The organism is Leucobacter sp. (genome assembly GCF_053528595.1).
Map to the genome: position 1 here is coordinate 1 of NZ_JAIVPF010000016.1, position 53,910 is coordinate 53,910.

Genomic DNA, 53,910 nt, shown 5'->3' on the forward strand with positions numbered 1-53,910 from the left:
CGGCGGCGCAGCCCCCGCGGCCCGGCCAGCCCTTCCCCCAGCAGCCCGGCTCCCCCGCGGCCCCGCCCGCCGGTGCCCCGCCCCAGCAGCCCGCCGGGGCGCCTCCGGCGGGCTACCCGCAGCCCGCGGGCGCCCCGCAGGCGCCCCTGAACGCCCTCGCGCTCGTGTCGTTCATCGGTTCGTTCTTCGTGAGCCTCGTCGGCATCATCTGCGGCCACATCGCGCTCAGCCAGATCAAGAAGTCCGGGGAGCGCGGCCGCGGCTTCGCACTCGCCGGCACCATCATCGGATACGTCGCGCTCGCCGGCACGATCCTCGCGATCGTCGTCAGCATCGCGGTCGCCGGCGCGGCCGTGAAGTACGCCTCGGACCTCAGCGACACCAGCATCGACCAGCTGGAGCAGCAGCTCGAGGAGCTCGACTCGCTGCCCGACGGCGGGGAGCAGCCCACCGATGACGCGACGGCGCTGCCGGACGACACGACGTCCGGTTCCGAGGCCACCGGCACCGGCGAGCGCTCGGCCGAGTTCTGCGCCGCGTTCACCGAGCTCAGCGACTACGGCGCCTCCGAGGACGTCGCCGATGCGCAGGCGCTCGACGCCTTCCGCAAGCTCGCCGACATCGAGAGCCCCAACCAGGGGGTCTACCAGCGCTTCTACGAGTACGTGCAGAATCCGCTGGCCGGCGAGAGCGCCGACGTCGAAGCACTGATGAACGACTACTTCGAAGCGGCCATGTCCGACGGGCTGGCCTGCCTGTAACCGCTCAGAGAAGGAGAGCACATGTTCAAGGGGTTCAAGGAGTTCCTGCTCCGCGGCAACGTGGTCGACCTGGCGGTCGCCGTCGTCATCGGCGCCGCGTTCAACTCGGTCGTCGAGCGCGTCGTCGAATCGCTCATCAATCCGGTCATCGGCATGGTCTTCAAGGCCGACTCGCTCGACGGCGCACTGCAGATCGGCCTCCCCGGCGGCGGCACCATCGCACTCGGCGCGGTGATCGGCGCGGTCATCAACTTCGTGATCGTCGCGGCGGTCGTCTACTTCGTGTTCGTGATGCCCATGAACCGGCTGCGCCGGCCGGCCCCGGAGAGCAACGAGCCCGCGGTGCCGACCGAGCAGGAGCTGCTGACCGAGATCCGCGACCTGCTGCGGACGCAGGCGGGCGGCGGCGGCGCACCGGAGGAGTCGCCTCACAAGCACTGAACCGCGTCGCCGCGCGGCACGGGGGCGAGGGATCCGCGGATCCCTCGCCCCCGTGCCGCGCGTGCTCCGGTCGCCGGGCAGCGCCTACGGCGCGCGCCCGTCGAGTCGCGACAGGAAGAGCGCCTCGGTGAGCACCGACTTGCGGAACGACTCGACGTGCAGCGACTCGTTCGGGCTGTGCGCGCGGCCGTCGGGATCCTCGACGCCCGTGACGAGGATCTGCGCGCCCGGGAATTCCTCGACGAGCTCGGCGATGAACGGGATCGAGCCGCCCACCCCCATGTCGACCGGCTCCCGCTCCCACGCGTCGGCCATCGCGGAGCGCACCTCGGCGACCGCCCAGCCGCTCGTGTCGACCAGGAACGCCTGGCCCAGCCCCTCGTCCTCGAACGCGAGCCGGGCGCCGAACGGGGCATGGGCGAGCAGGTGCGCCTTGATCGCCTCGAAGGCCTCGGCCGGATCCTGGCCGGGTGCGATCCGGGCGCTGATGCGCACGCGGGTGCCCGGGATCAGCGTGTTCGAGGCGTTCGCCACGTCGGGCGCGTCGATGCCGGTGATCGACACGGCCGGCTGCGCCCAGATGCGGGAGAGGATCTCGCCGCGCCCGATCGGGCTCACGCCGTCGAGCAGCGCCGCCTCCTGCCGCAACCGGGTCACGTCGTACTCGGGGGCCGGCAGCTCCGCCGAGCGCAGCCCCTCGACCGCCACGGCGCCGTCCGCGTCCCAGAGCGTGTCGAGCAGCCGCACCGTCGCGAGCATCGCGTCGGGCACCGCCCCGCCGAACATGCCCGAGTGCGAGGCGTGCGCCAGGGTGTCGACGCGCAGGTTGAAGGCGACGGCGCCGCGCAGCGCGACCGTGAGGGCCGGCGTCTGCTCGTCCCAGTTGCCGGAGTCGGCGACGATGATCGCGTCGGCCGCGAGCAGATCCCGGTTCTCGCGCAGGAAGTTGCCGAACGACTGCGACGCCCACTCCTCCTCGCCCTCGATGAAGAGCGCGATGCCGAGATCGAGCTCGCGCCCCTCGGCCTCAGCGGTGGCGGCGAGCGCGCGGATCGCGCCGAGATGCGCCATGACCCCCGCCTTGTCGTCGGCGGCGCCGCGCCCGTAGAGGCGCCCGTTCCGCAGCGTCGGCTCGAAGGGCGGCGTGTCCCAGTCCGCGTCCTTCCCCGGCGGCTGCACGTCGTGGTGGGCGTAGAGCAGCACGGTGGGCCTGCCGTTGCGGGGCTCCCGGCGGGCCACGACGGCGGGATGCCCGAGCTCGGGGTCGGCGCTCCCCTCGGCGCCCGCAACCGGCGCCCGACGGATGTCGACGACGTCGAACACCCCCGTCTCGCGCAGCAGTTCGGCGATGGCCCCGGCGCTCGCGGCGACGTGCTCCGGGTCGAACGCGGGCCAGGATACCGACGGGATGCGCACGAGCCGCGCGAGGTCGTCCATCGTGCGCTCGAACTGCGCCGCCACCTCCGTGCGGAGGGCCGCCTCGCGCGCCGTCGTCTCCTCGTTCTGCTCGGCTTTCTCGGCCATGTGTGCTCCTTCGAGTGCGAGTGCTGCAGGGCCCGGCCGGGCCCGATCCAGCGCTCAGCCTAGCGGTGAGGATCGCCGCCCGGCGCCTCGCGGCGCTCCTCCGCTGCGGTACCGCTGCGGAGCGGCACGGCGGTGGAGCGGCAGAGCGAGTGCGGCAGAGCCGCGGAGAGCGGGTGCGGCTAGAAGAGGGTGGGAGCGGCGGCGCTCTCGGCGGACCCCGGGCCGGTATCGGCGGCGGGCTCGGAATCGGTCGGCCCGCCGACGGGCAGCACCTCCGCGCAGATCTCGGTCGACGCCCCGATGGCGGCCGCGAGCAGCGCGGCGTCTCCCGGGCGCTCGGGATCGAGCCAGGTCCCGTGGAAATCGCGCGGCAGCAGCATCGGCATGCGCGGGTGCGCCTCGGTCGCGCGCGCCACCGCGTCGCGCGTCACCATCGAATAGCTCATGAGCAGCCCGCCGGGCTGAGACGCCGGCTGCGGCACCGGCGTCACGATGGCGGCGATCCCGAACAGCTCGTCCCCCGGCAGCGCGAAGGTGCTCCCCTTCTCCACGTACCAGTGGGCGGGCAGGATCGCGCGGCGCTGGAAGGGCTCGCGCCACTTGCGCAGCAGCGTGTCGTCGCGCGAGTTGAACGCGCTGAAGGGCGCCGGCTCGCCGCCGACGTGCAGCCACCACCAGGCGAGCTCGACGACGGGATCGCCGTAGCCGGCGTGGATGATCGGGTTGAGGTTGCGCGCCCGGCGACCGGTGATGCGCGCCCGACCGCGCTGCTCGCGGGCCCACTCGGCGAGCAGCCTGCGGCTGTCGGGCTCGTGCATCGGGGGCAGGTCGAAGGTCAGTCCGAGCCCGTGCGGGCCTCCCCCGAAACCGTACGTCGAGCACACCCTTCCACCCTAGACCGGCGGCGGATAGCATGAGCGCATGTCTCTCGAAGTCAGCACCGTGCTCGAGGCCCAGGGCCCCGCCACCGCGATCGAGCTCACCGATGCGCAGGTCGAAGAGCTGGGCGGCGGCGGGCGCGCCCCGGTCCGCGTGACGGTCGGCGAGCGTTCGGCCCGGCTCCGCCTCGCGCGCATGGGCGGCAGGAACCTCATCGGCTTGTCGAAGGCCGCGCGCGGCGAGCTGGGCGTCGAGATCGGCGACCGCGTGACCGCCCTGATCGAGCTCGATACCGCTGAGCGGACGATCGAGGTGCCCGAGGATCTCGCGGCGGCGCTCGACGCCGACCCGCGCGTGCGCGCCGCCTTCGATGCGCTCGCGCCCTCGCACCGCAAGGAGAACGTCCGCTCCGTCGTCGAGGCGAAACGCCCCGAGACCCGCGAGCGGCGGATCGCCGCGGTCGTGGAGCGGGTGCGGCAGGCGCTCGGCTGATCCGGCGCGGATCAGCGGTCCCCGCCGCGCTCCTCGGCCTCCGCCGCCTCAGCGGCCCGCAGCTCGCGGGTCGCGGCGTGCACGACGTCCTCCGCGCGTCGCCGTCGATGCTGCGCGAGCGTCTCGGCCCCGTAGCGCTCCCGCACCCGGTCCCGCGTCTCCGCCGTCGCCGTGATGATGTAGCTGCTCGCCAGCAGGATCACCTGTGCCGAGAGGTTGAACCACAGCAGCAGGGCGATCAGCGCCGCGAAGGTGGCGAGCAGCGGGTTGGAGGTCGCGCCCCGCACGAAGAGCCCCGAGAGCTCCTGCAGCACCGTGAGCCCGATCCCGCCGAGCACGGCGCCGCCCCACAGGGCGCGAGCCGGCGCCGCGACACCCGAGAGCAGCCGGAAGACCAGCGCCACCGCCAGGGTGTCGATCACGAGCACCACCGCGATCCCGAACGCGCGCGTGAGCGCGTCGGCGACGCCCCCGCCCGATCCGAGCCCCAGCCACGAGGCGACGGTCGCGATCCCGAACGAACCCGCGACGCTCAGCAACGCGGCGAGCACCAGCAGCCCGCCGAACGCCGCGGCGACCAGCAGGTTGCGCAGCAGCACCCAGAGGAAGAAGCCGTCGTCGTGCAGTTCGTCGGCGAGCACCCGCAGCGCGGTGCGCAGGCTGCCGATCGCGCTGATGGCCGCGCCGACGAGACCGAGCAGCGAGATCGCACCCACGATCGTGAACCCGGCGGGCGCCTCGATCTTCGAGGGGTCGACGACATCGGTGAGCCCCGGGACCGCGGCGTTCAGCGCGTCGGTGAGCGCCCGCATCGCATCGGGGTTGCCCGCGAGCCAGAGCGCCGCGAGCGAGAACCCGAGCAGCACCGCCGCGAAGACGCTGAACAGGGCGCGGTAGGTGATGCTGTCGGCGAGCATCGGGCCGCGGTGCTCGGAGTAGCGCAGGTAGGAGCGCACGAGACGCAGCTGCAGTGCGCGCGCGACGAGGCGACGCATCGCGCCGCCCGGGCCGTTCGTCTGCTGGCTCACCATGATCACCACCCTAGTGACGCGCGGCAGGCCCCCACGAGCCCTTTCGCTCGGCGTTCGGATCGGATATAGGGACGGAGCGCCGGGCGAGGCGGCGCGCACGCGCGCCGCCGTCCGTGCGGTCAGACGTCGGCGCCGTCCGCCTCCCGGTCATCGTCCAACGGCACCGGCTTCTGCTGCTCGACCCAGTCGGCCTCGCTCACGGGCTGCTTCGCCGCGGCGAGCGGCTCCGGGGCCGGCTCCTCCTCGCTCGGGTCAGCCGGTGCCAGCTGATCCAGCACGTCCGCCTCCGAGGCCTCGGCGCTCGGCTCGATGCGATCCGGTATCATGATCTCCCCCTGTCGTTCGGCCTGTCGGTACTCGTTCTTCCAGCGGGTGGTATGCAGCAATCTAGTGCGGCGGCGCTCGCGGATCAACCGCCCGGCGTTCCCGAGGGTCTCCGGCGCGTATGCTGTGTGCGGAATGGAGGAGCCCATGTCGATGACGGAGGATCTGCTGGGGCGGACGGCTGCGGCGACGCTGCTCGAGGCGCTCGGCGATGCGGCGCCCGGCAATCCGCTGCGGGCGACCCGGATGGCCGCCGACGCGCTCGGCCCCCTGACCCTGAGCGAGCGGGCGCGGGCGCTCGCGGGCGGGATCCTCGAAGACGTGCCCGGAGACCACGCCGCACTCGCCGCCGCGGTGCGCACGGCGCTGCAGCACCCCGGCTTCGAGGGGTGGCTGCTCTGGCCCGTGGGGTTGTCGATCGCACGGCGCGCCGTGCAGGAGGACTCGCGCGACGCCTTCGACGACGCGCTGGACGTGCTGCGCGAGCTGACGCCGCGGTTCACCTCCGAGTTCGCGATCCGCCCGCTGCTGCTGCACGACCTCGACCGCGCGCTCGAGCGCATGACGCAGTGGACCGGGGACGGGGACTGGAACGTGCGCCGTCTCGCCTCGGAGGGCAGCCGCCCGCTGCTCCCCTGGGGCGAGCGGATCCCGGCGCTCGTCGCCGACCCCGCTCCGAGCCGGCCGATCCTCGACGCCCTGTACGACGACCCGTCGGACTCGGTGCGCCGGTCGGTCGCCAATCACCTCAACGATCACAGCCGCACCCACGCCGCGTTCACCCTCGACACGGTGCGGGGGTGGCGGCGGCGCGGCGGCGAGCACCTGCCCCGCACCGAGCGGCACGCCCTGCGCACGCTCGTGAAGCGCGGCGACCCCGAGGCGCTCGCCCTGCTCGGGTTCGCGCCCGCCGGGGTCGCCGTGTCGCCCCTCCAGGTATCCCCGACGACGGTGGAGGCCGGTGGCACGGTCCGGTTCGCCGCGACGATCGAGAATCCGGGCGAGGCGCCGGCCGCCCTCATGATCGACTACGTGCTGTTCTTCCCCGGCGCCCGCGGCGATGAGCGGAAGAAGGTGTTCAAGCTCGCGCGGCGCAGCCTCGCGCCGGGAGAGCGCACGTCGGTCGAGGCAGCGCACTCCTTCCGCCCCATCACCACGCGCCGCTACTATCCGGGCGCCTACGGGGTGGCGCTGCAGGTCAACGGCGTCGCGCACGAGCGGGCGGACTTCGCCGTGCTGGCCTGAGGAACACGTCCGCGGCCGGATCCGGGGCTCGCCGGACCGGTACGCTGGAGCACGGATCGCATCTGCATCACCGGGTGAAGGGACAACGAATGGGAACCGCACGGGTACGCGAGCACCTCTCCGGACGCGGCTGGTCGGGCGAGATCCTCGAGTTCGCCGAGTCGAGCGCCACCGTGGAGCTGGCCGCCCAGAAGGTCGGCACGGAGCCCGAGCGGATCGCGAAGACCCTCGGCTTCCACGATCCCGACGCTCCCGAGCGGGCCGTGCTCGTGGTCGCGGCCGGTGACGCGAAGGTGAACAGCGGCATGTTCAAACGCCGCTTCGGCGGGAAACCGCGCATGCTGCAGGGCGAGGACGTGCCCGCGCTGACCGGCCACCCCATCGGCGGGGTCTGCCCGTTCGCCAATCCCGACGGCACCCGGGTCTTCCTCGACGAGTCGCTGCGTCGGTTCGACACGGTCTTCCCGGCTGCCGGAACCGCGAACTCGGCGGTGCTGGTGCCCGTCGACGCGCTCGAGTCGCTGAGCGGGGCCGAGGGCTGGGTCGACATCACGGTGGGGTGGCGCCCCGAGGCGTAGGAACGCCGCCGACCGCCTCGCCCGCACTCCGGAGCGGCCGAGGGATCACCGTCCGCGATCGCGTTCCGACGCCGCGACGAGCAGGCCGTGCAGCCGTTCCTCCAGGACCGGCACCCGAGGATCGGTGAGGAATCCGTCCCGGCGCGGGATCTCCCGGGTCACGCGCACCTCCCCGGCCAGCGGCCCCGGCGTCGCGGGCAGCACGAGCACCCGATCGGCCAGGCGCACCGCCTCGCGGGTGTCGTGGGTGATGAGCAGGATGGTCCAGCCCTCGCTCTGCCACATGCCCAGCAGCCAGCGCTGCAGCTCGTCCCGGGTGATGGCGTCGAGCGCCCCGAACGGCTCGTCCAGCAGCAGCACCGGGCGCCCCTGCACGACCGCGCGCAGGAACGACACCCGCTGCCGCATGCCGCCCGAGAGCTGGCGGGGGAAGCACCGCTCGGTGCCGGCGAGCCCGAACGGGACCAGCAGCCGCCCCACCCGTTCCCGTGCCTCGCGCCTCGGCGCCCCGGCGACCTCGAGCCCGATACCCGCGTTGTCGACGATGCGTCGCCACGGCAGGAGCACGTCGCGCTGCGGCATGTAGGCGAAGGGACGGTCGCGCCCCGCCACGGCGGCTCCGCCGAAGCGGATCTCCCCGGCATCGGGCCGCAGGGCGCCGGTGAGGATCGAGAGCAGCGTCGACTTGCCGCTGCCGCTCGCCCCCACGAGCGCCACGACCTCCCCCGGAGCGATCCCGAAGGAGACGCCGTCGAGCACCCGGCGCACGCCGAAGCTCTTGCCGAGCGCGCGCACCTCGAGCCCGCGAGCCCCGTCGCGCACCGCACCCGCCGCCTCGCCCCCGCTCCTCATCGCTCCGCTCCCTGCTCGACGCGCAGCCACGGCACGCACCGGCGCTCGATCAGCACCACCGAGCCGTACAGGGCGAGCGTGAGCACCGTGCTCATGAGCACCGCGGACAGCACGAGGTCGGTGCGGAAGACGTTCTTGGCCGACTGCATGTAGACGCCCAGCCCGGCGACCGCACCCGCGTACTCGGCGAAGATCGCGCCCACCACCGCGTAGGTGATCGAGATGCGCAGCGACGAGAAGAACGAGGGTGTCGCCGCGGGCAGCCGGATCATCCGGAACACCGCGGATCGCCCCGCGCCCATCGAGCGCAGCAGGTGCTCCGCCTCCGGGTCGGCCGACGCGAAGCCCCGCAGGAAGCCCACCACCATCGGGAAGAAGGTGACGAAGGCGACGAGGAGGATCTTGGGCAGCAGGCCGAAGCCGAACCACAGCACCACGAGCGGCGCGAGCGCGATGAGCGGCAGGGTCTGGCTGACGATGAGCAGCGGCAGCAGCGCGCGCCTGAACGGAGCCCAGAAGTCGAGCAGCGTCGCCGTGACGAAGGCGACCGTCACCGACAGCGAGAACCCGGTCAGCGTGGCGAGCAGCGTCGGGGCGGTGTGCCGCAGCAGCGCGTCGCGCTCCGCGAGTCCGGACGACACGATGCGGGTGGGCGCCGGCAGCATGTCGGCCGGCACGAGGCCGGCGACGGCCACCGCCTGCCAGAGGGCGAGCAGCACGAGGAACGCGAGGACCGGGGGCACCGCCGCGCCCGCGATGCGCGACGCGGCCGATCCCCCGGCCTCGGCTCCTCGCGAGCGCGTCACAGGTACTCGTCGGTGTAGTACTCGGTCCAGTCGGGCTCCTCGGCGAGCGGCTCGCCCTCGGAGTCGGTGAGGAAGCCGCCCTCGAAGAGGAAGGCGCCGAACTCCGCCCAGGCCTCGGGATCCGCGGCCCCGATCGGCCGCTCCTCGGAGACGAGGTACCCGTCGCTCGCCATCAGTTCGGCGCTGCGGCGCACGAGCTCCTCGGCCGTGCCGAGCGTGTCGGGGTTCGCGGCGATGAGCAGTTCCGCGGCCTCGTCCGGGTGGTCGGCGGCGTAGGCGTAGCCCCGGGCCACCGCCTGCACGAACGCCGCGGCCTCCTCGGGATGCTCGTCGAGGTACCGCTCGCTCGACACGATGCCGGTGGACTGCTGCTCGGGCACGCCGAAGTCCTGGTAGCGGAAGGCTCGGTAGGGGTGCCCGTCGATCCGCGTCTGCAGGTCCTCCCAGGTCGACACCGAGAGCGTGAAGTCGATGCGCCCCTGCGAGAGCGCCTCGTAGGCGCCGGTGTCGAGCACCACCTCCTCGAACTCGCCCTCACCGCCGTCGCCTCGGATCGTCGAGGCGGCGAGCGCCGAGTACAGCGGGGCTCCGAAGCCGCCGAAGACGAGCCCGTCGAGGTCGGCGGGGCGCGTGAGGTCCTCGCGGTCCCCCAGCATCACCAGGCGCCCGGTGTCGGTCTGCGTGACGCGGTACACCGAGACCAGATCGAGCCCGGCCGTGCGCGCCATCTGCACGCCCGACTGGCCGCCGATGCCGAAGTCGGCCTCGCCCGCCGAGACCAGCTGCACCGCCGGGGTGGAGCCGTAGGGCAGGATCTCGACGTCGAGCCCCGCCTCCGCGAAGTACCCGAGCTCATCGGCGACGTACACGCCGATGTGGTTGGTGTTGGGCGCCCAGTCGAGCGCGAACGCGACGGGGGCGAGTCCCTCGCCCGCGGCCGGATCCTCGGCGGGTGCGGTTCCGGCGCACGCGGTGAGCGCGAGGCCTGCGGCGAGGATCGCGGCCCCGGCGGCGGCGAACCGCCGCAGCACTGCTCTGCCGGTGCCGGTGCCGTCCCGCTGTGCGGCGCGGGAATGGGTGCGGGTGATGATGTGGTGGCGCATTGAAGCGTGCCCCTTCTGTGATGGATGGGCACGGGTTCGTAGAGTGTCTCCCTGCGCTGGCATGATCCAGATCAGGTTCGACGGTCGAAGGTTGATGACCTTCCTCTCAGCCCGGCCTACCGGACTCCCGTGTGCCCCACATGCTAGCAACACTCCGTCATCGAGCGCGAAGCGATCCCCTATGGTGGTGGGCGTGACTCCGCAGCAGAACGACGCGATCCCTGCCGATGCGACGCCCGCCCCCGCGCCCCTGACACCGCAGCAGTACGGCGTGGGCGCCCGCTTCACCCTGTCGGTCTACGACTCCGACTACGTCGCGATCATCCTCGGCGCCCTCGCCGAGGCGGACGCCGCCGGCCTGACCCTCGAGACCGGCGACATCTCGACGTTCGTCACCGGCTCCGAGCAGCGAGTGCTCGCCTACATCCGCGACGTCGTCGCGGCGGCGGCGCGCAGCGGAGCGCACCTCTCGGCGGCGGTCCTGCTGTCGCGCGGCTGCCCGGGCGAGCTGCAGTGCGCGCTGCCGGCCGGAGTCGCGGCGATCGGCGCGGATCCCGTGACGCTCGACGACACCGGCGTGCGCGCCCGTGCCCACTGGTCGCTCTATCCGCTGCTCGACGGCGGCCACGGCGCCGGCGGGGCGAACGGCGCAGACGCGGGCGGCGACGCCGATCACATGACTCCCATCTACGCGGCGATCGAACGGGCGAAGGCCGAGGGGGTGTACTCGGGATCCGACCACTACGCGACCCGCCTCGACGGCGACCTCGCGGCCGTGCTCCAGACGGCGGCGAACGCCTGGATCGGGGTCGGTCGCACCGTGCAGCACGTGGTGACGCACCTCACGATCTCGATCAACAGCCCGTCGCCGATCCGGGACTGAGCGATGCGCTTCACGAGCAGGACGGGGCATCCGCGATGACGGCGCGACGGATGCATCTCGTGGGCATGGTCAATCCGCCCACGAGCCAGTACGCCGAGAACTGGCGCGATCCGCTGGGTCGCGCCGACTGGCTGAGCGGGCGGTTCTACACCGATCTGGCGCGCACCCTGGAGCGCGGGCTCTTCGACATGGTGTTCTTCGCCGATGCGCTCGCCGTGCCCGAGGACGGGCGGGGCGACTACGCCACCACCCTCCGCACGGCGGGCAAGGGCAGCATCTATCTCGACCCGATCACCACGGTTTCGCTGGCCGCCGGCGCGACGAGCCGCATCGGGCTCGGGGCCACGGTGTCGACCGGCTTCGTGCCCCCGTACGCCATCGCCCGCCAGCTGCTCTCGGTCGACCACCTGTCGGGCGGCCGCGCGGCCTGGAACATCGTCACCTCGACCACCGACGCCGAGGCGCGCAACATGGGACGGGAGCGCATCGCGGCGCCCGGGGAGCGCTACGACCGGGCCGACTCGGTCGTGCAGACGGTCCTGGACCTGTGGCGGTCGTGGGAGCCCCGTGCGCTCGTGCACGACCGGGAGTCGGGGCTGTTCGCCGACCCGGATCTCGTGCACCGCGTGCCCGGCGATCTGTCGCGCGGCCCGCTCACCCTGCCCCGCAGCCCGCAGGACCACCCGGTGCTGATGCAGGCCGGATCGTCACCGCGGGGCCGGGCCTTCGCCGCCCGGTGGGCGGAGGTGGTGTTCGCGATCGGCGACACCGAGGAGGGGATGCGCGAGCTGCGGCGGGAGCTGCGCGAGCGCGCCCGCATCGATCACGGCCGGGATCCGGACTCCATCCGCGTGCTGCAGGGTGTGCAGCCCGTCGTGGGCTGGACCGACGCCGACGCGCAGGCGAAGCTGGGCGCGCTGCGCGAGCGGATCGATCTGCCGGCCGCGCTGACGAAGCTGGCGCGTCTGCTGCGCATCGAGCCCCGCGACCCCGGCGGCCTCGATCCCGACGGCCGGGCGGTCGACCTGCTGGCGGCGCACCGCGGCGCCACGGGCAGCACGGGCTTCGAGGACATGCTGGCCTCGGTGAGCGCCCGGCGGGGATTCACCGTGGCCGAGCTGGCGATCGAGCAGTCGCTCAATCAGCTGCACCCGCAGGTGGTCGGCTCACCCGCCACCGTCGCGGGGCACCTCGAGCAGCTCTTCCGCGGCGAGGCCGCGGACGGCTTCGTCGTGTTCCCCGCGCTCTACCACTCGTCGTTCGAGGACTTCGTCGCGGGTGTGGTGCCCGAGCTGCAGCGGCGGGGCGTGTTCCGCACGGAGTACTCCGGGGCGACGCTGCGGGCGCACCTGCGCGACTAGGATACCGGTCCAGTCCTCGCGAGTGGACCGGAGTCTCCGCACCTCCTCGCTATACCACCGCGGGCAGGGCGTGCTCGCGGAGACCCGGCCGTGCCGGCTCCGCGAGCTGCGCCCAGCTCTCCGCGAGCGTCCGCACCCCGCGCTCGAGATCCGCGACGGGCGAGGTGAACGGCACGCGCAGGAAACGCTCGAGGGCGCCGTCGACGGAGAACTTCGGGCCGGCGACCAGGGCCATCCCGCGCGCCTCGCACAGCGTCGTGAGCGCCGAGCTGCCGGGCCTGTCGAGCTGCACCCAGAGCGACAGTCCCCCGTCGGGCCGCGTCAGGCGCCACTGCGGCAGATGCCGCTCGAGCAGTTCGAGCAGGGCGTCGCGGTGGGTGCGCAGCTGCTCCCGGCGCTGCGCGAGGAGCCGGGGCATCTCGCGCACGATCCGCTCTCCGAGCAGCTGCTCCATCTGCGGCGTGCCGAGATCGCCCGCGGGCCGCGCCTGCACCAGGCGGCGGATCGTCGAGGCGTCCGCCCGGATCCACCCGAGGCGCAGGCCGCCCCAGATCGACTTGCTGAGCGAGCCGACCGTGAGCACGCCGGCGCCCTCGGCGTGAGCACGCCCCCGGGCGTGACGCGCGAGGGGGCCGTCGTCCCAGTCGCGATCGATCAGGAGGTCGGCCGTCGTCTCGTCGACGATGAGCGTCGTGCCCGCCGCCCGCGCCCGATCGGCCAGTCGGACGCGCGCCTCCGGGGGAAGGGAGGCGCCCGTCGGATTGTGGAAATCGGGCACGAGATAGGCGAGGGCCGGGCGTACGGCGTCGATGGTGCCGAGGAGGTGCTCGACGTCCCAGCCCTCGCTCGTGACGGGGGTCGTCACCAGCCGCGCGCCCGCGCGTCGCAGCGCGTCCGCGGCGTGCGGGTAGGTCGGCGCCTCGATGAGTGCGATGTCGCCGCGGGACAGCAGCGTGTGGGCGGCCAGCGAGATGGCGTGCTGGCCGCCCATCGTGACCATGATCTGCTCGGGCCCGGTGGGCAGGCCGCGATCGGTGTAGCGCTGCGCGATGGCGGCCCGCAGCGCCGGGTTGCCCACCAGGTCGAAGCCCGGGCCCTGCAGCGCCTCGCCCATGCGCGTCGAGACGGAGGCGACGATCTCGGCCAGCCCATCGACCGGGGGCGGCACGGCCCGCGCGAAATCGACGGCCCGTCCCTCGGACGATCCTCGGGAGGCGCGCTCGGGCAGCGCCGCCCGGCTGCCCGACCCCTGCCGGCTGACCGCGTAGCCGGTCTCGCGGAGGGCCTGGTAGGCGGCCACGATCGTGGTGCGGCTCCGCCCGGTCTGCGCGGCCAGGTCCCGCTCCGACGGCAGCCGCGTCCCCACGGGGATCCGGCCGTCCGCGATCAGCAGCCGCACCCGGTCCGCGAGCGCCTCGTAGACCGCGATCGAGGGATCGAGTTCCCCGACGAGTTCGAGGAGCGCCCGGGCGGAGAGACGGGATCCCGGATAGCTCACCATGCGTCCAGTTTATGCAGATTGGCACTCTCTGTCTCCATATTTCTCCTGATTGGATTGATTCAGCATCAACTGGACCGAACGAGAGGCGGATCATGTTCCCCACTGCAGCAGTCGTCGTGGCGGCGGTCGTGATCCTCGCGATCTGCGTCGGCACGCTGTACGTCGTGAGTCGGGACGGCGCGGGCAGGCGCCCCACCCGGAGCGCGTACGACACCCGGCGGCCGGAGCCGTGATCGGGGCGCGCGGCGCGGAAGCCGGAGCGCCGGGCGGAGTCGGCAGGCCGGGACGGCCCGGCGAGTCCCTCGGTCGCGCAGACGCGATCGGGCGGACGGCGTTGAGCAAACGCCGACGAGCAGACACTCTTGAAGAGACGGGACAGCGCAGGCACGACCGGCAGGAGGATCCGATGACACCCCAGGCGACACCCCCCGGCGACGAGCTCCGCCGCCCGGCGGCGGCCGGGGGCGCGCTGCACGCGATCGGTCGCCGTGCGGCGGCCGATCTGGCGCTGGGCCCCGACGAGATCGCGCGGATCGCACCCGCCGCAGAACTGCCGCGCTGGCGCTCGGCGCTCCGCGTGGGCGAACTGGCGCACGACAGCGTCGCGCTGTCGTCGCTGGCCTGCGCCCTGGCCGCCGAGGCGCGGGGCGGCGGGGCGGGGCCCGCGAGCGCGATCCGCGTGGAGTCGCCGCGGATCGAGGCGTCGTTCGGCAGCGAGCGGGTGTTCCGCTTCGACGGCGAGGCCCCGACGATCTGGGCGGGACTCTCGGGGTTCTGGCGGGTGGCCGACGGCTGGGTGCGCGCGCACGGCAACTACCCGCACCACGCCGAACGCCTGGCCCGCCTCATCGGCGTGCCGGTCTCGGCGCCGCGCGCCGAGGTCGAGGCCGCGCTGGCCCGGTGGACCCGGTTCGAGCTCGAGGCGCGTGCCGCCGAGGCCGATGCGCTGGCCGTCGCGGTGCGGGATCCCGGCGAGTGGGGCTCCCACCCGCAGGCCCGGGCCGTCGCCGATGCGCCGCTGCTCGACCTCCGCGCGCGCGGCGGCACGGCCGCGCGCCCGTGGCGGGGCGAGGCTGAGCTGCCCCTGGCGGGGATCCGGGTGCTCGACCTCACCCGGGTGATCGCCGGCCCCGTGGCGACGCGGGATCTCGCACTCGCCGGCGCAGACGTGCTCCGCGTCGACTCGCCGCGGCTGCCCGAGGCACCCTGGCAGCACCTCGACACGGGTCAGGGCAAGCGATCGACGCTGCTCGACCTCGGGCAGCGCGCCCACCGGCTCGAGTTCGAGCGCCTGCTCGGCACCGCGGACGTGGTCGTGCACGGCTACCGCCCGACCGCGCTGGCGCGCTTCGGCCTGGACGCGGAGGCGCTGCACGACCGGCACCCCGGACTGGTCGTCGCGCAGCTCTCGGCCTGGGGAACCGAGGGGCCGTGGGGGCGACGGCGGGGATTCGACAGCCTCGTGCAGGCCGCCTCCGGCATCGCGGTGCTGGAGAGCCGCGACGACGGCGAGACGCCGGGCGCGCTTCCCGTGCAGGCGCTGGATCACTCCGCGGGGCACTTCCTCGCCGCGTCCATCGTCACGGCGCTGCGCGCCCAGCGCGCCACCGGTGGCTCTTACGCGATCGGCCTGAGCCTCGCGGGGATCGCCGCCGCCCTGCTGGCGGCCGGCGCCGCGCCGGAGGACGCCGGAGCCGGCGACGCGCGCGAGCTGCCGACGGTGCCGGTGCCGCTCGAGGCGGGCGACGGCCCGGGCCCGGTGCCCCCGGTGGTCACCTGCGCGCCGCCGGTGCTGGCGTTTCCCGGGGCGCCCTCGCGGTACGTCTCGCCCCTGCACGCCTGGGGCTCCGACGAGCCGCGCTGGGTGTGAAGCGGTACCGGGTGTGAAGCGGTACCGGGTGTGAAGCGCGCGGGAGGGCGCACCGCTGCGCGGGCGCTAGTGGGCGTGGGGTTCGTGCAGGGTGCCGTGCGGCACGGCCGACTCGCCCGGTGCGGTGTGGGCCAGGGCGGGGGTGGTGATCGCGGCGACCAGCATCGCCTGCGCCGTGAGGATCACGACGAGTGCGGCGGGGCGGGAGGCGCGGCCGCCCGCCCCGCCGCCGGCCGGCCCGCGCGGACCCGTCCCCGGAGAGCGGTCCCGCCCGCGGCGGAGCGAGAGCACCGCCAGCACCGCGGCGGTCCAGTGCAGCACGAGCAGCGCGAGCAGCGGCACGATCCCCACGAGGCCGGTGAACAGCAGGACGGTCGCCACGGCGACGACGCCGGCCCCGACCGCGAGCATCGCCCGCGGGGCGGGCACGCGCCCCACCCGCAGGGCGATCCCTCCCCAGAGCAGCTCGAGGACGGCGAGCGCCACGAGCGGCACTGCGAGCAGCGGGTCGGTGCCGGCGGCCACCGCGCAGAGGATCAGCCCCGAGCCGAGGGCGGCGAAGCCGCACCAGCTCGACGTCACCACGACGCGTCCGTCGTCACACGGCCGGGCGGGCCGTCACCACGCGGTCGCGATCGGCGCCGAGGCTCACGCCCAGCAGGATGAGCGCGCTGCCGAGGTGCAGGATGTGGTCGGCGGTGTTGAGCGCGAGGATGTTGGCCGCGGTGCCGGCGATGAAGAAGCCGATCACGCCCACGAGGAGGTACACCACCCCCACGGTTCCGTTGATCCCCTTCGCCGCGCCCACGCCCGCGAGACCGCCCACGACCAGCGCGGCGCCGACGAGCAGATGGACGATGTTGTGCAGCGGGTTCACCTCGAACACCCCGAGCAGCAGGCCGCCCTCGGTCGCGATGAAGCCCACTCCCCCGGTCACCATGAAGCCCAGGATTCCCACCAGCAGATAGACGGCGCCGAAGATCACTCCGACGATTCGGTTGGCCGAGTTCTTCACGATGCTTCTCCTTCGATCGATCGTTCAGTCGCGGCGGCGGAGCCGCCGACGGCAGGCCTCGGTGGCCGCGCCTGGGACCAGCATGGGCTGAGACGCGGAATGCCGGAAGGCGCTTGCGGTGCGCACGCGCATGCACTACATTCGGCTCGTCCGACGCCGGCCCGCACCGCTCGGCGCATCACGATCGTGTCAAGCCCCTCCCGCCCGGGGCCGGGTATCGGGTTACATGGGGACATGTCAACGAAGATCCTCTCCATCGGCACCGCCGTGCCCCCCGCCCGGCTCGCGCAGCCGAAGACCCGCGACTTCTTCGCGGCGCAGCCCGGCATCGACCGGCTCACCGCCCGCCTCATCGGCGCGGCCTTCGACCAGTCGGCCATCGACAACCGGTACTCGGTGATCGGCGAGATCGGCTCCAGCGAGACCCTGTTCTCGGAGGACGGCGCAGTGCTGAGCGCACCCAGCACCGGCGAGCGCAACCTCATCTACCGCAGGGAGGCTCCGCCGCTGTATGCGGCCGCCGCCCGCGACGCGCTCGAGCGGTCCGGCTTCGACGCGAGCGAGGTCACCCACGTGGTCACGGCCTCGTGCACGGGGTTCTTCGCCCCGGGCCCCGACTACCTGCTGGTGAGGCAGCTCGGCATCCAGACCACGGCCGAGCGCACGCACATCGGCTTCATGGGCTGCGCCGCAGCCTTCCCCGCCCTGCGCACGGCGACCGCGATCAGCGACGCCCAGCCCGGGGCGGTGGTGCTCGTCGCCTGCGCCGAGCTCTGCTCGCTGCACATCCGCTCCTCCCGCGACCCCGAGCAGATCGTGGCCTCCGCGGTGTTCGGCGACGGAGCCGGCGCCGCGATCGTCTCCTCCGCGGAACCGCGCGGGGGCCGGGCGGCGCTGGAGGCGGTCGACTTCTCGACGGCGATCACGGCCGAGGGCGAGAGCGACATGGACTGGACCATCGGCGATCGAGGCTTCGAGATGCGGCTCACCGCCGAGGTGCCGCGCATCATCGGACGCGAGATCGCCGGTGTGGTCGAGGGCATGCTGCAGGGCGCGGATCCGCGCAGCGACGTGGACGCGTGGGCGGTGCATCCCGGCGGGCGGAGCGTGCTCGATCGTGTGCAGGGCGGCGTCGAGCTGTCGGATGAGGCGATGGCGCACTCGCGCACCGTGCTGCGCGACTTCGGCAACATGTCGAGCGCGACGATCCTCTTCATCCTGCAGCGGATCCTGGCGGACGAGTCGCTCGGCGACGGCGCGCGGATCGCGGGGCTCTGCTTCGGGCCGGGGCTCACCGTCGAGACGGCCCGCCTCTCGCTGCGTGCGGGCGACCGGATCCCGGCCGGAGCGGTCGTGACGGCCGGAACCGAACCGGCTGCGGCGGCATCGGCCGGGACCGAGCCCACTGCCGGAACCGAGCCGACGGCCGGGGCGGCGGAACCGGTCGGAGCCGCCGCTCGGGTATGAGGGAGGGGGCATGGGTGACGCTCTCCGCCCGGGATGAGCGGCTCGCGGAGCTGATGGACGATCCGGACTGCGATCCGGTGCGCCTGCGCCGCACGCTGCAGCGCTTCTGGGCGGTGAACGGAGCCGTCTCCCGCTGGGGCCGTGTCTATCGGACCCACCTGCGCCCGGCTCTCGCGCGCGCCGATGGGACCGCCCGCATCCTCGACGTGGGGTGCGGCGGCGGCGACGTGCTGCGCCGGCTGGTGCGGCTCGCGAGACGCGACGGCATCGCGGTGGAGGGGGTCGGCATCGACCCGGATCCCCGCGCCTGCGAGGTGGCGCGGGGCGGCGCGCGCGTCGACGGCATCTCCTTCCGCCGAGCCCGCAGCGACGAGCTCGCGCGGGAGGGCGAGCGCTTCGACGCGGTCGTCTCGAACCACCTGCTCCATCACCTCGACGCGGCCTCGCTGGAGACGGTGCTCGCCGACTCGGAGGCGCTCGCGACCCGGGTCTGCGTGCACTCGGACATCGCCCGCAGCCGACTCGCCTACGCGGCGTTCGCAGTGGGCGCCGCGCCGCTCGCACCGGGCACCTTCCTGCGGGTCGACGGACTGCGCAGCATCCGCCGCAGCTACACCCGCGAGGAGCTCGACGACCGGCTGCCCGGCGGCTGGCGGGCGGAGCAGCCGACGGCGTTCCGGCTGCTCGCGGTCCACCGGCCGACGCCCTCCGAGGAGCCTCCCGGCCCGCTTCGCGGGAGGGCTCCGGCGTGAGCGGCGAGGTGCACGACGTCGTCGTGGTCGGGGCGGGGCCGACGGGGCTCTGCCTGGCCGCCGGACTCGCGCGTCTGGGCGTCGACGCGCTGCTCCTCGAGCGTCGCGAGCTCGCCGAGGCCGGCAGCCGTGCGATCGGCGTGCACCCGCCCGTGCTCGCGGCGCTCGCACCCTCGGGGGCGGCCGAGCGCCTCCTCGCCGGGGCGGCTCGCATTCCGCGCGGGATCGCGCGCTCGGGGGGACGCACCATCGGCGAGGTGCGCTTCGACCGGCTGGGCGGCGCCTTCCCGTTCGTCGCGGCGGTGCCGCAGGCCGTGACCGAGGCGGCCGTGGGGGCGGGCGGGCCCGAGCCGACGCGCGGCACCGAGGTGCTGCGTATCCTCGACGAACCCGGCCGCGCGATCCTGCACGCCCGGATCGGCGCCGAGGAGGTCGAGCTGCGCGCGCGTACGGTCGTGGTGTCCGCGGGCGCAGCGGGGCGCGGTCTCGTGCTGCCCCGCTTCGGGGTGCGCGCACGCGACTACGCCGACCGCTATCTCATGGCGGATCTCGCCGACGCCCCCGGGGCGCCCGCCGACACGGCGATCGTGACGCTCGACGAGGCCGGCGTGCTGGAGTCGTTCCCGCTGCCGGGCGGCGGCCGGCGGCTCGTCGCCTGGGACGGCGGCGGTCCCGAGACGGAGACCGCGCATACCTCCGAGCACCGCGCGGACCGCCTCCGCCGGGCGGTCGCCGAGCGCAGTGGAGAGGCCGGGCTCGCAGCGCGGGTGGAGTCGGCGACGGCGTTCGGGATCCGGCGCGCGCTGCTGCGCCGCCTGCGCGCCGGGCGCGTCCTCGCGATCGGCGACGCGGCGCACGAGGTGAGCCCGATCGGCGGGCAGGGCATGAATCTCGGTCTGCTCGACGCGGTGACGCTCGCCCCGCTCCTGGCGCGGTGGCTGCGGCGGCGCGAGGGCGACCCCGAGCCCGACCGGGAGCTGGAGCGGTGGGAGCGGCGCCGGCTGGCGTCCGCGCGCACCGCCGCCCGCCTCGCCGGCCTCAACACGGCGCTCGGCCGCGCCCGCTCGCCGAGCGCCCGCGCCGCGCTGGGCGCCGCGATCGGAACCGTCGCCGCGGGCCCGGTCACCCGGATCGCGGCCCGGGCCTACGCCATGGGCTTCGACCGCGACGCCCCCCGAGGCCGCACCGTTCTCTGATCCGGGTGGGGCCAGGCCGGCGATGCCGGGACCGGTCTCAGGACGCGACCAGCTCCCGCAGCCGGCTGAGCAGCTCCTCGCTCGTGTGCGTCTCCTGATCCAGGTTGTCCTGGAGCAGCTCGACCGCGTCGGCGGCTCCCTGCGACCCGGCTGCGGTGATCAGGGTCTGGTAGACGGAGATCTCGTAGTGCTCGTTGCCGAGCGCGCAGGAGAGGGCGACCTGATCCCGCAGCTCGGGAGCGGAACGCGCGATGAGCGACTCCGCCTGCTTCGAGATCCCCTTGGTCGCGGGCGAGCCGGCCGTCGACTCCGGGAACCCGAGCGCGCCGAAGACCTTGCGCAGATTCTCGATCTGCTCGCGCGTCTCGTCCGCGTGGTGGCGGAAGAGCTTCTGGATGTCCTTCGACGGAGCGGCCTCGGTGAGCTCGCCGAGCGCGGCGAGCGAGTCCTCCTCCATCGTCATCGTGGTGCGCAGCTGGAAGCGGAGCAGATCGGTGGGCGATTCGAGTGTGGTCTGCGACATGGTGGTTCTCCTTCCGCCTGACGGCTACGGCGATTGTAGGAACGCGCCGCGTCGCTCCGCAGGGGGCTTGCGCCCGGTCTCCCGCACCGCTATGAGGCACCCGGGCGACGCCCGGCCTTCCGAGGGACGTTCACGCGAGGGCATCGACGATGCACCTCAGGCAGGCGCCGCTCGCCACTGCGTCCGCCAGCGAGGCGGGCGAGCGGCGAGCGTCCTCCTCCAGCGCGCGGAAGTACCGCTCGAGGGCGCCCCTCGCCTCGTCCAGCGCCCGCTGGCGGGCGTCCCGGCCCGCTACGCCGGCGACGACCGCGCGGCACCGTCCGATCGCATCGCCGAGCGCCTCGCACAGCGGGCCGGGACTCTCCACCGCGACGACGAGTTCGGACAGTGCGCGGACGAAGAACGCCGCGCGGTCGAGCGCCCTGAGCTGCTCGTCGATCGTCTCCCGCTCTCCGTGGCGACGGCGCGCACGCGGATTCGCGCGCTCGCTGCGGCGGGCCTCCCGGATCTCCTCGGTGACCTCTCCCAGCGTGACCACCAGCGCGTCCACGGCACCCCGCAGCCGGCTCTCGTCGTGCTGCCGGCCGCGCACCAGCTCCTCCGCCTCGTCGAGACAGGCGGAGAGCACACCCCGCAGATCCGCGAGTCGCCCCCGGGCCTCCCCGAAGTAGAGGGGCGGCATGGCGACCCACTGCACGATGATCCCCACGACCACGCCGAACCCCATGGTCACCAGGTAGGAGAGCGAGAACTCCCCGCCCTCCCGCCCGCTCAGCAGGAGCACGAGCAGACCGGCGATGGGGATCCAGTCCCGGCCGGCGCCGAGCACGTGGAGACCCCCCAGCGCCACCCCGACGGCAACGACGAGCGCGACCGCCGCGATCGAGGGGGCACCCGCGACCACGAGGCTCAGCGCGCCCAGCCCGAGTGCGATCCCCACGGCCAGCCCGACCAGGGCCTGCACGCCGGCGCGCACCGAATCGAGCACCGTCGTGTACATGCTCACGAGCACGCCGAGCGGAGCGTAGTAGGAGTACTCCGACTCGGCGAAGGGCACGAACGGGGCGAGGTACCAGGCGAGCGCGGCGGCCACGGCGGTCTTCGCGGCGAGCACGAGCCGCGAGAGCCGGCTCAGCTGCCTCCCCCACCGCTTCGCCGCGCTCCGCAGCGGCGCCGCTCTCAGCATCACGCTTCCCCCGGGTCCATGCTCATCGCCGCTCCTCCGTTCGTGCACAGGGGGTGAGGCTACGCCATGGGCGCTCACGAATCCAGGCCCTTGCCGCCCGCTTCCGCCCGGAACAGGATGGCCGGACGTGTTCGCCCCGTCGAGAGGAGACGACATGCGCGCACTGACCTGGCAAGGCAAGAGGAGCGTCAGCGTCGAGACCGTTCCGGATCCGACGCTGCAGCATCCCGACGACGTCATCATCGAGGTGACCTCGACCGCCATCTGCGGCTCCGATCTGCACCTCTACGAGGTGCTCACCCCGTTCATGGACGCGGGCGACGTGATCGGGCACGAGCCCATGGGCCGGGTGGTCGAGACGGGGGCGGGGTCGGATCTCGCGGTGGGAGACCGGGTGGTCGTGCCCTTCACGATCTCCTGCGGCAGCTGCTGGATGTGCTCGCGCGGACTGACGACGCAGTGCGAGACGACACAGGTGCGGGAGTACGGATCCGGAGCCGCCCTGTACGGCTACTCGCGCCTGTACGGTTCGGTGCCGGGCGGTCAGGCTGAGTACCTGCGCGTCCCGTTCTCGAACTTCAACCCGATCCGCGTGGGTGCCGACCTGCCCGATCACCGCTACCTCTTCCTGAGCGACATCCTGCCCACCGCGTGGCAGGGCGTGCAGTACGCCGGCGTGGGTCGGGGCGACACGCTCGCGGTCTACGGGCTGGGACCCGTCGGCCAGTTCGCCGCGCGCATCGGCGCGCACCTGGGAGCCGAGGTGTACGCCGTGGACCCCGTCCCCGAGCGGCGGGCGCTCGCCGCTCGGTATGGGGTGCGGGTCTTCGACCTGCACGACGACGTCAACGACGAGATCCGCGACGCGACCGCCGGCCGCGGGCCCGACGCCGTGGTCGATGCGGTCGGCATGGAAGCGCACGGCTCGCCCTTCGCACGGTTCGCGCACCAGGCCGTCGGGCTGCTGCCCGACGCCGTCGGCCGCAAGCTGATGGAGACGGGCGGGGTCGACCGCCTGGCGGCGCTCCACGCCTCGATCGACCTCGTGCGCCGAGGCGGCACGGTCTCGCTGAGCGGCGTCTACGGGGGCCAGGCGAGCCCCATGCCGATGCTCATGCTCTTCGACAAGCAGATCCAGCTGCGCATGGGCCAGTGCAATGTGAAGTCGTGGATCGACGACCTCCTACCGCTCGTCGAGGACCCGGTCGATCCGCTCGGCACCGAGGACCTCGTAACGCACCGCGTGCCGCTCGAGGAGGCGCCGCGGGCGTACGAGATGTTCCAGCAGAAGGCGGACGGCTGCATCAAGGTCGTGCTGGATCCCTCGTCGTGACCGGCGCACAGGGCCCGAGTACGGTCTGGGGCCCCGGGCGCAACCCCGTCGACACGCCCCGCTCCGCGTACGAGAGTGGGGGCATCACCATGAAGACCGAAGGAGGCACCGCAGTGTCAGAGCACACCGATCAGCTGACGTTCCAGAACCCCGTGACGAGGTTCCCCGTGATCTCGCCGCCGGTGCAGCACCAACCCGAGCCCGGCCTCGATCAGGAGCTCGTGCCGCAGACCGACCGCGGCCAGCACTCCTACCGCGGCACAGGACGGCTCGAGGGCCGCAGGGCGCTGATCACCGGGGCCGACTCGGGGATCGGCGCCGCCGTGGCGATCGCGTTCGCCCGCGAGGGCGCCGATGTCGCCCTGTCCTACCTCCCCGCCGAGGAGGAGGACGCCCAGGAGATCAAGTCGTTCATCGAGGACGCGGGCCGGCGGGCCGTGCTGCTGCCGGGCGACATCTCGGATCGCGACTTCTGCGAGCGGCTCGTCGAGCAGGCGGCGGAGTCCCTCGGCGGTCTCGACGCCTTGGTGAACAACGCCGGCCGGCAGATCGCGGTGGAGGACGTCGCAGACCTGCCGGACGAGCAGTGGACCGCGACCTTCGACACCAACATCCACGCGATCTACCGGATCTCCCGCGCCGCGCTGCCGCACCTGCCTGCCGGGTCGACGATCGTGAACACGACCTCGATCCAGGCGTACAAGCCCTCCTCCCACCTGCTCGACTACGCGTCGACCAAGGCCGCGATCAACAACTTCACGAAGGGTCTGGGCCAGTTGCTCGCACCTCGCGGCATTCGCGTCAACGCCGTGGCGCCGGGACCGATCTGGACGCCGCTGCAGGTCTCGGACGGGCAGCCCAAAGACGCCCTGCCCGACTTCGGCAAGAACACCCCGATCGGCCGGGCCGGGCAGCCCACGGAGCTCGCCCCGGCGTTCGTGTTCCTCACCTCGCCCGAGTCGAGCTATGTGATCGGCGAGACGCTCAACGTCAACGGCGGGACCCCCTCGCCATGATCCGGGACACCGCTGGGGCCGGAGAGGGCGCCCGCCGCCGCTCCCGACGGAAGGAGAAACCATGCGAGTCGTAGTCGTGGGAGCCACCGGGAACGCCGGTACCGCCGTGCTCCGGGCGCTCGCGGACACCCCGGAGGTGCACTCCGTGCTGGGCATCGCGAGGCGCATGCCCGATACCGGAGCCGCCCCGTACTCCGGCTGCGAGTGGGCGTCGATCGACATCGCCGCGGCCACCTCCGAGGAGGAGGCCGGAGCCCTGCTCAGGGATGCCTTCGCGGGCGCCGACGCCGTGATCCACCTGGCCTGGCTCATCCAGCCGAACTCCCGGCGCGAGCTCCTGCGCCGCGTGAACGTCGAGGGCACCGCCCGGGTGGCGCGCGCGGCGGCCGCTGCGGGCGTGCCGCACCTCGTCGTCGCCTCGTCCGTGGGCGCCTACTCCCCCGACCCCGCGCAGATGCGACGGGACGAGACCTGGGCGACGGGGGGCGTCGCGACCTCGCACTACAGCGTCGACAAGGCCGCCCAGGAGCGGGTGCTCGACGAGTTCGGGACCGCCCACCCGGAGGTCGTCGTCACACGCCTGCGGCCCGCGCTGATCTTCCAGGCCGATGCCGGCTCCGAGATCCAGCGCTCCTTCCTCGGCGGCTGGATGCCGGTGCGGGCCCTCGGCTCGATGAGGCCGCCCGTGCTGCCCGTGCCGAAGGGGCTGCGCGGGGTGCAGGCCGTGCACGCCGACGACCTCGGCCGGGCCTTCGCCGCCGCGGTCGTCGCGCGTGCGCCCGGCGCCTTCAACATCTGCGCGGACGACGTGCTCGCGCCGCAGGACCTCGCCGACATCATCGATCACGGCCGGTTCGTGGAGCTGCCCGCGCGTCTGGTTCGCGCGTTCCTGCTCGGCGGGCACCGGGCGGGGCTCGTCGCGGCCGACGAGGGCTGGCTCGACCTGGCGAGGGCGGTGCCGATGATGGACAACGCGCGGGCCGCGAGCGAGCTCGACTGGCGCCCCCGCGTCACCGCTGCCGAGGCGCTGCGCCGCCTCCTGCGCGGCATGGCGGACGGACGGGGCACGGCCTCCGTGCCCCTGCGCCCGCGGGATCCCGACGACGGGCGGCTCCCCGCGGCCCGCGGGCGGGCCGACAGCGACGCCGACGCGGGTCACCCGGCGCACGGCGCCGCGGCGCCCGAGGAGGGGATCTCCCGGGATCTGCTGGGCCTCTACCTCTCCGACCACCTGACCGGCGCCACCGCCGGAGCGGGCCGGATCGCGCGCATGGCGGACGAGGCGATCGACACGCCGGTCTACGCACGGCTGTCGGAGCTGGCGGAGGAGATCCGGCTCGAGCGCGCCTTCCTGCGGCAGCTCATCCACGACCTCGACCTGCGGCAGCGACCGTACCGGCAGGCCGTCTCGTGGGCCGCCGAGCACGCCGGGCGGCTCAAGAGCAACGGCCGGCTGTTCTCGCGGTCGCCGCTCACCCTGGTGCTCGAGACGGAGCTGATGCGCAGCGCGGTGAGGGGCAAGCTGGGCGTGTGGCAGGTGCTGCGGGAGCACGCGGAGGAGCTGGGGCTCGATCCGGGGGTCTTCGAGGATCTCGCCCGCCGGGCCCGCGCCCAGGCGGGCGTGCTCGACGAGGTGCACGAGTACCTGCGCCGGCGGGCCTTCCGGGAGGATCGGGAGATCGCCGGCGATCAGGGCGGGGAGGGGTGAGCGCCGCCCGCGGAGAGACGCCGGTGCATCCCGATCGCGCCCCCGCGCGTGAAGCCGAGGGACTCGTAGACGCCGACCGCCTCGTCGCTGGCGAAGAGGCCCACGAAGAGCTCCGCCCCCGGCGCGGGTCGCAGCAGCTCGATCAGGCGCTCGACGAGGGCCGTGGCGATCCCCCCGCCGTCGTGATCCGGATGCACGATCACGTCCTGCACGTAGGCGTACTGCAGCCCGTCGCCGACCGCGCGCGCCATGCCGACGGCCTCGCCGTCGACGACGCAGACCACCCCCGCGAGCGACGCCTCGAGCGAGGCGGCCCTGACCCGGTCGTCGAAGTGCGACTGCCACCCCACGGCCGCGGCGAGCGCGGCGTGCTCCTCGGGAGTGGCCACCCGGTCGAGGATCCTCCCGCTCACGACGCGGACGCCCCCTCCGGCCTCGAGTCGGTGCGCATGCGCTCTCCTTCCGCGGCCCGCGATCGCCGTCGCTGTGCCACCCATGGTAACCCGGCCGCGCATGAGATCATGGCCGGACGATGAGCAAGCTGCGGAAGGCGGCCTGGTGGGTCGCCGACTACGCGTACGCCGGCTGGTGGCAGGTGCGCGCCCTCGCGACGCGCGCCGATCCGGGCGACTTCCTGGGCGGGAACGGGGTGCCGATCCTCGTCATCCCGGGAGTGTACGAATCGTGGCGGTTCATGCTGCCCCTGATCATCGACCTGCACGGCCGGGGTCACCCGGTGCACGTGATCGATCCGCTCCGGAGCAATCGCGTTCCGGTCGCGACGGGCGCGCGCCTCGTGGAGGACTACCTGGCACAGCAGGACCTCGAGGACGTGATCGTCGTCGCGCACAGCAAGGGCGGATTGATCGGCAAGCACGTCATGTCGTTCGCCGGGGAGGCGCATCGCATCCGCGCGATGGTCGCGATCGCGGCGCCCTTCGGCGGCTCGCGCTACGCGCGCTTCCTGCTGAGCCCGGCCCTGCGCTCGTTCTCGCCCCGCGACGCCACGCTGCAGCGCCTCGCCGAGGCGCGCGAGGCCAACACGCGCATCGTCTCGGTCTTCGCCCGCTTCGATCCGCACATCCCCGAGGGGAGCGAACTCCCCGGCGCGACGAACGTGGTCGTCGACACCGGCGGCCACTTCCGCATCCTCGCCCACCCGCGCACGATCGCCGTGGTGCGCGGGATCGGCGATGACGATCCGCGGCCGTGACGAGGTCCCGCTCGGCCGCACCGGCCTGCGGAACCGAGCGACGCCGACGGCGCCTGCGCCGACCGCGGGATCCGGGCCTCACCGTGCGATCTCGACGTCGGCGACGATGACGTCCCGCTGCGAGTAGTGCAGCGGCGACAGGAAGAACAGCACGCTCGCGATCAGCGCGAGCCCCGTGCCCACCGCGCAGATCCGGATCATGACCTCGGGCGCGGCCTCCCGGAGGCTCCGGAGCGCGAGGCGGACCAGCCCGAACCCGACGAGGCCCCCGGCGGTGTTGACGATGAGGTCGGTGGTGTCGGAGACCCCGATGGCCAGGAGGAACTGGGCGGACTCGAGCGCGAGGCTCGCGCCCAGCAGCACCGCCGCGACCCGCACCCACGACCAGGCGGGGGCGAGGAGGCCGAGGTACAGGCCGAAGGGGAGGAACAGCGCGATGTTCGCGGCGATCTCGAGCGGCGCGTTCGAGCCGAACCCGCCACCGGCCGCGAACGGGACGAGCTTGAGCTGGCGCACCCCCGCGATCCCGATGTGCGGCACCTCGAGCTTCCACAGCACGATCCAGGCGAGCAGTGCGAGATAGACGGCGAACAGCGCGACGAGCAGCGCGCGGCCGCGCGCAGCGGCACGGCGGTCCGCAGCCGCCCCGGGTTCCGCGACCGGCATCAGCTCCCCCTCCCCGCGTCCCCGAGCGGCTCCCGCGCCGGGCCGGACCCGGCCTGCGCCGCGCCCGTCCCGGCCCCGGAAGAGACGGATCGCGGCAGCTCCGCCGTGACGCGGAGCCCGCCCTCCGGCCTCGCGTCGATCGTGAGCGCTCCATCGTGCGCGCGCACGATGCTCTGCACGATCGCGAGCCCCAGGCCGACCCCGGCGTGGTCGCCGCGGATGCGCTGCGTGCCGCGCTGGAACGGCTCGACGAGCGTCGACGCCAGCTCCGCGCCGACGGGCTCGCCGGTGTTCTCGACGGTCAGCACGACCTCGTCGGAGCCGGCCGAGGTGCGCACGCGCACGGAGCCGCCCGCGGCGAGGTTGTGCACGACGGCGTTGTGCATCAGGTTCGTGATCATCTGCAGCAGCAGCGCGGGCGAGCCCAGGGCGGGCGCGACCTCCCCCGAGACCTCGAGGACGACGTCGTGCTTCTCCGCGAGGGGCAGCAGCGTCTCCGCCGCCTCCTCGGCGAGGAGCGACAGGTCGACGCGAGATCCCGCGCGAAGGACCGCCGGTCGGCGCGGCTGAGCAGCAGCAGCGCCTCGGTGAGTTCGATCGCCCGCGTGTTGACGGAGCGCAGGCGCGCGAGCAGCTCGCGGTGGTCGTGCTCCGGATCCCGCTCAGCGACGTCGAGCAGCGTCTGGGTGACGGCGAGCGGGGTGCGCAGCTCGTGGGAGGCGTTGGCCGCGAAGCGCTGCTGCTCGGCCAGGTGCGCCTCGAGCTGCGCCAGCATCGCGTCGAAGCCGTCGGCGAGCTCGCGGAACTCGTCGCGCCGCCCCTCCAGCCGGATGCGGTGCGACAGCGAGCCGCTCGCCGCAGCGCGCGTGGCGGCGGTGATCCGCTGCAGGGGCGCCAGCATGCGGCCCGCCAGGATCCATCCGCCCAGCAGGCCGAAGGCCAGCAGGAAGGCCAGCGCCCAGCTCGCCGCCGGCACGAAGGCGCGCACGAGGTCGTAGCGGCCGGGGAAGAACGGCCCCGGGCCGGCAGCCGCCTCGGCGGGGACGTACCGCAGGAGGAACACCCACACCACCGCGAGCAGCAGCCCGCCCGCCAGCATCAGGAACCCGGCGTAGCTCAGCGTGAGCTTCAGCCGTGCGCTCAGCCCGCGCCGCCTATCCATCGCCGTCCGATCCGGTGTCGATGCGGTAGCCGACGCCCGGCACCGTGGCGATCGCCCAGGGCTCGCCGAGCCGCTTGCGCAGGGCCGAGACCGTGATGCGCACGGCGTTGGTGAAGGGGTCGGCGTTCTCGTCCCACGCCTTCTCGAGCAGTTCCTCGGCGCTGATCACCCCGCCCTCCGCCGCCACGAGCACCTCGAGCACCGCGAACTGCTTGCGGGTGAGGGCCACGTAGCGGCCGTCCCGGTAGACCTCGCGGCGGAAGGGGTCGAGCCGCAGCCCCGCGATCTCGCGCACGGGCGGGCGGCTGTGCGCGCGACGGCGATCCAGGGCGCGCAGCCGCAGCACGAGCTCCCGCAGCTCGAACGGCTTGGTGAGGTAGTCGTCGGCGCCCAGCTCGAACCCGGAGGCCTTGTCATCGAGGCGGTCCGCCGCGGTGAGCATGAGGATCGGGATCCCGCTGCCCGATCCGACGATGACGGCCGCGACCTCGTCGCCCGAGGGGCCCGGGATATCGCGGTCGAGCACGGCGATGTCGTAGTCGTTGATGCTCAGCAGTTCGAGGGCGGCGTCGCCGTCGCCCGCGACGTCGGCCGCGATCGCCTCGAGGCGCAGCCCGTCGCGGATGGCCTCCGCCATGTAGGGCTCGTCCTCCACCACCAGTACGCGCATGTCCCCCATGCTACGAGCCGCGGCATATCGTCGGCATATGCGATCGGCGGGCGCACGGCCCCGCCGGGAATCGAGGCCGCCGCGGGAAACAGCATTGCCTCTTCCCGCCCGGGACCGTGCGAGTGTACCGTGAGGGCTGTTGGGGGCACTCCGAGCGGAGGGGGTCGGCTTGTTCGAGCACGACGCACTGGACATCGAGCAGCGGGCATCGACCGGGGCGCTGCCCCCGCGATCCCGCGTCGCCGAGCTGGTGGCCGAGGCGCACGAGCGCTACGCCGGCCTGGACGACGGCGAGGTGGCCGACTACATCCCGGTGCTCGCGGCGGCCGACGCGCGCCGTTTCGGGCTGTCCGTCGCGGGCGTCGACGGCTCGCTGCACGAGGCGGGAGACGTGGGCATCACCTTCTCGATCCAGTCGATCTCGAAGGCCTTCGTGTTCGCGCTGGTCTGCGACGAGCTGGGGCACGAGGCGGTGCACGAGCGCGTGGGCGTCAACAACACCGGCCTCGCCTTCAACTCGCTGATCGCGATGGAGCTGAACGGCGGCAGCCCGATGAACCCGATGGTGAACGCGGGGGCGATCGCCACCACCGCGCTGGTGCCCGCGGCCTCGTCCGAGGAGCGCTGGGCCCGGGTGCGGCACGGGCTGTCTCGCTTCGCCGGCCGCGAGCTGGCGCTCGACGAGGTCGTCTACCGCTCGGAGGCCGAGACCAATCACCGCAACCGCGCGATCGGCAAGCTGCTGCAGAGCTACGGACGGCTCGATCCCGACGCGCTCGAGACCGTCGACGTCTACACCCGGCAGTGCGCGCTCTCGGTGACGGCGCACGACCTGGCCGTGATGGGCGCGACGCTCGCCGACGGCGGCGTCAACCCGGTGACCGGCGAGCAGGTGGTCTCCGCGGAGGTGTGCCGCGACACGCTCACGGTGCTCGCCTCGTGCGGCATGTACGAGCGCTCGGGCGAGTGGCTCTTCGAGATCGGGCTGCCCGCCAAGTCGGGGGTCTCGGGCGGGATCGTCGCCGTCTCGCCCGGCAAGGGCGCCGTCGGCGCCTACTCGCCCCGCCTCGACGCCGCGGGCAACAGCGTGCGCGGCCAGCGGGCGTGCGCCCATCTCTCGCGCTCGCTCGGCCTGAATCTGTTCGCCTCCGTTCGCGGGGGCGCGTCCGAATCGGAGGAATCGCATGTCTGAGCAGTCCGCCCCCGCCCGCGCCGCGCAGGATCCGGCGCAGAGGCGGTCCTGGGCCCCGATGGTGGGCCTCTTCCTCGCGCAGGTGCTGATGTCGTTCAACGTCGCGGCGCTGCCCATCTCGCTCGGCGGCATGGTCGAGGACTTCGGCGTGCCGCCGACGGTCGCCAGCACCACCATCGTGGTGTACGGCATCGCCGTCGCCGCCCTCGTGATGACCGGCGCGAAGCTGGGGCAGCGCGTGGGATGGGTGCTCATCTTCCGGATCGTGGTCGTCGTGTTCGCGGGATCCTCGCTGATGATGATCCTGTCGCCCACGATCGGCTGGGCCATCACGGGACAGGTGCTGGCGGGGGCCTCGGCGGCGATCATCGTGCCGGCGCTCGTCGCGCTCATCGCCGAGAACTACCGCGGCGACCAGCAGGCCACGGCGGTCGGCTCCCTCGGCTCGGCGCGCGCCTTCTCGGGGGTCAGCGCGTTCCTCATCGGCGGCACGCTCGGCACTCTCGTGGGCTGGCGGCCGGTGTTCGGGATCACGCTCGGCCTCGCGGTGCTCGTGTTCCTCTTCAGCTTCCGACTGCGCTCCGATCGCGGCAACCCCGGCATCAAGATCGACCTGGTCGCGTCGCTGCTCATCGGCGCCGGGATCGTGCTGCTGACGCTCGGGTTCAACAATCTCAACGGCTGGGGCATCCTGTTCGCCGAGCCGGGAGCGCCCTTCGAGATCCTCGGTCTCTCCCCCGCCCCGGTGTTCGTGGTGCTCGGCCTCATCCTGGGGCAGTCCTTCTTCATGTGGACGAACCGGCGGATGGCGCAGGGCAAGGTGCCGCTCGTCGACCTGAGCGTGCTGAAGGAGCCGACGGAGCGCGCCGCCGTCTACGCGATGTTCATCATCGTGGCGATGGAGGCGGCCGTGAACTTCACCGTGCCCACCTACATCCAGATCGTGCAGGGCCGCACCCCGTTCGACACCTCGCTGGCGATGATGCCGTTCAACCTCACGGTGTTCGTCACCGCGACGCTCATCGTGCGCTTCTACAAGCGCTACGCGCCGCGCACGATCGCCCTGTTCGCGTTCGGGCTCACCACTGCCGCGCTCGTGTGGCTGGCCTTCGTGGTCAACAACAACTGGGAGACGCTGCCCACGATCCTCGGCCTCATCGTGTTCGGGATCGGGCAGGGCGCACTCGTGACGCTCGTGTTCAACGTGCTGGTCACCGCCGCCCCGAAGCGGCTGGCGGGCGACGTGGGGTCGATCCGCGGCACCACCCAGAACCTCGCCTCGGCCGTCGGCACCGCGGTGATGGGCGCGGTGCTGGTGACCACGCTGGGCCTCGGGATCGGCAGTGCCGTGGCGGAGCACCCGGAGCTGCCGCCGGAGCTCGTGGAGCAGGTCGATCTCGACAACGCGAACTTCATCAGCAACGACGATCTGCGCACGGTGCTCGCGGGCACCACCGCCGACTCGGCGCAGGTGGAGGCGGCCGTCGCCCTCAACGAGGAGCAGCGCCTGCGCACGCTCAAGCTCGGCTTCCTGCTGCTCGCGGGCATCAGCGCGCTCGCCGCGCTGCCCGCCTCGCGACTGCCGAAGTACCGGCCCGACGAGATCCCCGCCGACGCGGTCGGATCGGCCGAGTGAGCGCGCCGATCCCGAGCCGTGCGGCCGGCGCCGGCCCGATCCGTTCCGCGTCGACGAGCTCCCCCGAGATCCGCCCCGCCGAAAGGACCCCGGCCATGCACCGCTCACGCTCTCTCCTCACCGCGGCGCTCCTCGGCGCCGCCGCCCTCGTGCTCGCCACCACCGGCTGCGCCGGCAGCAGCTCCGACGCGTTCGTCGGCACCTGGGGCGACACGGGCACCGAGACCGCGCCCTCGCTGACCATCGAGCAGGACGGCGCCTTCTCGGGCACCGACGGCTGCAACCGCCTGACCGGCACGGCCACCTTCGACGGCGACACGATCGACTTCGGGGTGGCCGCGAGCACGCTCATGGCGTGCGAAGGCGTCGACACCTGGCTGCAGGGGCTCGGCACCGGCGCGGTAGTCGACGACGCGCTGCAGATCAGCGACGAGAACGGCGACGTGATCGGATCGCTGCCGAAGCAGTAGGCGCGGGGCGGGCGTTCGGGCCTCATCCTGCGTGCGCTTGCGACCACCCCGTCCTCCTGCGTGCACGGAATGCTCAAGCGGGACGCACCGGCTTTCCGCGCGTTCCGCGGTGGCGCCGCCGCACCGGTGCGAGTCGCAGGATCCACACGGCCGAGGCTCCACGGCGCTCAGCGATGCCGGCATATCGTCGGCGTATGCGAAAGCGGCAACGCGTCGGCAACACGGCACCGCGTTGACTGGCGGCATGCCTCCCACCACCGCACCTCATGAGCCGCGCCGCAGAGCCCTCGCCCTCGCCGCGTTCGGACTGATCGCCATCACCACGCTCACCGTCGGCATCGTCCTCGCGCAGTCGGAGTCGTCGACGCGGGCCGCGGCCGAGGCGGGTGCCGATCGGGATCGCGGGCTGCCCGCACCGGGCGAGGCCGGGCTCGGGGGCGACGGGGCCGCGCCCGCCGTCGACGGCGATGCGTCGGCTGCGGACGGGACGCTTCCCGAGGGCGCGAGCGTGTTCGACGATCACCCCGGCATCGCCGGGCTCGATCCCGAGCTGCTCGCGGCGCTGCGCGCGGCGGCCGAAGAGGCGTCGGCGGCGGGGATCGAGTTCGTCGTCAACAGCGGCTGGCGCTCCCCCGCGTACCAGGACCGGCTGCTGCTCGACGCGATCTCCGTGTACGGCTCCGAGGAGGAGGCCGCGCGGTGGGTGGCCACGGCCGAGACCTCCGCGCACGTCTCGGGCGATGCGGTCGACATCGGCGGGGCCGACGCGGCCGAGTGGCTCTCGGTGCACGGCGCCGCGTACGGTCTCTGCCAGACCTACGGCAACGAACCCTGGCACTTCGAGCTGCGCCCGGAGGCCCCGGCGGCCGGCTGCCCGGCCATGTACGCCGACCCGACCGAGGATCCGCGGATGCGGGAGTGAGCGCCGGAGCCGTGAACCGGTACCGCGGACCGGCGGCCGAGCAGACGGCGCTCCGTCCGGCCGCGGGCCGTCTCGGCGTCGTGCCCGGCTTCCCCGACCCCGTATCGTAGTGCTGTGAACAGACACTGGTGGCGCCTCGCGCCGGGCGGGGTGGTCGTCGGCGTCGTCTGCACGGTGCTCTCACTGACGCCCTCGCTGCTCCCGCGCCCCGCGCTCCTCCAGGGTGCGATCGGCGGGATCTCCTTCGCGCTCGGCTACCTCGTGGGCGTGCTGCTCACGGCGCTCGTGCTGCGCGTGTTCACGCCCGCGCCCAGCGCACGCGCGGCGCGGATCGTGTGGTGGTGCGTCGGCGTCGCCCTGGCGGTCGCCGCGGTGCCCCTCGGCTTCGCGGTGCTGGGCTGGCAGAACGGGGTGCGGGCAGCCGTGGAGATGCCGCCGATCGACGCGGTCGACCCGTGGAGGTTCCTGCTCGGCTTCGCGGTGACGGCGGCGCTGCTGCTCGTGATCGGCAAGGGCTGCCGGAGCCTGCACCGTCGCATCCGCGCGCGGATCTCCGCGCTGCCGGCCGCCCTCGCCACGGCGGCGGCGGTGCTCGTCGCCGTGGTCGCCGTCGGCTCGCTCGGCATGCTCGCGGTCGATCGCACGTACGCGGCGCGGAACACCGCTCCCGCCGGCGACGCCCGGGAGCCGGGCTCCGCCTTCCGCTCCGCGGGCGAGGGATCCGGGGTCAGGTGGCAGGATCTCGGCCGCCACGGCTCCCTGTTCGTCGGCGGCGGCCCGACCGCCGCCGACATCGAGGAGGCGACGGGGGCTCCGGCGCTCGACCCGATCCGCGTCTACGCGGGCCTCGCCTCGGCCCCCGACGCGGCTTCGCGGGCCGAGCTCGTCGTCGCCGAGCTCGAGCGCACGGGCGCGTTCGAGCGCGAGTGGCTGGCGGTCGCGACGACGACGGGTTCGGGCTGGCTGGAGCCGCAGACGGTCGACGCGTTCGAGTACCTGCACGGGGGCGACACGGCGATCGCGTCGATGCAGTACGCCTACACGCCGAGCTGGGTGTCGTTCGTGTTCGATCCGGACGCCCCGGTGGAGTCGGCGACGGCGCTGTTCGACGCGGTGCACGAGCGGTGGTCGCAGCTGCCGGAGGACGAGCGCCCGAAGCTCGCCGCCTACGGGCTGAGCCTCGGCGCGCACGGCACGCAGGCCGCCTTCTCGGGCCTCGATGATCTGCGCGCCCGCACCGACGGCGCGCTGCTCGTGGGCAGCCCGAACGGCTCCGAGCTGTGGCGTCGGCTGCAGGCGTCGCGCGACGCGGGGTCGCCGGCCTGGCGTCCGGTGCTCGACGGCGGGCGCGAGGTGCGCTGGATGTCGCGTGAGGGCGACGAGCGGCTCATCGACGCGCCGTGGCGCGATCCACGGGTGCTCTATCTGCAGCACGCCACGGATCCCGTGACCTGGCTGGGACCGGAGCTGATCTGGGCCGCCCCCGACTGGCTCGACGAGGAGCAGCGTGCCGATGACGTGAGCCCCGACATGCGCTGGATGCCCGGCATCACGGCGGTGCAGCTGGTCGTGGACATGTTCATGGGCGAGTCGGTGCCGGCTCGGCACGGCCACAACTACGGGGATCTCGTACTCACCGGGTGGGCGAGCGTCACCGACGACGACGGTCTCGACGCCGCCGCGCTCGCGCGGGTGCAGGCGATCCTCGAGGCCTACGCCGACCCGATCGACCCCGCCTACGAGTAGCCGCTCGGGCCTGTGCTCCGCTGGGCGGTCGAAGCGAGTGTCGTGCTGAACGAGGCGGGCTCGAGGCGGGCTCGAGGCGAGCTCGAAACGAGCTCGAGGCGAAGCGTCGGAATCGCAAGCCCCAGGATCCGCGCCCGACTGAGCTCTGGCCGCCTCACGAGCAGAGCGCTCGCCCTCCCGAATCTGCCCGCGCTTCGGCAGCTCACTTCGGCGAGTGGCGGATAACGCGGCTGTTCTCCCCGAAACAGCCGCGTTATCCGCCACTCGATGGCGCTTACACGCCGGCACCGGGCCCTGATCGTGCTCGCCCGCCGGCGCTGCGAAGCGCTCTACGCCAGGCTTCGGACCGGGGAGTCTTTACCAGCCCGAAAACCGGTCGGAAGCCGCTCTCGCAGCTCGACACGGGTACAGGGCCTCCCGGCGTCACTCCGCGCTCTCCGCCGCCGCCCGCCGCACGACCTCCGCGAGCTGCTCCCAGGCCTGCTCGGTCGGGTCGATGAGCGCGTAGGAGGTCGGCCAGAATCCGCTCGTGTCGTCGAGCGCGGCCAGCGCGCTGACGCCGAAGGTCGAGTAGCGCTCCTTGTCCATCTGCCCGCTGCGGAAGAACACCACCGGCTTGCCGCCCCGCGCATAGCCGGGCTGCCCGTAGTACAGCTTGGGCGCGAGATCCGGGGCCGCGGTCGTGACGATCTCGTGCACGCGCTCGGCCAGCTCGCGGTCACCGTCGGGCATCTGCGCGATCTTCGCGAGCAGTTCTGCCTCCTCTGCGGCAGCCTTCTCGGCGCTCTTCGCGCGCTTCGCCTCGGCCTTCAGCTCGGCGGCGCGCTCCTTCATCGCCGCGCGTTCCTGCGCGGAGAACCCGCCTGCTGCGTCCTGCTTCGTCATGCTCGATTCCCTTTCGGTGGCCCGGTCATGGGGGCGTCGGTGTCTGGCGGGTGGTGCCTGTCACGCTAGCGGGGCCGCGCACGGCCCCGCTTCTCGATTCCTGATCGCTTCGCTCGCGGGGCGGTTGGGCCGGTGACTACCCTCGCCCGGTGAAGCGATCCATCGACGAGTACACGTGGAAGACCCGATCCGCGATCGCGTCCCAGGCCCGCGTGGGGAGGATCCCGCGCAGCGCCATCGCGAGCTTCACCGTCCACGGCTTCGAGACGATGGGCCTGCCCGCGATCATGCCCTCCCAGGCGGCGCGGGCCGCGCGCGCGGGCGTCATGATCGGGGTGAGCAGCGGGCCGCGGGCGCCCTCGAACATGCCCGTGGAGATGTAGCTGGGGCAGAAGGTGGTGACCGCGACGTGGCCGTGCCCATCGCGGGCCAGCTCGAGACGCAGCGAGTCGCTCCAGCCGATCATCGCCCACTTCGAGGCGGCGTAGACGCTCATGCGCGGGTTGGCGAGCGTGCCCGCGGCCGAGGCGATGTTGAGGATCCGCTTCGGCCGCGAGGGGTCGGCCATCATGGCGGGAAGCACCTCGCGGGCGAGCCACATGGGTGCGAGCGTATTGATGCGCATGGTGAGCTCGATGTCGCGCTCGGGATCGTGCTCCCAGAAGAGGGCACCGCGCACGATGCCGGCGTTGTTGATGAGGATGTCGGGATCTCCGAGCTCGTCGACCGTGCGCTTCGCCGCCGCCTGCACCGCCTCGCGATCCGAGACGTCGACGGCGAAGGCGCGCACGCGGGTGCGCGGCCCATCGAGCTCGGCGGCGAGCGCGGAGGCGCGATCCTCGTCGACGTCCCACAGCGCGATGGCGGCCGCGCCCTCCTTCGCGGCGCGGCGCGCGTACAGCTCCCCCATGCCGCGGGCGGCCCCGGTGATGAGCACCGTGGAGCCGGGGATGACGGTGTTGAGGCGGGGCTTCGGTGCCATGCTCACACGCCCGCGGGCGGCCACAGGCCGAGGATCAGCGCCATCACGAGCACGGTCACGAGTTCGTGGGCGATGTTCATGATGGTGAGAGCGGAGGGTCGTCCCTCGAAGGCGTCGTGGGTGATGAAGCGGGCGGCGGTGAAGCCCGCCCAGAGCACCACGCCGGTCAGCAGCGCGGACATCAGGAAGGACCCGCCGTAGAACTCGAAGGCGATCCAGATGGCGCCCGCGAACACCCAGGCGGTGATGAAGCTGACGATCACCGTGACGATGATGGGTCCGACGGCCGACCGCGCGCCACCGCTCAGGTCGACCTTCGCGAGCCGCGCCCAGGCGTTGCCGAACACTTTGGGGGTGTACCAGACCGAACCGACCACCATCGTGGAGATGGTCGCGACGATCACCGCCCAGTAGTTGATCTCGGGGATCATGACTGACTCCTTTCGGCGTGCCGGCCTCGACGTTGGGGCCGGTGATCCTCATGGTAGTGGTCCGCGGCGGCTCGGTGTCGGAGGATCGGAGGAGTCGCGAGGTGGCGCCTCCGCCCCGTCTTGCTTCGCTCACAGTCCGGCCTGTCCGCTCAGTTGTTCACAGATCGCCCCGCCCCGGTGCCGCTGGTCTCTCCGTCGCGTAGAGTCGATCCCACAGCCCACGGAGCGAACGCAGACGGGAGGAGTTCGGATGTCGAACGAGACACTCGCCGTGATCCTGAGCGCGCTCGGTCTGCTGGTGACGCTCGGCGGCGGCGCAGCCGCGGGACTCGCCTGGGTGGTGCGGCGGGTCGACGCGAGCGAGGCGAAGCTCGTGGGTCGGATCGATGCCATCGATACAAAACTCACGGACCGGATCGACGGCGTCACCACAAACCTCACGGGCCGAATCGACGGCGTCACCACAAACCTCACGGGCCGAATCGACAGCGTCAACACAACGCTCACCGGCCGGATCGACGCCGTCAACACGAACCTCACGGACCGGATCGACGGTGTCAACACAAGCCTCGCCGATCGAATCGACGGCCTGCATGCCGAGGTGACGGAGGTCAAGATCGCCGTCGCCCGTCTCGAGGAGCGCTCTCGACCGCCGCACATGCTTGCACGCTGAGAGCAGACTCATCCCCTTGCGCGCGGCGCCCGATTTGTCCAGGGGCTGGTCATGCCGCGATGCGAGACCTACCGTGGTGGCATGGATGAGGTGATCGAACTCGTATCCCCGGAGCAACTGCCCGAGGAGTCGTCGGCGCGCTTCCTGCTCGGCGGCAACGCGGTCACCGTCGTGGCCGAGGATCCGCACTGGTGGCGGTTCCCCGAGCTGGGGGTCAGTCTCGTGCAGCACGACTTCTCGGCGGCCACCGCGTTCGTCGTCTCCGGGCACGGTCCGGGCGGATCCTTCCTCGAGACACTCGCCGTACTGCGGGAGATCGCGCAGCACGTCTCCTCGGGGAGGACCATATGACCCGCTACGTGTGCGCCGAGTGCGGCGCGGACGCCGTCACGCTCTCGCCCGACGGCAACACGCTCCCCCGCGACGCCGAGGTCGTCGTACCGGAGGTGACGCACTGCTCGAACACGGCGTGCGCCAAGTCGGATCCTCACCTCGCGAGGAGCACCGATTTCAGGCGGGTCGACGAGGAGTGACCCGGCGCCTCGGTTGACCTAGGCTTCCCCGCGATCCTCGATGGATCGTGCCGTGAGCACCGATACCGGGATGTGCCCGGCGGCGAGCACGATCGCCGCGATCGCGATCCACGGGTTGCCCAGCCAGGCGGCCGCGCCCAGGAACACCGCGACGGGCAGAATCGCCATGGGCACCGGCACGCCCCGCAGCGGGCGATAGAGCAGGATCGTGCCGCGCCCCGAGCGGAGATAGCGCGCCCACAGCCCGTAGTACACCGCCAGCCCCGCCGCAGTCGGGATCAGGATCCACCAGGTGGTCCGCCCGGGCGCAGTGATCGCGGGAACCGTCAAGCAGAGCGCCTGGCCCGCGCGCTCCAACCACAGCAGCGGGGCCGGCGGGCTCGGTCGACGCGACGCCGCATCAGGATCCCGCGGCGGGAACCGGAGCAGCAGCAGGTTGGGTGCGAGCACGGCGATGCTCACGATCAGGCCGAGCGGTGAGAACCCCACGGTCACAGGGTATCCCGCGCCGCCGCCGCGGATCACTTTCCGGCACGAAGACCCTTCTGCGACGCCCGGCCCCTCAGTAGGCTCGGGAGCATGCAGCCCGCACCCGCACCCGTGCCCCGCCCGCTCCGCATCGCACTGCTCGCGGTCGCCTGGTTCAACCTGGTCTCGGCGGTCGCGGGAATGCTCGGGCTCACGATCGGCGGCGGGATGGGCATCCCGCTGGAGTGGATCGAGGGCAGCGTCTTCACCTCGTACGTCTGGCCGGGGGTGATCCTGGGTGTGGTCGTCGGGGGTGCGCAGCTGCTCGCGATCCTCGCGCAGTACGCCAGGTATCGGCTGGCGTGGGGCCTGCAGGCGGCCGCCGGCCTGACGATGATGATCTGGATCTTCGTCGAGATCGCGATCATGCTCGTCTGGTCTCCGCTGCACGGCCTCTACTTCGTCACGGGTCTCCTGCAGACCGTGCTCGCGGTGCTCGCACTCGGCGCCTGGCCGCGGCCGTTCCTGGGCCGGATCCCGAAGCTCGACCGCTGAGACGCAGGCCTACAGGATCTGCCGCAGGTTCGTCTTCGCGAGATCCACGATCTCGTCTCCGCGGCCCGAGAGCACGGTGCGCAGCGCGTACAGCGTGAAACCCTTCACCTGCGCGGCCGAGATCGACGGCGGCATCGAGAGCTCCTGACGATCCGTCAGCACCTCGACCAGCGCGGGCCCGGGGTGCGCGAAGGCCTCGCGCAGCGCGGACTCCACCTCGTCGGATTCCGAGACCCGCACCGCGTGCAGGCCGACCGCCCGGGCGACGGCGGAGAGATCCGGATTCTTCAGCTCCGTGCCGTAGTTCACGAACCCCGCGGCCTTCATCTCGAGCTCGACGAAGTTGAGCGAGGAGTTGTTGAAGACCACGATCTTCACGGGCAGCGGCGCGTTCTGCTCGAGCGTCAGCAGCTCGCCCAGCAGCATCGCGAGCCCGCCGTCGCCGGCGAGCGCGATCACCTGGCGGTCGCGGTGCGCGGCCTGCACGCCGATGGCCTGCGAGACGGCGTTGGCCATGGAGCCGTGGCTGAAGGAGCCGATGAGGCGACGGCTGCCGTTCATGGTGAGGTACCGCGCGGCCCACACCACGGGCGATCCCACATCGGGGATGAACACCGCGTCACCGGATGCCACCTGGTCGATCAGCCTGGCCACGTACTGCGGGTGGATCGGCTTGCCCTCGCCCGCCGGAGTGGCGAGCTCGTCGAGCCGCTTGCGGGTCTTGCGGTAGTGGTCGACGGATCCGTCGACGTGGGAGCGGCTGCGGCGCTCCTTCAGCAGCGGCAGCAGCGCCGTGGCGGTCTCCCCCACGTCGCCCACCAGCCCGAGGTCGAGCGGGGTGCGCCTGCCGAGGTTCTCGCCGCGGATGTCGATCTGGATCTTGACCGCCTTCTCCGGGAAGAACTGCTGGTAGGGGAAGTCGGTGCCGAGCATCAGCACGGCGTCGGCCTGCTCCATGGCTCGGTAGCCGGAGGCGAAACCGAGCAGGCCGGTCATGCCGACGTCGAACGGGTTGTCGTACTCGATGTGCTCCTTGCCGCGCAGGGCGTGCACGACCGGGGCAGCGAGACTGTCGGCGAGGGCGACCACCTCGTCGTGCGCGCCCGCGACCCCCGCACCGGCGAGGATCGTCACCTTCTTCGCGTCGTCGAGCAGTTCGGCCGCGCGCTCGAGTTCGCGCCGGCTCGGGATCACTCGGGGCTGCGACGGGGTGATGGTCGTGACGGTGTCGTTCGCGGCGTCGGCCAGGGCGACATCGCCCGGGAGCACCACAACGGCGACGCCCCGCTTCTCGATCGCGGTCTGCATGGCGATGCGCAGCACGCGCGGCATCTGCGCCGGGCTCGAGACGTGCTCGACGTACACCGAGCACTCGCGGAAGAGCTCCTGCGGGTGGGTCTCCTGGAAGTAGTTGGAGCCGATCTCGTCGCTCGGGATGTGCGCGGCGATCGCCAGCACGGGCACGCGCGAGCGGTTGGCGTCGAAGAGGCCGTTGATGAGGTGGAGGTTGCCGGGGCCGCAGCTGCCCGCGCACACCGCCAGCTCGCCGGTCGTCGCGGCCTCGCCCGAGGCGGCGAAGGCGGCGGCCTCCTCGTGCCGCACGTGCACCCACTCGATATCGGAGGTGCGCAGCGCGTCGGTGAAGCCGTTGAGCGAGTCGCCGGGGATGCCGTAGACGCGCTGCACCCCGTTCGCGGCGAGGGTATCGACGATGTTCTGTGCGACGGTGACCATGGCTGGGCCTGCCTTTCTTCTCCGTCACTCCATCCTTGCCGGAGCGGCGTTCGTCGGGCAAGGGGTGCGGACGGGGTGGCGCTGCACGGTCGCGGGTGGTACCGGGGTTGGTGTGTGCCGCTGCCGCGTTGCTGTTGTACGCAGCGCCGCGGGAGGATGGGAGGGTGACCACCTCGCTGCTCCTGATCGCGGACACCCACGTGCCGACGCGCGCCAGGCGCCTGCCTGCTGACGTGCTGGACGCCGTATCGTCCGTGGACGTCGTGGTGCACGCCGGCGACTGGGTCGATGAGGCGACACTGGATCTGCTCGAATCCCGCGCCTCTGGGTTGTATGGCGTCTTCGGCAACAACGACGGCCCTGAGCTGCGGGCTCGGCTGCCGGAGGTGGCCCGCTTCACGGTCGAGCAGTTCTCGGTGGCGGTCGTGCACGAGACCGGGGCGGCGGGGCGCCGCGAGGAGCGCATGGACGAGGCGTTCGCCGGCGTCGATCTGCTCGTCTTCGGGCACTCGCATATCCCGTGGGACACCGTGTCGCCCGGTGGGATGCGGCTGCTGAACCCCGGCTCCCCCACCGCCCGCCGCCGACAGCCGCGCTGCACCATGATGCTGGTCACGATCGACGGGCGCGACCTCGATGTGCGGCTCGTGACGGTGGATCGGGATCGGTGACGGGCCGGGTTCGTTTCACGATCCTGTCTTGCCGGTGTGGCGCTTTGCTGTCTCGCTGCTTCGCTGTCTCGTGGCGTTACTGCGGGTGGTGGGTCTCGCCGTTCTCGAGCATGGTGAGGATCTTCGCGAGGCGGTTGCCGCGGGTGGTGGCGTTCGACGCGGTCATGAGGCGGTGCAGGATCGCGTAGCGGTTGGCGCCGTTGAGCGTCGAGAACATGGCCGCGGCCTGTTCTGAAGCGGCGAGCGCCGCTGCGAGATCCTCGGGCACCTCGGCTGTCGCTGAGCCGGCGTAGGCGCGATCCCAGCGCCCGTCGGCCTGGGCGCGGTCGATCTCGGCCTGTCCGCGCTCGCGCATGCGCCCCTGCGCGACGAGTTCTTCGACGAGCCCGATGTTGCGCTGCGACCACATCGACGCGCGGCGCCGCGGGGTGAACCGCTGCCGGAAGGTGGCGGCGTCGAGGCTCCCCTTCTGCCCGTCGATCCACCCGCTGCACAGCGCCTCCTCGAGGGCCTGCGCATAGCTGAGTGCGGTCGGCTCGGTCGTCCCCTTCTTCGCGAGCACCAGCCAGACCCCGTCGGAGGTGTGCTCGTTCTCGTCGAGCCAGGCGCGCCAGGCGGCGACATCGAGCAGGATGAGGAGCTCGGGAAGCGGGGTCTGATGTGCGGTCATGCGTCCATCGTAGGGAGTTGGGGAACGACGTGTGAGGGAACCGAGAACCCAAACGATTCTGGCTTCCGGTGCAGCGTGCGACATTCAGTGAGCCCCCTGAGCAAGATGCTGGGAACACCACTCAGCGCGCACCGTGGTTGCTTCTATACACTGCGGCCACGCCTCACTGAGAAGGGAACGCTCATGACTGAGAACGCGGGCAACGCAAACAACAACGACAACAACTGGTACGAGGAGTTCAAGGTCAAGAGCGACGAACTCTTGGCCAAAGTGCGCGAGATCATCGAGGAGGGAAACGCTCGCCGGCTCTACATCAAACGTGAGAGCGGCGAGACGCTCTTCGAGATCCCGCTGACCGCCGGCGTCGCCGTCACGGCCGCGAGCGCCGTGCTCGCCCCGATCCTCGTCGCCGTCGGCGCTGTCGCCGCACTTGCCACGAGCCTCACGATCGGGGTGGAGCGTCCGAAGGATGACGAGGGTGACGACGAGAGCAGTTCGGAATCGGGCGCGGCAGAGTAGTCCGGGAGGTCAGACGGCGGGCAATGAGATCGCACTGGATGGCGCCCTCAAGCAGCGCGAGCGCGATCGAGTCCGACGCGCTCGCGCTCCACTGAACCGCGATCAGTCACGGACGCAGTGGAGGCTCCAGCGGCGCTACCGTGCGGGGCTCTCGCGCCCGGCAGCCGCGCGCCGAAGCCATCACACGTGTTCCTCCAGAGTCTCCACGATCCGCTCGGCCATTCGGTCGGCGCCCGCGTGGTCATCGGCGGTGACGGTGACCACCGCGTCATCGAGGAAGATCAGCAGTTGCCCGTAGGCGCCGTGCAGTCTCCAGGCGCGGCCGGGACCGTCCCAGCCCGCGAGCGCGTAGCGCCGGTATGCGGGTTCCGCCTCGTGCTCGGACCAGTCCGAATGCATCGCCCGCGTCCATCGCGGCGGCACGAGGCTCTTCCCCCGCCAAACGCCCTCATCGCGGATAAGCTGCCCGATCTGGGCGAGCTCCTCGAGGCGCAGGTGCAACCCGCCGCCGGCGACGATCCACCCGTTCGGACAGCGCTCCCACACCGGAGCGTCGATGCCCAGCGGCTCGAACAGCCGCGGGACGAGCCACTCGGGCACGTCGCCGACGACCGCGGTGAGCGCTCGCATGGCGGTGTAGGCGCTCGCATTGGAGTACTGGAAGACCCTGCCACGCGACGGACGTCCGAGGAACTCGCGCGCGAGGTCAGGCCAGTCCGTCATCAGGGTCGGAGACCACGGCAGGTCGATCCCGCTCGTCATGGCGAGCAAGTGCCGCACCGTGACGGCCTCTACCCCCTCGCCGAGTACGAAGTCCGGCAGGTAATCCCCCACCGGAGCGTCGATGTCGAACACCCCCTCGTCCGAGGCAATCCCGGCGGCGAGCACGCAGACACCCTTCGACACCGAGTGGATGTCACGACGCACATCGGCGCTCCAGAGGTGCACCGCAGACTCGTCGCCGATGCTCACCTGGACGCCGTGCGCACCGAACCCGTCCGCTTCGGCGACGCGCACGAGTTCGTCGAGGATCACTTGCGTGCGGGTCATCACCCCATTATGGTGCGCGGGGGCTTGCGCGGAAAGAAACGGCGAGGGACTCGAACCAAGAACAACTGAGGGGTTCTGGCTTTCCGGGCTGCTCCGTGCAAACCTGCTCGATCCGCGTATTCATGCGGTTCTTACGGCACTAGTCTACGGGTTGTCGCGGGTTGATACGAGCTCATCCGGACCCCGTGAGAGGGTTTAGGATCCCGTTTCGGACCCTGCGGGAAGGCTCGTCATGAACGTCAGGGCAGTCGGCGAGACAGCAGGCACATCGGTCGAAACCGTGCTCGGCAAGATCGGCGATGCCGTCACAATGGCAGCCCTCGACTCGGCACTGGCAGACGGGTTGGCCCGTCATCGCGGTGGTACTTCTTCGAAGAGCGCATCGTGAATCCCGACGCAAGTAGCGTGACTCATCGTCCGATCCGAACGACGGCCCCCAGCGTTCTCAGCTGATCATTCATGGATACAATCCGATCACACATGCCGCGGTTGCGTGCGGTTTTTATCCAAACCCGACCGCCTGGCGGTGGTTTTCTTCGGCAGCGGCAGTCACCGCGACGCGGGTCGAACCAATACTGGTCAACAGAAACCACAACAGGTACGCTGTATATGTAACAGATTCTGCTGGCCGGAGGTGCTGATGGACGCCACAACGCTGCCTGATCTGCTGAGCTACGGCGATCTGAGCCTCCAGGGTCTCACTCGGCATGCTCTCGACCGATTGATCGAAACCGGCGAGTTCGAGCGCATCGCCCCCGGACTCTTCCTCCGATCAGGGCTCGCAGACGACACAACGGCAGCCTGGATCGCCATCGCCGCCAAGAGACCCGACGCCACGCTGTGCCTCCTGACGGCGCTGTCGTTGCACGAGCTGACCGACGAGATTCCCACCCGAAGCGACATCGCCATCCCGCGCGGCACACAACCGGTCACCGTGCACCATGCACCGATCGCCTGGCACCGCTTCGACGCGGACACGTTCAGCATCGGCCGCACCGAGCATGCGCTGCCGGCTGGATCTTCCATCGGTCTCTACTCCGCCGAGCGAACCCTCATCGATCTGTTCCGCCTACGTCACGCCTGGGGTAGTGACCTCGCCCTCGGCGCGCTCAAGCAGTGGCTGCGTGGGCGCGGCAACAGCCCCGGTTCGCTACTCACGATGGCCGAGGGCTTCCCGAAGGCGCGCCCCGCGATCCAGCAAGCCTTGGAGGTTCTGCTATGAGCCCAAACCCGCAGCACGGGACTCCAGCGGGCGACGCCACCATCGCCCTCCGAAAACTCGCCCGGCAAACCGGCGGAGATGTGCAGGAGCTGATGACGCTGTACGCACTCGAAGGGCTGCTCGCACGCATTGCGATCTCCGAGTATCGCGATGACTTCGTCCTGAAAGGCGGCGTGCTGCTCGCTGCTTTCGCAGCACGCCGCCCGACGAAGGACATCGATCTGCAGGCAACTCGACTCACCGACGACCCTGACGAGGTCGCCGAGCGCGTCCGCGCCATCGCGAGGCTAGAGCTTGCCGACGGCCTCGTGTTCGATCCCGCGAGCGTCACCGCGACAACGATTCGTGACGAGGACGAGTACGCCGGGGTCCGGGTCAAGCTCATAGCAACGCTCGGCACTGCCCGGCCGACCGTCGGAATGGACGTGAACTTCGGCGACCCCATCTGGCCAGCACCCGAACTGATCGAGCTACCTCGTGTCACCGATCTCGGCCTCCCGTCCGTGACGCTGCTGGGATACCCGTTAACGATGGTGCTCGCTGAAAAGATCGTCACCGCCGTCGACCGCGGCGTCGCCAACACCCGCTGGCGCGACTTCGCTGACGTCTACACGCTCGTCCGACTCCACTCGGTCGACGCTGGCGATCTCCACACATCAATCGAGACCGTCGCCGAGTACCGCAAGGTCACACTCGCACCCCTGTTGCCCACGCTTACACCGATGAACGAACGGTCACAGCAGAAATACCGTGCGTGGCGCATACGATCCCACCGCGAAGGCGAACTACCCACAGCCTTTGCCGACGTACTCGCCGCGGTCGCGGGCTTTGCCGACCCGGTACTGTCCTCTGCAGCAAGAGGGCGATGGAATTACCGCCTCCATGCCTGGGAGTGAGCGGTCGGCGAAAGTTAGGAGGATTCGCGCCACGCAGCGGCTTCCTGCCCTCCGAGGAGCTGTTGCCGCAGCGCCTGATCCAGCAGAGCTTCCCATCGGTCAGGCGGCATCCGATCCCGCATGTCTTCCAACGCCCGTCGAACGGTCGTCGCGGAGACCCCCTCGTAGCGAGTGAGATCCTCATCGGGGACGTCAGGCCGGTTCTCCAGTTCCATCCACTCCGGCAGCGTCCGCCGCACGCGGCGAGGCGTGCCCACACGCACCTTCGGCGGGTTGAGCTGCCCGAGCCCGAGCAGATCGAGCACGGATTCGCGGTGCAAGAACGCGCCTTCCCCGGCAAGCGCCACGGCAATCGTCGGCTCAGTAAACGGGGTCGTCGGCACGTCGCGGTGCGTGTAGACACCCTGCCCGTAACCGCGGAGCGCACCACGGGCTGCGAGCTTCCGCACCTCGACTGCGGGCACGCCAGCATCCTCCGCCTCGGCGATGGTCACCACGCCGTTGCGGATCGCGGCGATCTCCCACAAGTCGCCTCGGTATCCCAACACCTCGCCTCCTTGTCAATATAGTACCATAATCGGTACGCTATTGGCGCCTAGTTGATATACTTAGGGGCGCCAAGCCAGGGCTGCGGGGGTATCCTCTCCACACCGCAAGGATGGTCAACCGCCGATCCCCGAACTCAACTCCTCCAAAATCGGGTCAGGCTCCACTTCCCACATAGGTCGAAGCTCCTTCACATACCGACGTTTCGGCGTCGAGGGATGAGATGCGAGCTTCAGCGAACACATCTGCATCATCCGACCTACCCGGCAGCCGTGACATTTGGGAGGCCAGTTCGATACCTGGGCATGGATCCGCTTGGGTGTCCCCGACAGGAGCTGGATAAGCGCGTCCTCGGGACTCTTCTCGACATATCGGTAGGCTCATTCTCATGGGTAAGGGAGCCAGGCTCAAGCAGGAGCGACGAGAACAACAACCGCCTGAGACCCACGAGCCGCGCGTGCCGGTCGATTGGCCGTACGGTCATGTCGACGTGGATCTGACTGGTGACGATCACGACGAATGCCTGATCGTAACGATTCACGGTGTACGGCATTACCTACACTCGACGACGGCTCATGCGCTCTCTGACCGACTGAACGAGCGAATCGAGGAATGGGACACCTACGCCAAATCAAAGGGGACGCCAGGTGTGCTTCCGCTACCTGGCGATTCCGACGAAGGAAAAGGCGGCCCCTTCGATTCGACCTCGATCGTTGATGACCTGGCCGAAGCGCGTCGGCAATCCCGAGCAATGCTTGACGGATCCGTCCATATGTTCGGACCGCGGGGCGAACTCACGGAAGCACACTTTCCTCTGCTCGGCTTCATCGAGCGGGCACAAGCGTTTTCCCTTGGGGTCATCAACATGGTTGAGGCTGGGAACCCGCTGGCGGGCGCAGCCCTGCTGCGCTCGTTCGCCGAGAACCTTGCCACGGTGTACTACGTGAATCGCCATCCGAATGAACTTTCTAAGTTGCATCCGGGCGCCGAGCACGGGCTTCCAATCGGAAGAGTGATCGCTGAAACTGAAAAATACCTTCCCGGTTACAAGGCGATGTATGGCCAGCTCAGCAAGATGGCTCATCCGACCGGAGCTGGGTCTTTCCGTACCTTGAAGTTCGTTGATGAGCGACAGTTCACTTGGCAGTCACATCCAACATTCATCGACACAGATGAGGCACGAGGCATGCTGGAACTGCTCTCAACATTGAGTGACCTAACGGCCCAGGTCATTGCAGCGTCCGTTCGCGAGCTAGTTGCCGTCCGTGGCGAGGAGTGACGCACCACAGCTCCAGCGAGGGCAAGCGACGGCCTCGTATGTCCGTATCGGCCACTCGCAGAGGGTTAGTATTCAGCGATCCAGCCAGCTATCTCACTGACCTACGGTGCGCGAAACTGCAAGGCAGCGATGAAGAGTGCTAGAAGGGCGGGTTCTCGACCACCGTGCTCTCTTCATAGGGTGCAGCGAGCGGGCTTGCCCAAGCTTCAACAATCGACATGGTACGACTGTTCGGTGCGAACTGCGGCTGGAGGGTGCCCACTGTCACCATTACCGGGATTTGCGCGGCGACGCCGGAGAGTATGCATGTGCCGGTCGGCAGGATCGGCATCGACTCAAATGAGACTCGATCGAGGTACGAAACCGCCTTCTCGATGGCCTTGATGTCCAGATCGTTCACGAGGCGGTGCAGGAAATAGTTGTGAAGCTGGGAAATGATCGTCGGTGAGATGTCATGCGGACGCTGGCTAGCGACCGTCAGAAATACGCCAAACTTTCGCCCCTCCTTGATGATCTCTTCGAAGGTCTCCAGCCGGTAGTCACGCCATGCTTCACTCTCACGGGCTGAGTCAACGGACAGGATGTTGTGCGCTTCGTCGATAATCAGGTTGAGATAGCGATCACCAGCTTGATCCGTCGCCTTCTTCTCTTCATACAAGTGTCGGCACAGAATCATCGGCAAGACCTTGCGCATGTCGAGGTTCACATCGCGCATTGAGATAACCGTCAGGGGCTTCGACACTAGGGAGTCGTCCGAGACGGTTATCAGTCGTTTGATGCCATCGATCCGCTCATCTAGGCGTTTGATCAATGGGCCAATATGTTCACGATTTGCGAATCCATGAATGATGTCACGGTAAAATTGCATTACGAGCTTAAAGCGAACTAGATCGACATCGGTGATCGAGGAAAAATCCTGCGCAACGCCGGAGAATCTAGCTTGTACTACAGCATCCCAGGTGGGATTCGCGGCGTTCGCGTACTCATTCGTCGCCTTCCAGTAGAACGAGTTTGACTGGCCGCTACGGAAATCCAGATTATAGTTCACGTCGTCAATCAGGCTTCGAAAATCAGGAGAGACCGAATCGCCTAGGCACGTAGCAATCTGTTCAAGGAAGTTGATGGGCAGGCGCCTATCAACCGAAGGGTCCGTGTTGTGCGTAGCGTTGATGAAGAGCGCAGCTATCGCTCCCATAAGATCGTCACCGCTTTGGATCAGTTCCTCCCAGTAGTCGTTCCTGAGTACGCGGTTGACAAACGGTGCCTGAGTTTTCTCGGTGGCATCGAGAAGAATGTTCCAGAACGTTGGGTCATGGACTGCCGACTTCGGGAGTGGGACTCGATCTCCTTTGTTGGTTCTGGTTGAGAGCCGGAACTGCGCCTTGAGCTCGTCGCCGATAATCACGGAGGAAGAATCGGTTTCGCCGGAGACGGAGTTGATGTACTCACCGTTGAAATCGATGAGTACAAACCGTGACCGTCCGACGAATCCAGGCTGATCGGCGAACCTACCGAACAACTCGTGATAAAGCTTCGCCAAGGTGTAGGATTTCCCGCTGCCCGTGTTGCCAAAGATTCCGACGTGACTGGCAAAGATCGCATCGACACCAACAACTACCGACTGCGTTGGTTCCATCGCGACTACGCCGAGGGGAATCGACGGAGCAGTGTCAGCGACGAAAGTGTGAATGGCTTTGAACTCGTCTTCACTTAGTATGAAACACTCATTGTCGAGAAGCGGCATCTCGCGGACACCACGGCGGAACTCGCCGTTCTCGAAGTATCCGACGAGGCTGACTTCCAATTCCCGCGTCAAACGGTCGACGTTCCGCTTATAGTCACGTGAAGCTCCGCCGTCTTCCTCGACGCGCTCACCATCAACGGAGGCGACTAGTTCGACAAATCCCTTGGCGATCTTGACGAAACTACCGACTGCGACGTTGCGGACGATCTCACCCCGATACAGGAGATGCGAACTGTTCTTGAGCTTGTCAACGACGATCCGAACTCGTCGCCCTTCAACCGACCTAACCCGGCCGATACTGAATACGGCATCTCGCTTGAGCGTGTCGTCCTCGTCAAGCATCGTTCGATGTTCCAGCGGTCGTGCCGAGCTTCAGCTCGATGATGTGGTCAGCGGACGGCACCTTCTCGTCGAGCACACGCTCAAGGAGGTCGGATACCACAACGTCAAGAGAAAGTTTGCGCTCAGTATCCCCCTCAGATGGAACACCGGGCTGAATCAGGAGGACGTTGCCGTTCTTGACTCGCTCAGGCGGGAACAGCACGCTGATTTCGGCATGCGCCTTGCGGCTGTAGCAAAACACGACAACTTGAAGAGTCGGATTGGTGGCGGCCGCACGAAGCACAAGGTCGAGTAGGTGCTCATCGCGGAAGGAGAAGCCATGCACAAAGAGCGCAGCGTTCTCCTTCTCTAGCTCATTCGCGAAACGCCGAATCAATTCGTAGTAGGTTTTGTTGAGGACGGTACTCGCAAACTTCGTCTTTTCAGGGTTCACGATCTGCAGATGTCGGTACCCGGAGGCAAACTTCTTCGCGGCAGCATCATAGCTTCTGCCATCCGCAGCCGCCTTCAACTTCTCCGTGTCGACATCGTCTGCTGTCGTTACAGTAAGAAGGGAGGTTTTCGCTGACTCGAATGCAGATTTAACCTCTTGAACAAGCTCAAGACGGTGATCGAAGTGGATCTCATCGTTCTCTCCACGCCATCCCGCCGAGCCGTGGATCTTGAAGAGGTTGACAGTTGGAATCTCCGATCGGTACTCGAAACGTGCACCCTGGCGGAAACGCAGCGTATTGTATGCGCCGAGGTCGAGGCGCGGACGAAGCTTCCCCGTGAAGCCGTCGTTCGTGTCGATCTCTAGAAGTTCAAGCGCCATTTCGGTTGCCATGTCGACATTCGTCGTGAACAGGTTGACCTGCTTGCCCAGCAACGTACTGCGACGCTTCAGGAGGATTCGGTTCAGTGCCGCAACAAAGCGCCCATAGGACTTGATCACCGACTGGGCGTCAGGATCGCTCGCGGCATCCAACAACCGAAGATTCGGCACCATCACCTTCTCGAAAAAGTAGCCCTGCACTGATGCGCGGGCCAGTCGAATCTCATCGCCTGGGCCTTTCAGCTCAGTGAGTACCTTCTCCACATCACCCAAGGGTGCAAGGAACGGCGCGGAAGTTCCTGCGCCGATCAAGAAGTTGAGATGTGCGTCCTGGATAATTGTGCGGAGTCGCTCGATTGGCAGGCCCTCGATCGTCGGCCTGGTCGTAGGCGAGGAAGTGGTGACTCGTAGTTCACTGCTCATGGTTAAGCGGCCTCCTCTCGCGCGAACAGCTCCGCCTGCTCGATCACTAGCTCGATAGCTTTGGCCTCCGCATCTGGCGGGTAGTCGTACTTGGCGAGCAGACGCCGCACCTTCGATCGCATCGAAGCACGAACACTCTCCTTCTGGTCCCAGTCGATAACAACGCTGGTGCGGACGGCCCAGACGAGGTCGACGGCGATCTTCTTGAGGGTGTCGTCGCCCATCTCCATCACAGCAGCGTCGCTCTGCACGATTGCGTCATACAGTGCGATCTCAGCCGCGGACAGTCCCAGCTCCTCGTGCCGCTTCTGGTCATCGCGCATCTGTTTGGCGAGCTTCACCAACTCCGCGATGATCTCCGCCGTCGTCAGCGATCGGTTCGTGTACCTGTTGATCGCCTCGTCTAGCAGTTCTGAGAACTTCCGCGCCTGTACGAGGTTGGTGCGCTGGACGGTGCGGATCTGGTCATTGAGAAGACGCCGCAGCAGCCCTACCTGGAGGTTTGGCTTGTCCTTCTCCGCGAGGGAGTCGAGGAACTCGTCGCTGAGGATTGACAGCTCCGGTGTCTCGACGCCAGCGAGCTTGTAGATGTCGACAACCTGGTCAGCAGCGACTGCCTCGTTGAGCAACTGCCCGAGCGCCGTGTCGATCTCGACTGCCCCGGAGCCTCCACGCCCCGAGTCGGGGTTCTGGATCTTCAGGATCGCCGCACGTACGTCGGTGAACAAGCGAACGTCATCACGGATCGCGGCAGCCTCGTCACGGGCACCAGCCAGCGCGAATGCCTTGGCGAGCGCGAGCACCTGGTCGTTGAAGCGCTTGGTGCGGTCGGGGTCGGCCATGACGAAGTCGAGCACCTTGGCGTACTCCGTCAGGCGCTGCGAGGCGGTGAGCGAGGGCGAGGAGTTGTAATCAACGCCGTGAAGCAGCCCGCGGATGATGTCGTGTTTCTCCAGCATGACGGCGACCATCTCGTCGATCGGTACGCCTGCCTGGTCACGGTCGGAGGGTGAGTACTCCTGGAGCGCCGCCTGGAGGTTCGCGAACACGCCGATGTAGTCGACGATCAGTCCACCGGGCTTGTCGCGGAAGGTGCGGTTGACCCGGGCGATGGCCTGCATGAGCCCGGCGCTCTGCATGGTCTTATCGACGTACATCGTGTGCATCGACGGAGCGTCGAAGCCGGTCAGCCACATATCGCGGACGATCACCAGCTCGAGCTCATCATCGGGGTTCTTCGCCCGGAGCTTGAGGTCTTTGCGGACGTCCTTGGAGTGGATGTGCGGCTGGAACTCGGCCGGGTCGGCCGCTGAGCCGGTCATGACGACCTTGATCTTGCCCTTGTCCGGGTCGTCAGAATGCCAATCGGGGCGGAGAGCGACGATCTTCTCGTAGAGCCGCACCGCGATGCGGCGGCTCATCGTGACGATCATGCCCTTACCGAACAGCGCCTCGCGCCGCTTCTCCCAGTGCTCGACGATGTCCCGGGCGATCAGCTCAAGACGGGAGTCAGCGCCGACGATCGCTTCCAGGCGCGACCAGCGGGACTTCGCCGCCGTAGCGGCATCCTCCTCGACGGTCTCGGTGATCTCATCCGCCAGCTCGTCGAGCGCGGCAAGGTCATCGTCGGACAGATCGATCTTCGCTAGGCGCGACTCGTAGAAGATCTTCACCGTCGCGCCGTCCTCGACCGCACGCGTGAGGTCGTAGACGTCGACGTAGTCACCGAACACCGAGCGGGTAGACTTGTCGTTCGACTCGATCGGTGTACCGGTGAAGCCGAGGTAGGTGGCGCCGGGCAAAGCATCTCGCATGTGCTTCGCCAAACCTGAGCGCAAGCGTCCGTGACGATCCAGCGTCTCTCCGAAGCCGTACTGGCTTCGATGCGCTTCGTCGGCCACGACGACGACGTTGCGACGATCCGTCAGCACTGGGTTGGCATCGCCATC

Annotated in this window: 59 protein-coding genes and 1 riboswitch (1 of these 60 only partly in view); of the genes, 31 read left to right on the forward strand and 28 right to left on the reverse strand. The window is 70.5% G+C overall.

The annotated features are described in order from the left end of the window. The coding region (locus ACWKZU_RS02250) for a DUF4190 domain-containing protein (protein ID WP_449280764.1) at positions 1-761 on the forward strand (761 nt) is incomplete at its 5' end. Positions 762-782: 21 nt separating this feature from the next. Beyond that, the gene (mscL, locus tag ACWKZU_RS02255; protein WP_449280765.1) at positions 783-1,202 is read left to right on the forward strand and encodes a large-conductance mechanosensitive channel protein MscL; all 420 of its coding nucleotides are present in this window, start codon (positions 783-785) and stop codon (positions 1,200-1,202) included. Positions 1,203-1,286: 84 nt separating this feature from the next. Here the strand turns inward: mscL and ACWKZU_RS02260 are convergent, their stop codons facing one another. Together ACWKZU_RS02260 and ACWKZU_RS02265 are read right to left on the reverse strand one after the other, a co-directional pair. Beyond that, entirely contained in the window at positions 1,287-2,726 is a 1,440-nt protein-coding gene (locus ACWKZU_RS02260) for a M20/M25/M40 family metallo-hydrolase (RefSeq protein WP_449280766.1), read from the reverse strand. 179 nt (positions 2,727-2,905) lie between these two features. Continuing rightward, positions 2,906-3,610 carry an SOS response-associated peptidase family protein gene (locus ACWKZU_RS02265; RefSeq protein ID WP_449280767.1) on the reverse strand — a complete coding sequence of 235 codons (705 nt, stop codon included), beginning with the start codon at positions 3,608-3,610 and terminating at the stop codon, positions 2,906-2,908. A gap of 37 nt (positions 3,611-3,647) precedes the next feature. Between ACWKZU_RS02265 and ACWKZU_RS02270 the strand changes: the two genes are divergently transcribed. After that, complete coding sequence (locus ACWKZU_RS02270) at positions 3,648-4,097, forward strand: YdeI/OmpD-associated family protein (RefSeq protein ID WP_449280768.1); 450 nt, start codon at positions 3,648-3,650, stop codon at positions 4,095-4,097. An 11-nt stretch (positions 4,098-4,108) separates the two neighbouring features. Here ACWKZU_RS02270 and ACWKZU_RS02275 read toward each other — a convergent pair whose 3' ends face one another. Then, the gene (locus tag ACWKZU_RS02275; RefSeq protein ID WP_449280769.1) at positions 4,109-5,128 is read right to left on the reverse strand and encodes a YihY/virulence factor BrkB family protein; all 1,020 of its coding nucleotides are present in this window, start codon (positions 5,126-5,128) and stop codon (positions 4,109-4,111) included. Positions 5,129-5,247: 119 nt separating this feature from the next. Further along, a complete protein-coding gene (locus tag ACWKZU_RS02280) occupies positions 5,248-5,514 on the reverse strand; it encodes a hypothetical protein (protein ID WP_449280770.1) in 267 nt (88 codons plus the stop codon). 85 nt (positions 5,515-5,599) lie between these two features. Between ACWKZU_RS02280 and ACWKZU_RS02285 the strand changes: the two genes are divergently transcribed. Further along, positions 5,600-6,697, forward strand: a complete 1,098-nt coding sequence (locus ACWKZU_RS02285; protein WP_449280771.1) for a DNA alkylation repair protein — start codon at positions 5,600-5,602, stop codon at positions 6,695-6,697. Between the two features lie 89 nt (positions 6,698-6,786). Continuing rightward, positions 6,787-7,275: a YbaK/EbsC family protein gene (locus ACWKZU_RS02290; RefSeq protein ID WP_449280772.1), complete on the forward strand. Its 489-nt coding sequence runs from the start codon at positions 6,787-6,789 to the stop codon at positions 7,273-7,275. 45 nt (positions 7,276-7,320) lie between these two features. Here the strand turns inward: ACWKZU_RS02290 and ACWKZU_RS02295 are convergent, their stop codons facing one another. The 3 genes from ACWKZU_RS02295 to ACWKZU_RS02305 are packed head-to-tail and all read right to left on the reverse strand — an operon-like array spanning position 7,321 to position 10,036. Further along, on the reverse strand, positions 7,321-8,127 hold the full coding sequence (locus ACWKZU_RS02295; protein ID WP_449280773.1) for an ABC transporter ATP-binding protein: 807 nt from the start codon (positions 8,125-8,127) through the stop codon (positions 7,321-7,323). Next, positions 8,124-8,933, reverse strand: a complete 810-nt coding sequence (locus ACWKZU_RS02300; protein WP_449280774.1) for an ABC transporter permease — start codon at positions 8,931-8,933, stop codon at positions 8,124-8,126. The genes ACWKZU_RS02295 and ACWKZU_RS02300 overlap by 4 nt, the downstream gene beginning before the upstream one ends. Continuing rightward, a complete protein-coding gene (locus ACWKZU_RS02305; RefSeq protein WP_449280775.1) occupies positions 8,930-10,036 on the reverse strand; it encodes an ABC transporter substrate-binding protein in 1,107 nt (368 codons plus the stop codon). The genes ACWKZU_RS02300 and ACWKZU_RS02305 overlap by 4 nt, the downstream gene beginning before the upstream one ends. 31 nt (positions 10,037-10,067) lie before the next feature. After that, positions 10,068-10,177: riboswitch (TPP riboswitch) on the reverse strand. Between the two features lie 52 nt (positions 10,178-10,229). Here ACWKZU_RS02305 and ACWKZU_RS02310 point away from each other — a divergent pair. Beyond that, a complete protein-coding gene (locus tag ACWKZU_RS02310) occupies positions 10,230-10,919 on the forward strand; it encodes a YkoF family thiamine/hydroxymethylpyrimidine-binding protein (RefSeq protein WP_449280776.1) in 690 nt (229 codons plus the stop codon). A 35-nt stretch (positions 10,920-10,954) separates the two neighbouring features. Then, entirely contained in the window at positions 10,955-12,280 is a 1,326-nt protein-coding gene (locus ACWKZU_RS02315) for an NtaA/DmoA family FMN-dependent monooxygenase (protein ID WP_449280777.1), read from the forward strand. Positions 12,281-12,329: 49 nt separating this feature from the next. On the opposite strand, the gene yczR is transcribed toward ACWKZU_RS02315, so the two are convergent. Next, positions 12,330-13,781, reverse strand: a complete 1,452-nt coding sequence (yczR, locus tag ACWKZU_RS02320) for a MocR-like transcription factor YczR (protein WP_449280778.1) — start codon at positions 13,779-13,781, stop codon at positions 12,330-12,332. 92 nt (positions 13,782-13,873) lie between these two features. Here yczR and ACWKZU_RS02325 point away from each other — a divergent pair, with 92 nt between their 5' ends. Together ACWKZU_RS02325 and ACWKZU_RS02330 are read left to right on the forward strand one after the other, a co-directional pair. Then, the gene (locus ACWKZU_RS02325; RefSeq protein ID WP_449280779.1) at positions 13,874-14,014 is read left to right on the forward strand and encodes a hypothetical protein; all 141 of its coding nucleotides are present in this window, start codon (positions 13,874-13,876) and stop codon (positions 14,012-14,014) included. Between the two features lie 173 nt (positions 14,015-14,187). Continuing rightward, the gene (locus tag ACWKZU_RS02330; RefSeq protein ID WP_449280780.1) at positions 14,188-15,651 is read left to right on the forward strand and encodes a CoA transferase; all 1,464 of its coding nucleotides are present in this window, start codon (positions 14,188-14,190) and stop codon (positions 15,649-15,651) included. A gap of 66 nt (positions 15,652-15,717) precedes the next feature. Here the strand turns inward: ACWKZU_RS02330 and ACWKZU_RS02335 are convergent, their stop codons facing one another. Beyond that, entirely contained in the window at positions 15,718-16,236 is a 519-nt protein-coding gene (locus ACWKZU_RS02335) for a hypothetical protein (RefSeq protein ID WP_449280781.1), read from the reverse strand. A 13-nt stretch (positions 16,237-16,249) separates the two neighbouring features. After that, positions 16,250-16,666 carry a DUF4383 domain-containing protein gene (locus tag ACWKZU_RS02340; protein ID WP_449280782.1) on the reverse strand — a complete coding sequence of 139 codons (417 nt, stop codon included), beginning with the start codon at positions 16,664-16,666 and terminating at the stop codon, positions 16,250-16,252. Between the two features lie 234 nt (positions 16,667-16,900). Between ACWKZU_RS02340 and ACWKZU_RS02345 the strand changes: the two genes are divergently transcribed. From ACWKZU_RS02345 to ACWKZU_RS02355, 3 genes are read left to right on the forward strand one after another with little or no spacing between them, the layout of a single operon-like run. After that, entirely contained in the window at positions 16,901-18,133 is a 1,233-nt protein-coding gene (locus ACWKZU_RS02345) for a type III polyketide synthase (protein ID WP_449280783.1), read from the forward strand. 14 nt (positions 18,134-18,147) lie between these two features. After that, complete coding sequence (locus tag ACWKZU_RS02350) at positions 18,148-18,885, forward strand: methyltransferase domain-containing protein (protein WP_449280784.1); 738 nt, start codon at positions 18,148-18,150, stop codon at positions 18,883-18,885. Then, on the forward strand, positions 18,882-20,081 hold the full coding sequence (locus tag ACWKZU_RS02355) for an FAD-dependent oxidoreductase (protein ID WP_449280785.1): 1,200 nt from the start codon (positions 18,882-18,884) through the stop codon (positions 20,079-20,081). The genes ACWKZU_RS02350 and ACWKZU_RS02355 overlap by 4 nt, the downstream gene beginning before the upstream one ends. A 37-nt stretch (positions 20,082-20,118) precedes the next feature. Here the strand turns inward: ACWKZU_RS02355 and ACWKZU_RS02360 are convergent, their stop codons facing one another. Further along, positions 20,119-20,604 carry a YciE/YciF ferroxidase family protein gene (locus ACWKZU_RS02360; RefSeq protein ID WP_449280786.1) on the reverse strand — a complete coding sequence of 162 codons (486 nt, stop codon included), beginning with the start codon at positions 20,602-20,604 and terminating at the stop codon, positions 20,119-20,121. Between the two features lie 130 nt (positions 20,605-20,734). Further along, positions 20,735-21,790, reverse strand: a complete 1,056-nt coding sequence (locus ACWKZU_RS02365) for an FUSC family protein (RefSeq protein WP_449280787.1) — start codon at positions 21,788-21,790, stop codon at positions 20,735-20,737. Positions 21,791-21,944: 154 nt separating this feature from the next. Here ACWKZU_RS02365 and ACWKZU_RS02370 point away from each other — a divergent pair, with 154 nt between their 5' ends. The 3 genes from ACWKZU_RS02370 (at position 21,945) to ACWKZU_RS02380 (ending at position 25,847) form a co-directional block, all read left to right on the forward strand. Next, positions 21,945-23,123: a zinc-dependent alcohol dehydrogenase gene (locus ACWKZU_RS02370; protein ID WP_449280788.1), complete on the forward strand. Its 1,179-nt coding sequence runs from the start codon at positions 21,945-21,947 to the stop codon at positions 23,121-23,123. A gap of 89 nt (positions 23,124-23,212) precedes the next feature. Then, the gene (locus ACWKZU_RS02375) at positions 23,213-24,139 is read left to right on the forward strand and encodes an SDR family oxidoreductase (RefSeq protein ID WP_449280789.1); all 927 of its coding nucleotides are present in this window, start codon (positions 23,213-23,215) and stop codon (positions 24,137-24,139) included. A gap of 61 nt (positions 24,140-24,200) precedes the next feature. Continuing rightward, the gene (locus ACWKZU_RS02380; RefSeq protein WP_449280790.1) at positions 24,201-25,847 is read left to right on the forward strand and encodes an NAD-dependent epimerase/dehydratase family protein; all 1,647 of its coding nucleotides are present in this window, start codon (positions 24,201-24,203) and stop codon (positions 25,845-25,847) included. On the opposite strand, the gene ACWKZU_RS02385 is transcribed toward ACWKZU_RS02380, so the two are convergent. Further along, positions 25,829-26,260, reverse strand: a complete 432-nt coding sequence (locus ACWKZU_RS02385; protein ID WP_449280791.1) for a GNAT family N-acetyltransferase — start codon at positions 26,258-26,260, stop codon at positions 25,829-25,831. The two genes, ACWKZU_RS02380 and ACWKZU_RS02385, sit on opposite strands and share 19 nt — an antisense overlap. A 119-nt stretch (positions 26,261-26,379) precedes the next feature. On the opposite strand from ACWKZU_RS02385, the gene ACWKZU_RS02390 reads away from it, so the two are divergent. Beyond that, positions 26,380-27,060 (forward strand): esterase/lipase family protein, encoded by a 681-nt coding sequence (locus ACWKZU_RS02390; RefSeq protein WP_449280792.1) that lies wholly within the window; start codon positions 26,380-26,382, stop codon positions 27,058-27,060. A 78-nt stretch (positions 27,061-27,138) separates the two neighbouring features. Here ACWKZU_RS02390 and ACWKZU_RS02395 read toward each other — a convergent pair whose 3' ends face one another. Genes ACWKZU_RS02395 through ACWKZU_RS02410 form a run of 4 tightly spaced genes read right to left on the reverse strand, consistent with a single transcriptional unit; the run spans position 27,139 to position 29,558 of the window. Further along, positions 27,139-27,726, reverse strand: coding sequence for a VanZ family protein (locus ACWKZU_RS02395; RefSeq protein WP_449280793.1), 588 nt, complete (start codon positions 27,724-27,726; stop codon positions 27,139-27,141). Then, a complete protein-coding gene (locus tag ACWKZU_RS02400) occupies positions 27,726-28,127 on the reverse strand; it encodes a sensor histidine kinase (RefSeq protein ID WP_449280794.1) in 402 nt (133 codons plus the stop codon). Before ACWKZU_RS02400 ends, ACWKZU_RS02395 begins: the two co-directional genes overlap by 1 nt. Next, positions 28,124-28,888 (reverse strand): sensor histidine kinase, encoded by a 765-nt coding sequence (locus ACWKZU_RS02405; RefSeq protein WP_449280795.1) that lies wholly within the window; start codon positions 28,886-28,888, stop codon positions 28,124-28,126. The genes ACWKZU_RS02400 and ACWKZU_RS02405 overlap by 4 nt, the downstream gene beginning before the upstream one ends. Continuing rightward, the gene (locus ACWKZU_RS02410; RefSeq protein ID WP_449280796.1) at positions 28,881-29,558 is read right to left on the reverse strand and encodes a response regulator transcription factor; all 678 of its coding nucleotides are present in this window, start codon (positions 29,556-29,558) and stop codon (positions 28,881-28,883) included. Before ACWKZU_RS02410 ends, ACWKZU_RS02405 begins: the two co-directional genes overlap by 8 nt. A 169-nt stretch (positions 29,559-29,727) precedes the next feature. Between ACWKZU_RS02410 and glsA the strand changes: the two genes are divergently transcribed. The 5 genes from glsA to ACWKZU_RS02435 all read left to right on the forward strand — a co-directional run bounded on the left by glsA (position 29,728) and on the right by ACWKZU_RS02435 (position 35,524). Beyond that, positions 29,728-30,750, forward strand: coding sequence for a glutaminase A (glsA, locus tag ACWKZU_RS02415; protein ID WP_449280797.1), 1,023 nt, complete (start codon positions 29,728-29,730; stop codon positions 30,748-30,750). Continuing rightward, positions 30,743-32,386, forward strand: coding sequence for an MFS transporter (locus ACWKZU_RS02420; protein WP_449280798.1), 1,644 nt, complete (start codon positions 30,743-30,745; stop codon positions 32,384-32,386). Before glsA ends, ACWKZU_RS02420 begins: the two co-directional genes overlap by 8 nt. Positions 32,387-32,481: 95 nt before the next feature. Beyond that, positions 32,482-32,856, forward strand: coding sequence for an META domain-containing protein (locus ACWKZU_RS02425; RefSeq protein WP_449280799.1), 375 nt, complete (start codon positions 32,482-32,484; stop codon positions 32,854-32,856). Between the two features lie 244 nt (positions 32,857-33,100). Next, a complete protein-coding gene (locus ACWKZU_RS02430) occupies positions 33,101-33,778 on the forward strand; it encodes a M15 family metallopeptidase (RefSeq protein WP_449280800.1) in 678 nt (225 codons plus the stop codon). A gap of 114 nt (positions 33,779-33,892) precedes the next feature. Beyond that, positions 33,893-35,524, forward strand: a complete 1,632-nt coding sequence (locus tag ACWKZU_RS02435) for an alpha/beta hydrolase (RefSeq protein ID WP_449280801.1) — start codon at positions 33,893-33,895, stop codon at positions 35,522-35,524. 423 nt (positions 35,525-35,947) lie between these two features. Here the strand turns inward: ACWKZU_RS02435 and ACWKZU_RS02440 are convergent, their stop codons facing one another. From ACWKZU_RS02440 to ACWKZU_RS02450, 3 genes are all read right to left on the reverse strand, one after another. After that, positions 35,948-36,409 carry a DUF1801 domain-containing protein gene (locus ACWKZU_RS02440; RefSeq protein ID WP_449280802.1) on the reverse strand — a complete coding sequence of 154 codons (462 nt, stop codon included), beginning with the start codon at positions 36,407-36,409 and terminating at the stop codon, positions 35,948-35,950. Between the two features lie 136 nt (positions 36,410-36,545). Next, on the reverse strand, positions 36,546-37,391 hold the full coding sequence (locus ACWKZU_RS02445; protein WP_449280803.1) for an SDR family NAD(P)-dependent oxidoreductase: 846 nt from the start codon (positions 37,389-37,391) through the stop codon (positions 36,546-36,548). Positions 37,392-37,393: 2 nt separating this feature from the next. Continuing rightward, on the reverse strand, positions 37,394-37,822 hold the full coding sequence (locus ACWKZU_RS02450) for a DUF1761 domain-containing protein (protein WP_449280804.1): 429 nt from the start codon (positions 37,820-37,822) through the stop codon (positions 37,394-37,396). 250 nt (positions 37,823-38,072) lie between these two features. Here ACWKZU_RS02450 and ACWKZU_RS02455 point away from each other — a divergent pair, with 250 nt between their 5' ends. From ACWKZU_RS02455 to ACWKZU_RS02465, 3 genes are all read left to right on the forward strand, one after another. After that, complete coding sequence (locus ACWKZU_RS02455; protein WP_449280805.1) at positions 38,073-38,495, forward strand: hypothetical protein; 423 nt, start codon at positions 38,073-38,075, stop codon at positions 38,493-38,495. 81 nt (positions 38,496-38,576) lie between these two features. Continuing rightward, a complete protein-coding gene (locus tag ACWKZU_RS02460; protein WP_449280806.1) occupies positions 38,577-38,846 on the forward strand; it encodes a hypothetical protein in 270 nt (89 codons plus the stop codon). After that, positions 38,843-39,028 (forward strand): hypothetical protein, encoded by a 186-nt coding sequence (locus ACWKZU_RS02465; RefSeq protein WP_449280807.1) that lies wholly within the window; start codon positions 38,843-38,845, stop codon positions 39,026-39,028. The genes ACWKZU_RS02460 and ACWKZU_RS02465 overlap by 4 nt, the downstream gene beginning before the upstream one ends. 18 nt (positions 39,029-39,046) lie before the next feature. Here the strand turns inward: ACWKZU_RS02465 and ACWKZU_RS02470 are convergent, their stop codons facing one another. After that, positions 39,047-39,517, reverse strand: a complete 471-nt coding sequence (locus ACWKZU_RS02470) for a hypothetical protein (protein WP_449280808.1) — start codon at positions 39,515-39,517, stop codon at positions 39,047-39,049. A 90-nt stretch (positions 39,518-39,607) separates the two neighbouring features. Here ACWKZU_RS02470 and ACWKZU_RS02475 point away from each other — a divergent pair, with 90 nt between their 5' ends. After that, positions 39,608-40,051, forward strand: coding sequence for a hypothetical protein (locus tag ACWKZU_RS02475; RefSeq protein ID WP_449280809.1), 444 nt, complete (start codon positions 39,608-39,610; stop codon positions 40,049-40,051). Between the two features lie 9 nt (positions 40,052-40,060). Here ACWKZU_RS02475 and poxB read toward each other — a convergent pair whose 3' ends face one another. Then, complete coding sequence (gene poxB, locus ACWKZU_RS02480; RefSeq protein WP_449280810.1) at positions 40,061-41,785, reverse strand: ubiquinone-dependent pyruvate dehydrogenase; 1,725 nt, start codon at positions 41,783-41,785, stop codon at positions 40,061-40,063. A gap of 164 nt (positions 41,786-41,949) precedes the next feature. Here poxB and ACWKZU_RS02485 point away from each other — a divergent pair, with 164 nt between their 5' ends. Then, positions 41,950-42,456, forward strand: a complete 507-nt coding sequence (locus tag ACWKZU_RS02485) for a metallophosphoesterase family protein (protein WP_449280811.1) — start codon at positions 41,950-41,952, stop codon at positions 42,454-42,456. Between the two features lie 76 nt (positions 42,457-42,532). On the opposite strand, the gene ACWKZU_RS02490 is transcribed toward ACWKZU_RS02485, so the two are convergent. Next, entirely contained in the window at positions 42,533-43,126 is a 594-nt protein-coding gene (locus ACWKZU_RS02490) for a YdeI/OmpD-associated family protein (RefSeq protein ID WP_449280812.1), read from the reverse strand. Positions 43,127-43,309: 183 nt separating this feature from the next. Between ACWKZU_RS02490 and ACWKZU_RS02495 the strand changes: the two genes are divergently transcribed. Beyond that, positions 43,310-43,645, forward strand: coding sequence for a DUF4342 domain-containing protein (locus ACWKZU_RS02495; protein WP_449280813.1), 336 nt, complete (start codon positions 43,310-43,312; stop codon positions 43,643-43,645). Positions 43,646-43,825: 180 nt separating this feature from the next. Here ACWKZU_RS02495 and ACWKZU_RS02500 read toward each other — a convergent pair whose 3' ends face one another. Continuing rightward, on the reverse strand, positions 43,826-44,695 hold the full coding sequence (locus ACWKZU_RS02500) for a serine hydrolase domain-containing protein (protein ID WP_449280814.1): 870 nt from the start codon (positions 44,693-44,695) through the stop codon (positions 43,826-43,828). A gap of 232 nt (positions 44,696-44,927) precedes the next feature. On the opposite strand from ACWKZU_RS02500, the gene ACWKZU_RS02505 reads away from it, so the two are divergent. From ACWKZU_RS02505 to ACWKZU_RS02515, 3 genes are all read left to right on the forward strand, one after another. Further along, entirely contained in the window at positions 44,928-45,083 is a 156-nt protein-coding gene (locus ACWKZU_RS02505; RefSeq protein WP_449280815.1) for a hypothetical protein, read from the forward strand. 252 nt (positions 45,084-45,335) lie between these two features. After that, positions 45,336-45,917, forward strand: a complete 582-nt coding sequence (locus ACWKZU_RS02510) for a type IV toxin-antitoxin system AbiEi family antitoxin domain-containing protein (RefSeq protein ID WP_449280816.1) — start codon at positions 45,336-45,338, stop codon at positions 45,915-45,917. Continuing rightward, positions 45,914-46,813, forward strand: coding sequence for a nucleotidyl transferase AbiEii/AbiGii toxin family protein (locus ACWKZU_RS02515; protein WP_449280817.1), 900 nt, complete (start codon positions 45,914-45,916; stop codon positions 46,811-46,813). Before ACWKZU_RS02510 ends, ACWKZU_RS02515 begins: the two co-directional genes overlap by 4 nt. Before the next feature lie 14 nt (positions 46,814-46,827). On the opposite strand, the gene ACWKZU_RS02520 is transcribed toward ACWKZU_RS02515, so the two are convergent. After that, positions 46,828-47,361, reverse strand: a complete 534-nt coding sequence (locus tag ACWKZU_RS02520) for a type IV toxin-antitoxin system AbiEi family antitoxin domain-containing protein (protein ID WP_449280818.1) — start codon at positions 47,359-47,361, stop codon at positions 46,828-46,830. Between the two features lie 386 nt (positions 47,362-47,747). Here ACWKZU_RS02520 and ACWKZU_RS02525 point away from each other — a divergent pair, with 386 nt between their 5' ends. Further along, entirely contained in the window at positions 47,748-48,638 is an 891-nt protein-coding gene (locus tag ACWKZU_RS02525; protein ID WP_449280819.1) for a hypothetical protein, read from the forward strand. Between the two features lie 139 nt (positions 48,639-48,777). Here ACWKZU_RS02525 and ACWKZU_RS02530 read toward each other — a convergent pair whose 3' ends face one another. The 3 genes in view from ACWKZU_RS02530 to ACWKZU_RS02540 are tightly spaced (at most 2 nt apart) and all read right to left on the reverse strand, a layout consistent with a single transcriptional unit that may run on beyond the window. After that, a complete protein-coding gene (locus tag ACWKZU_RS02530) occupies positions 48,778-50,724 on the reverse strand; it encodes an ATP-binding protein (protein ID WP_449280820.1) in 1,947 nt (648 codons plus the stop codon). Then, on the reverse strand, positions 50,717-51,961 hold the full coding sequence (locus ACWKZU_RS02535; protein ID WP_449280821.1) for a hypothetical protein: 1,245 nt from the start codon (positions 51,959-51,961) through the stop codon (positions 50,717-50,719). The genes ACWKZU_RS02530 and ACWKZU_RS02535 overlap by 8 nt, the downstream gene beginning before the upstream one ends. A gap of 2 nt (positions 51,962-51,963) precedes the next feature. Further along, positions 51,964-53,910: the 3' portion of a type I restriction endonuclease subunit R gene (locus ACWKZU_RS02540; RefSeq protein WP_449280822.1), read on the reverse strand. Its footprint extends 1,188 nt past the window's final position; only the last 1,947 of its 3,135 coding nucleotides appear in the window; its start codon lies off the right edge, out of view — the gene reads right to left on this strand; the stop codon is at positions 51,964-51,966.

Bases quoted from the DNA above. Each gene is read 5' to 3' on its own strand.
- ACWKZU_RS02400 (WP_449280794.1), bottom strand. From the start codon at position 28,127: ATGATCACGAACCTGATGCACAACGCCGTCGTGCACAACCTCGCCGCG.
- ACWKZU_RS02405 (WP_449280795.1), bottom strand. From the start codon at position 28,888: ATGGATAGGCGGCGCGGGCTGAGCGCACGGCTGAAGCTCACGCTGAGC.
- ACWKZU_RS02465 (WP_449280807.1), top strand. From the start codon at position 38,843: ATGACCCGCTACGTGTGCGCCGAGTGCGGCGCGGACGCCGTCACGCTC.
- ACWKZU_RS02275 (WP_449280769.1), bottom strand. From the start codon at position 5,128: ATGGTGAGCCAGCAGACGAACGGCCCGGGCGGCGCGATGCGTCGCCTC.
- ACWKZU_RS02475 (WP_449280809.1), top strand. From the start codon at position 39,608: ATGCAGCCCGCACCCGCACCCGTGCCCCGCCCGCTCCGCATCGCACTG.
- yczR (WP_449280778.1), bottom strand. From the start codon at position 13,781: ATGGTGAGCTATCCGGGATCCCGTCTCTCCGCCCGGGCGCTCCTCGAA.
- ACWKZU_RS02365 (WP_449280787.1), bottom strand. From the start codon at position 21,790: ATGCTGAGAGCGGCGCCGCTGCGGAGCGCGGCGAAGCGGTGGGGGAGG.
- ACWKZU_RS02410 (WP_449280796.1), bottom strand. From the start codon at position 29,558: ATGCGCGTACTGGTGGTGGAGGACGAGCCCTACATGGCGGAGGCCATC.
- ACWKZU_RS02440 (WP_449280802.1), bottom strand. From the start codon at position 36,409: ATGACGAAGCAGGACGCAGCAGGCGGGTTCTCCGCGCAGGAACGCGCG.
- ACWKZU_RS02495 (WP_449280813.1), top strand. From the start codon at position 43,310: ATGACTGAGAACGCGGGCAACGCAAACAACAACGACAACAACTGGTAC.
- ACWKZU_RS02380 (WP_449280790.1), top strand. From the start codon at position 24,201: ATGCGAGTCGTAGTCGTGGGAGCCACCGGGAACGCCGGTACCGCCGTG.
- ACWKZU_RS02330 (WP_449280780.1), top strand. From the start codon at position 14,188: ATGACACCCCAGGCGACACCCCCCGGCGACGAGCTCCGCCGCCCGGCG.
- ACWKZU_RS02345 (WP_449280783.1), top strand. From the start codon at position 16,901: ATGTCAACGAAGATCCTCTCCATCGGCACCGCCGTGCCCCCCGCCCGG.
- ACWKZU_RS02530 (WP_449280820.1), bottom strand. From the start codon at position 50,724: ATGCTTGACGAGGACGACACGCTCAAGCGAGATGCCGTATTCAGTATC.
- ACWKZU_RS02430 (WP_449280800.1), top strand. From the start codon at position 33,101: ATGCCTCCCACCACCGCACCTCATGAGCCGCGCCGCAGAGCCCTCGCC.
- ACWKZU_RS02390 (WP_449280792.1), top strand. From the start codon at position 26,380: ATGAGCAAGCTGCGGAAGGCGGCCTGGTGGGTCGCCGACTACGCGTAC.
- ACWKZU_RS02315 (WP_449280777.1), top strand. From the start codon at position 10,955: ATGACGGCGCGACGGATGCATCTCGTGGGCATGGTCAATCCGCCCACG.
- ACWKZU_RS02260 (WP_449280766.1), bottom strand. From the start codon at position 2,726: ATGGCCGAGAAAGCCGAGCAGAACGAGGAGACGACGGCGCGCGAGGCG.
- ACWKZU_RS02445 (WP_449280803.1), bottom strand. From the start codon at position 37,391: ATGGCACCGAAGCCCCGCCTCAACACCGTCATCCCCGGCTCCACGGTG.
- mscL (WP_449280765.1), top strand. From the start codon at position 783: ATGTTCAAGGGGTTCAAGGAGTTCCTGCTCCGCGGCAACGTGGTCGAC.
- ACWKZU_RS02450 (WP_449280804.1), bottom strand. From the start codon at position 37,822: ATGATCCCCGAGATCAACTACTGGGCGGTGATCGTCGCGACCATCTCC.
- ACWKZU_RS02455 (WP_449280805.1), top strand. From the start codon at position 38,073: ATGTCGAACGAGACACTCGCCGTGATCCTGAGCGCGCTCGGTCTGCTG.
- poxB (WP_449280810.1), bottom strand. From the start codon at position 41,785: ATGGTCACCGTCGCACAGAACATCGTCGATACCCTCGCCGCGAACGGG.
- ACWKZU_RS02285 (WP_449280771.1), top strand. From the start codon at position 5,600: ATGTCGATGACGGAGGATCTGCTGGGGCGGACGGCTGCGGCGACGCTG.
- ACWKZU_RS02375 (WP_449280789.1), top strand. From the start codon at position 23,213: ATGAAGACCGAAGGAGGCACCGCAGTGTCAGAGCACACCGATCAGCTG.
- ACWKZU_RS02425 (WP_449280799.1), top strand. From the start codon at position 32,482: ATGCACCGCTCACGCTCTCTCCTCACCGCGGCGCTCCTCGGCGCCGCC.
- ACWKZU_RS02500 (WP_449280814.1), bottom strand. From the start codon at position 44,695: ATGACCCGCACGCAAGTGATCCTCGACGAACTCGTGCGCGTCGCCGAA.
- ACWKZU_RS02305 (WP_449280775.1), bottom strand. From the start codon at position 10,036: ATGCGCCACCACATCATCACCCGCACCCATTCCCGCGCCGCACAGCGG.
- ACWKZU_RS02510 (WP_449280816.1), top strand. From the start codon at position 45,336: ATGGACGCCACAACGCTGCCTGATCTGCTGAGCTACGGCGATCTGAGC.
- ACWKZU_RS02420 (WP_449280798.1), top strand. From the start codon at position 30,743: ATGTCTGAGCAGTCCGCCCCCGCCCGCGCCGCGCAGGATCCGGCGCAG.
- ACWKZU_RS02395 (WP_449280793.1), bottom strand. From the start codon at position 27,726: ATGCCGGTCGCGGAACCCGGGGCGGCTGCGGACCGCCGTGCCGCTGCG.
- ACWKZU_RS02290 (WP_449280772.1), top strand. From the start codon at position 6,787: ATGGGAACCGCACGGGTACGCGAGCACCTCTCCGGACGCGGCTGGTCG.
- ACWKZU_RS02370 (WP_449280788.1), top strand. From the start codon at position 21,945: ATGCGCGCACTGACCTGGCAAGGCAAGAGGAGCGTCAGCGTCGAGACC.
- ACWKZU_RS02460 (WP_449280806.1), top strand. From the start codon at position 38,577: ATGGATGAGGTGATCGAACTCGTATCCCCGGAGCAACTGCCCGAGGAG.
- ACWKZU_RS02360 (WP_449280786.1), bottom strand. From the start codon at position 20,604: ATGTCGCAGACCACACTCGAATCGCCCACCGATCTGCTCCGCTTCCAG.
- ACWKZU_RS02270 (WP_449280768.1), top strand. From the start codon at position 3,648: ATGTCTCTCGAAGTCAGCACCGTGCTCGAGGCCCAGGGCCCCGCCACC.
- ACWKZU_RS02325 (WP_449280779.1), top strand. From the start codon at position 13,874: ATGTTCCCCACTGCAGCAGTCGTCGTGGCGGCGGTCGTGATCCTCGCG.
- ACWKZU_RS02505 (WP_449280815.1), top strand. From the start codon at position 44,928: ATGAACGTCAGGGCAGTCGGCGAGACAGCAGGCACATCGGTCGAAACC.
- ACWKZU_RS02295 (WP_449280773.1), bottom strand. From the start codon at position 8,127: ATGAGGAGCGGGGGCGAGGCGGCGGGTGCGGTGCGCGACGGGGCTCGC.
- ACWKZU_RS02515 (WP_449280817.1), top strand. From the start codon at position 45,914: ATGAGCCCAAACCCGCAGCACGGGACTCCAGCGGGCGACGCCACCATC.
- ACWKZU_RS02525 (WP_449280819.1), top strand. From the start codon at position 47,748: ATGGGTAAGGGAGCCAGGCTCAAGCAGGAGCGACGAGAACAACAACCG.
- ACWKZU_RS02490 (WP_449280812.1), bottom strand. From the start codon at position 43,126: ATGACCGCACATCAGACCCCGCTTCCCGAGCTCCTCATCCTGCTCGAT.
- ACWKZU_RS02535 (WP_449280821.1), bottom strand. From the start codon at position 51,961: ATGAGCAGTGAACTACGAGTCACCACTTCCTCGCCTACGACCAGGCCG.